The sequence below is a fragment of the Streptomyces sp. NPDC047085 genome (assembly GCF_040643735.1).
In the GTDB taxonomy this organism is placed as follows: Bacteria; Actinomycetota; Actinomycetes; order Streptomycetales; family Streptomycetaceae; genus Streptomyces.
The window spans coordinates 115,344-170,658 of sequence record NZ_JBEYUW010000004.1 but is presented as its reverse complement, the minus strand read 5'-3'; the positions used below and the strand labels follow the sequence as shown (position 1 = coordinate 170,658).

Annotated in this window: 53 protein-coding genes, 1 tRNA gene and 1 pseudogene (2 of these 55 only partly in view); 33 read left to right on the top strand and 22 right to left on the bottom strand. The window is 71.5% G+C overall.

The genetic code is table 11. The annotated features are described in order from the left end of the window. Both ABZ865_RS16290 and ABZ865_RS16285 read left to right on the top strand, forming a co-directional pair. Nucleotides 1-745: the 3' portion of a permease gene (locus ABZ865_RS16290; protein WP_361230163.1), read on the top strand. The gene continues 278 nt to the left of window position 1, outside the view; only the last 745 of its 1,023 coding nucleotides appear in the window; the start codon falls outside the window, past its left edge; the stop codon is at nt 743-745. After that, nucleotides 742-1,497, top strand: a complete 756-nt coding sequence (locus ABZ865_RS16285) for a TIGR03943 family protein (protein ID WP_361230160.1) — start codon at nt 742-744, stop codon at nt 1,495-1,497. Before ABZ865_RS16290 ends, ABZ865_RS16285 begins: the two co-directional genes overlap by 4 nt. Before the next feature lie 12 nt (nt 1,498-1,509). Here the strand turns inward: ABZ865_RS16285 and ABZ865_RS16280 are convergent, their stop codons facing one another. Beyond that, nucleotides 1,510-2,349, bottom strand: coding sequence for a hypothetical protein (locus tag ABZ865_RS16280; RefSeq protein WP_361230158.1), 840 nt, complete (start codon nt 2,347-2,349; stop codon nt 1,510-1,512). A 261-nt stretch (nt 2,350-2,610) separates the two neighbouring features. On the opposite strand from ABZ865_RS16280, the gene ABZ865_RS16275 reads away from it, so the two are divergent. From ABZ865_RS16275 to ABZ865_RS16265, 3 genes are all read left to right on the top strand, one after another. Continuing rightward, complete coding sequence (locus tag ABZ865_RS16275) at nt 2,611-3,087, top strand: carboxymuconolactone decarboxylase family protein (RefSeq protein WP_361230155.1); 477 nt, start codon at nt 2,611-2,613, stop codon at nt 3,085-3,087. A 118-nt stretch (nt 3,088-3,205) separates the two neighbouring features. Continuing rightward, nucleotides 3,206-4,249, top strand: coding sequence for a permease (locus ABZ865_RS16270; protein WP_361230152.1), 1,044 nt, complete (start codon nt 3,206-3,208; stop codon nt 4,247-4,249). After that, nucleotides 4,246-5,049 (top strand): TIGR03943 family protein, encoded by an 804-nt coding sequence (locus tag ABZ865_RS16265; protein ID WP_361230150.1) that lies wholly within the window; start codon nt 4,246-4,248, stop codon nt 5,047-5,049. The genes ABZ865_RS16270 and ABZ865_RS16265 overlap by 4 nt, the downstream gene beginning before the upstream one ends. Before the next feature lie 59 nt (nt 5,050-5,108). Here the strand turns inward: ABZ865_RS16265 and ABZ865_RS16260 are convergent, their stop codons facing one another. Both ABZ865_RS16260 and ABZ865_RS16255 read right to left on the bottom strand, forming a co-directional pair. After that, nucleotides 5,109-6,056, bottom strand: coding sequence for a hypothetical protein (locus ABZ865_RS16260; RefSeq protein ID WP_361230147.1), 948 nt, complete (start codon nt 6,054-6,056; stop codon nt 5,109-5,111). Between the two features lie 95 nt (nt 6,057-6,151). Further along, nucleotides 6,152-6,634, bottom strand: coding sequence for a hypothetical protein (locus ABZ865_RS16255; protein WP_361230144.1), 483 nt, complete (start codon nt 6,632-6,634; stop codon nt 6,152-6,154). Between the two features lie 493 nt (nt 6,635-7,127). Here ABZ865_RS16255 and ABZ865_RS16250 point away from each other — a divergent pair, with 493 nt between their 5' ends. After that, on the top strand, nt 7,128-8,654 hold the full coding sequence (locus ABZ865_RS16250; RefSeq protein ID WP_361230141.1) for a hypothetical protein: 1,527 nt from the start codon (nt 7,128-7,130) through the stop codon (nt 8,652-8,654). Here the strand turns inward: ABZ865_RS16250 and ABZ865_RS16245 are convergent. After that, nucleotides 8,567-10,144 carry a Na+/H+ antiporter gene (locus ABZ865_RS16245; RefSeq protein WP_361230139.1) on the bottom strand — a complete coding sequence of 526 codons (1,578 nt, stop codon included), beginning with the start codon at nt 10,142-10,144 and terminating at the stop codon, nt 8,567-8,569. The two genes, ABZ865_RS16250 and ABZ865_RS16245, sit on opposite strands and share 88 nt — an antisense overlap. Before the next feature lie 519 nt (nt 10,145-10,663). Here ABZ865_RS16245 and kdpF point away from each other — a divergent pair. The 9 genes and pseudogenes from kdpF (at nt 10,664) to ABZ865_RS16200 (ending at nt 19,804) form a co-directional block, all read left to right on the top strand. After that, nucleotides 10,664-10,771, top strand: coding sequence for a K(+)-transporting ATPase subunit F (gene kdpF / locus ABZ865_RS16240; RefSeq protein WP_361230136.1), 108 nt, complete (start codon nt 10,664-10,666; stop codon nt 10,769-10,771). 7 nt (nt 10,772-10,778) lie between these two features. Then, a complete protein-coding gene (gene kdpA / locus ABZ865_RS16235) occupies nt 10,779-12,455 on the top strand; it encodes a potassium-transporting ATPase subunit KdpA (protein ID WP_361230133.1) in 1,677 nt (558 codons plus the stop codon). Beyond that, nucleotides 12,455-14,596 (top strand): potassium-transporting ATPase subunit KdpB, encoded by a 2,142-nt coding sequence (kdpB, locus tag ABZ865_RS16230; RefSeq protein ID WP_361230130.1) that lies wholly within the window; start codon nt 12,455-12,457, stop codon nt 14,594-14,596. Before kdpA ends, kdpB begins: the two co-directional genes overlap by 1 nt. A gap of 5 nt (nt 14,597-14,601) precedes the next feature. Beyond that, nucleotides 14,602-15,234 carry a potassium-transporting ATPase subunit C gene (locus ABZ865_RS16225; RefSeq protein WP_361230127.1) on the top strand — a complete coding sequence of 211 codons (633 nt, stop codon included), beginning with the start codon at nt 14,602-14,604 and terminating at the stop codon, nt 15,232-15,234. A gap of 92 nt (nt 15,235-15,326) precedes the next feature. Further along, nucleotides 15,327-16,010 carry a response regulator gene (locus ABZ865_RS16220; protein WP_361230125.1) on the top strand — a complete coding sequence of 228 codons (684 nt, stop codon included), beginning with the start codon at nt 15,327-15,329 and terminating at the stop codon, nt 16,008-16,010. A 7-nt stretch (nt 16,011-16,017) separates the two neighbouring features. Next, nucleotides 16,018-16,807, top strand: a pseudogene (locus ABZ865_RS16215) (diaminopimelate decarboxylase); the annotation flags it as partial. Between the two features lie 381 nt (nt 16,808-17,188). Continuing rightward, complete coding sequence (locus tag ABZ865_RS16210; RefSeq protein WP_361231177.1) at nt 17,189-17,464, top strand: hypothetical protein; 276 nt, start codon at nt 17,189-17,191, stop codon at nt 17,462-17,464. 135 nt (nt 17,465-17,599) lie between these two features. After that, the gene (locus tag ABZ865_RS16205) at nt 17,600-17,806 is read left to right on the top strand and encodes a hypothetical protein (RefSeq protein ID WP_361230122.1); all 207 of its coding nucleotides are present in this window, start codon (nt 17,600-17,602) and stop codon (nt 17,804-17,806) included. Nucleotides 17,807-18,331: 525 nt separating this feature from the next. Continuing rightward, nucleotides 18,332-19,804 carry a sialidase family protein gene (locus ABZ865_RS16200; RefSeq protein ID WP_361230120.1) on the top strand — a complete coding sequence of 491 codons (1,473 nt, stop codon included), beginning with the start codon at nt 18,332-18,334 and terminating at the stop codon, nt 19,802-19,804. Nucleotides 19,805-19,946: 142 nt separating this feature from the next. Here the strand turns inward: ABZ865_RS16200 and ABZ865_RS16195 are convergent, their stop codons facing one another. From ABZ865_RS16195 to ABZ865_RS16180, 4 genes are all read right to left on the bottom strand, one after another. Next, nucleotides 19,947-20,156, bottom strand: a complete 210-nt coding sequence (locus ABZ865_RS16195) for a hypothetical protein (protein ID WP_361230117.1) — start codon at nt 20,154-20,156, stop codon at nt 19,947-19,949. A gap of 230 nt (nt 20,157-20,386) precedes the next feature. Beyond that, a tRNA-Pro gene (locus ABZ865_RS16190) sits at nt 20,387-20,460 on the bottom strand. Nucleotides 20,461-20,526: 66 nt separating this feature from the next. Beyond that, a complete protein-coding gene (locus ABZ865_RS16185; RefSeq protein ID WP_361230114.1) occupies nt 20,527-21,300 on the bottom strand; it encodes a Pr6Pr family membrane protein in 774 nt (257 codons plus the stop codon). A gap of 91 nt (nt 21,301-21,391) precedes the next feature. Further along, complete coding sequence (locus ABZ865_RS16180; RefSeq protein WP_361230111.1) at nt 21,392-22,315, bottom strand: metallophosphoesterase; 924 nt, start codon at nt 22,313-22,315, stop codon at nt 21,392-21,394. Nucleotides 22,316-22,410: 95 nt separating this feature from the next. On the opposite strand from ABZ865_RS16180, the gene ABZ865_RS16175 reads away from it, so the two are divergent. Next, nucleotides 22,411-22,878, top strand: a complete 468-nt coding sequence (locus tag ABZ865_RS16175) for a GatB/YqeY domain-containing protein (protein ID WP_361230109.1) — start codon at nt 22,411-22,413, stop codon at nt 22,876-22,878. A 143-nt stretch (nt 22,879-23,021) separates the two neighbouring features. Here ABZ865_RS16175 and ABZ865_RS16170 read toward each other — a convergent pair whose 3' ends face one another. Next, complete coding sequence (locus tag ABZ865_RS16170; protein ID WP_361230106.1) at nt 23,022-25,334, bottom strand: transglycosylase domain-containing protein; 2,313 nt, start codon at nt 25,332-25,334, stop codon at nt 23,022-23,024. A gap of 607 nt (nt 25,335-25,941) precedes the next feature. Here ABZ865_RS16170 and wblA point away from each other — a divergent pair. Continuing rightward, entirely contained in the window at nt 25,942-26,280 is a 339-nt protein-coding gene (gene wblA / locus ABZ865_RS16165) for a transcriptional regulator WblA (protein WP_179851885.1), read from the top strand. A 30-nt stretch (nt 26,281-26,310) separates the two neighbouring features. Here wblA and ABZ865_RS16160 read toward each other — a convergent pair whose 3' ends face one another. Both ABZ865_RS16160 and ABZ865_RS16155 read right to left on the bottom strand, forming a co-directional pair. Next, nucleotides 26,311-27,765 carry an ArsA family ATPase gene (locus tag ABZ865_RS16160; RefSeq protein WP_361230103.1) on the bottom strand — a complete coding sequence of 485 codons (1,455 nt, stop codon included), beginning with the start codon at nt 27,763-27,765 and terminating at the stop codon, nt 26,311-26,313. Then, nucleotides 27,762-28,739 (bottom strand): ArsA-related P-loop ATPase, encoded by a 978-nt coding sequence (locus tag ABZ865_RS16155; RefSeq protein WP_361230100.1) that lies wholly within the window; start codon nt 28,737-28,739, stop codon nt 27,762-27,764. The genes ABZ865_RS16160 and ABZ865_RS16155 overlap by 4 nt, the downstream gene beginning before the upstream one ends. Nucleotides 28,740-28,845: 106 nt before the next feature. Here ABZ865_RS16155 and ABZ865_RS16150 point away from each other — a divergent pair, with 106 nt between their 5' ends. The 4 genes from ABZ865_RS16150 (at nt 28,846) to ABZ865_RS16135 (ending at nt 31,345) form a co-directional block, all read left to right on the top strand. Further along, complete coding sequence (locus ABZ865_RS16150; protein WP_003975360.1) at nt 28,846-29,007, top strand: DUF4177 domain-containing protein; 162 nt, start codon at nt 28,846-28,848, stop codon at nt 29,005-29,007. Next, nucleotides 29,004-29,468, top strand: coding sequence for a RidA family protein (locus tag ABZ865_RS16145; protein ID WP_361230097.1), 465 nt, complete (start codon nt 29,004-29,006; stop codon nt 29,466-29,468). Before ABZ865_RS16150 ends, ABZ865_RS16145 begins: the two co-directional genes overlap by 4 nt. A gap of 168 nt (nt 29,469-29,636) precedes the next feature. After that, nucleotides 29,637-30,518 carry an NUDIX hydrolase gene (locus tag ABZ865_RS16140; protein ID WP_361230095.1) on the top strand — a complete coding sequence of 294 codons (882 nt, stop codon included), beginning with the start codon at nt 29,637-29,639 and terminating at the stop codon, nt 30,516-30,518. Next, on the top strand, nt 30,515-31,345 hold the full coding sequence (locus tag ABZ865_RS16135; protein WP_361230092.1) for an MBL fold metallo-hydrolase: 831 nt from the start codon (nt 30,515-30,517) through the stop codon (nt 31,343-31,345). The genes ABZ865_RS16140 and ABZ865_RS16135 overlap by 4 nt, the downstream gene beginning before the upstream one ends. Here the strand turns inward: ABZ865_RS16135 and ABZ865_RS16130 are convergent. After that, on the bottom strand, nt 31,342-32,181 hold the full coding sequence (locus tag ABZ865_RS16130) for a nucleotidyltransferase domain-containing protein (RefSeq protein ID WP_361230089.1): 840 nt from the start codon (nt 32,179-32,181) through the stop codon (nt 31,342-31,344). The two genes, ABZ865_RS16135 and ABZ865_RS16130, sit on opposite strands and share 4 nt — an antisense overlap. A gap of 148 nt (nt 32,182-32,329) precedes the next feature. After that, nucleotides 32,330-33,004 carry a Crp/Fnr family transcriptional regulator gene (locus ABZ865_RS16125; protein WP_018547939.1) on the bottom strand — a complete coding sequence of 225 codons (675 nt, stop codon included), beginning with the start codon at nt 33,002-33,004 and terminating at the stop codon, nt 32,330-32,332. A 312-nt stretch (nt 33,005-33,316) separates the two neighbouring features. Between ABZ865_RS16125 and nth the strand changes: the two genes are divergently transcribed. The 3 genes from nth to ABZ865_RS16110 all read left to right on the top strand — a co-directional run bounded on the left by nth (nt 33,317) and on the right by ABZ865_RS16110 (nt 36,227). After that, nucleotides 33,317-34,162 (top strand): endonuclease III, encoded by an 846-nt coding sequence (gene nth, locus ABZ865_RS16120; RefSeq protein ID WP_361230086.1) that lies wholly within the window; start codon nt 33,317-33,319, stop codon nt 34,160-34,162. A 52-nt stretch (nt 34,163-34,214) separates the two neighbouring features. Next, nucleotides 34,215-34,910 carry a CoA pyrophosphatase gene (locus tag ABZ865_RS16115; protein WP_361230083.1) on the top strand — a complete coding sequence of 232 codons (696 nt, stop codon included), beginning with the start codon at nt 34,215-34,217 and terminating at the stop codon, nt 34,908-34,910. 117 nt (nt 34,911-35,027) lie between these two features. Continuing rightward, nucleotides 35,028-36,227, top strand: coding sequence for a MarP family serine protease (locus ABZ865_RS16110; protein ID WP_361230079.1), 1,200 nt, complete (start codon nt 35,028-35,030; stop codon nt 36,225-36,227). A 39-nt stretch (nt 36,228-36,266) separates the two neighbouring features. On the opposite strand, the gene ABZ865_RS16105 is transcribed toward ABZ865_RS16110, so the two are convergent. The 6 genes from ABZ865_RS16105 to ABZ865_RS16080 form a co-directional block, all read right to left on the bottom strand. Then, nucleotides 36,267-36,446: a hypothetical protein gene (locus ABZ865_RS16105; protein ID WP_100827470.1), complete on the bottom strand. Its 180-nt coding sequence runs from the start codon at nt 36,444-36,446 to the stop codon at nt 36,267-36,269. 212 nt (nt 36,447-36,658) lie between these two features. After that, complete coding sequence (locus ABZ865_RS16100) at nt 36,659-37,594, bottom strand: alpha/beta hydrolase (protein ID WP_361230076.1); 936 nt, start codon at nt 37,592-37,594, stop codon at nt 36,659-36,661. Then, on the bottom strand, nt 37,591-38,070 hold the full coding sequence (locus tag ABZ865_RS16095; protein ID WP_361230073.1) for a phage holin family protein: 480 nt from the start codon (nt 38,068-38,070) through the stop codon (nt 37,591-37,593). The genes ABZ865_RS16100 and ABZ865_RS16095 overlap by 4 nt, the downstream gene beginning before the upstream one ends. Nucleotides 38,071-38,123: 53 nt before the next feature. Then, on the bottom strand, nt 38,124-39,566 hold the full coding sequence (gene nhaA, locus ABZ865_RS16090) for a Na+/H+ antiporter NhaA (RefSeq protein ID WP_361230070.1): 1,443 nt from the start codon (nt 39,564-39,566) through the stop codon (nt 38,124-38,126). A gap of 213 nt (nt 39,567-39,779) precedes the next feature. Beyond that, nucleotides 39,780-41,735, bottom strand: a complete 1,956-nt coding sequence (gene acs / locus ABZ865_RS16085) for an acetate--CoA ligase (protein ID WP_361230067.1) — start codon at nt 41,733-41,735, stop codon at nt 39,780-39,782. 127 nt (nt 41,736-41,862) lie between these two features. Next, a complete protein-coding gene (locus tag ABZ865_RS16080) occupies nt 41,863-44,568 on the bottom strand; it encodes a SulP family inorganic anion transporter (RefSeq protein WP_361230064.1) in 2,706 nt (901 codons plus the stop codon). Nucleotides 44,569-44,919: 351 nt separating this feature from the next. Between ABZ865_RS16080 and ABZ865_RS16075 the strand changes: the two genes are divergently transcribed. Then, the gene (locus tag ABZ865_RS16075; protein ID WP_361230061.1) at nt 44,920-46,185 is read left to right on the top strand and encodes a hypothetical protein; all 1,266 of its coding nucleotides are present in this window, start codon (nt 44,920-44,922) and stop codon (nt 46,183-46,185) included. Between the two features lie 3 nt (nt 46,186-46,188). On the opposite strand, the gene ABZ865_RS16070 is transcribed toward ABZ865_RS16075, so the two are convergent. Beyond that, a complete protein-coding gene (locus tag ABZ865_RS16070; protein ID WP_361230058.1) occupies nt 46,189-47,169 on the bottom strand; it encodes an ATP-binding protein in 981 nt (326 codons plus the stop codon). 100 nt (nt 47,170-47,269) lie between these two features. Between ABZ865_RS16070 and ABZ865_RS16065 the strand changes: the two genes are divergently transcribed. Beyond that, nucleotides 47,270-48,094, top strand: coding sequence for an oxidoreductase (locus ABZ865_RS16065; RefSeq protein WP_361230055.1), 825 nt, complete (start codon nt 47,270-47,272; stop codon nt 48,092-48,094). Between the two features lie 345 nt (nt 48,095-48,439). Here the strand turns inward: ABZ865_RS16065 and ABZ865_RS16060 are convergent, their stop codons facing one another. After that, entirely contained in the window at nt 48,440-49,273 is an 834-nt protein-coding gene (locus ABZ865_RS16060; RefSeq protein WP_361230052.1) for an HAD-IB family hydrolase, read from the bottom strand. A gap of 579 nt (nt 49,274-49,852) precedes the next feature. Between ABZ865_RS16060 and ssd the strand changes: the two genes are divergently transcribed. The 7 genes from ssd (at nt 49,853) to ABZ865_RS16025 (ending at nt 55,041) form a co-directional block, all read left to right on the top strand. Continuing rightward, nucleotides 49,853-50,959, top strand: a complete 1,107-nt coding sequence (gene ssd, locus ABZ865_RS16055) for a septum site-determining protein Ssd (RefSeq protein ID WP_361230049.1) — start codon at nt 49,853-49,855, stop codon at nt 50,957-50,959. Beyond that, a complete protein-coding gene (locus tag ABZ865_RS16050) occupies nt 50,956-52,305 on the top strand; it encodes a TadA family conjugal transfer-associated ATPase (RefSeq protein ID WP_361230046.1) in 1,350 nt (449 codons plus the stop codon). Before ssd ends, ABZ865_RS16050 begins: the two co-directional genes overlap by 4 nt. Continuing rightward, the gene (locus ABZ865_RS16045; protein ID WP_361231174.1) at nt 52,298-53,158 is read left to right on the top strand and encodes a type II secretion system F family protein; all 861 of its coding nucleotides are present in this window, start codon (nt 52,298-52,300) and stop codon (nt 53,156-53,158) included. Before ABZ865_RS16050 ends, ABZ865_RS16045 begins: the two co-directional genes overlap by 8 nt. After that, complete coding sequence (locus ABZ865_RS16040) at nt 53,155-53,940, top strand: type II secretion system F family protein (RefSeq protein WP_361230043.1); 786 nt, start codon at nt 53,155-53,157, stop codon at nt 53,938-53,940. Before ABZ865_RS16045 ends, ABZ865_RS16040 begins: the two co-directional genes overlap by 4 nt. A 75-nt stretch (nt 53,941-54,015) precedes the next feature. Continuing rightward, nucleotides 54,016-54,216 carry a DUF4244 domain-containing protein gene (locus tag ABZ865_RS16035; protein WP_361230040.1) on the top strand — a complete coding sequence of 67 codons (201 nt, stop codon included), beginning with the start codon at nt 54,016-54,018 and terminating at the stop codon, nt 54,214-54,216. Further along, the gene (locus tag ABZ865_RS16030) at nt 54,203-54,619 is read left to right on the top strand and encodes a TadE family type IV pilus minor pilin (protein WP_361230037.1); all 417 of its coding nucleotides are present in this window, start codon (nt 54,203-54,205) and stop codon (nt 54,617-54,619) included. Before ABZ865_RS16035 ends, ABZ865_RS16030 begins: the two co-directional genes overlap by 14 nt. Further along, nucleotides 54,616-55,041 (top strand): Rv3654c family TadE-like protein, encoded by a 426-nt coding sequence (locus ABZ865_RS16025; protein ID WP_361230034.1) that lies wholly within the window; start codon nt 54,616-54,618, stop codon nt 55,039-55,041. The genes ABZ865_RS16030 and ABZ865_RS16025 overlap by 4 nt, the downstream gene beginning before the upstream one ends. Nucleotides 55,042-55,111: 70 nt before the next feature. On the opposite strand, the gene ABZ865_RS16020 is transcribed toward ABZ865_RS16025, so the two are convergent. Then, on the bottom strand, nt 55,112-55,315 hold the 3' portion of the coding sequence (locus ABZ865_RS16020; RefSeq protein WP_361230031.1) for a DEAD/DEAH box helicase. Its footprint extends 2,307 nt past the window's final position; 204 of the gene's 2,511 nt are visible here — the last part of the coding sequence; its start codon lies off the right edge, out of view; its stop codon occupies nt 55,112-55,114.

Genomic DNA, 55,315 nt, shown 5'->3' with positions numbered 1-55,315 from the left:
CTTCGCCCGCGCCCTCCCGCGCCGCCCCGCGCTCGCCGTACCGGTGGCCGGAGTCGCGGGCGCGGTGCTGCCGGGCTGCGAGTGCGCCTCCGTGCCGGTGGCGGGCGCGCTGGTGCGCCGGGGCGTGACCCCGGCCGCGGCCTTCGCCTTCCTCCTCTCCGCCCCCGCGATCAACCCGATCGTGCTGACCGCGACGGCGGTCGCCTTCCCCCGTGACCCCGAGATGGTCCTGGCCCGGTTCCTCGCGAGCCTGCTCGTGGCCTGCGCGATGGGCTGGCTGTGGCAGCGGCTGGGCCGTACGGACTGGCTGCGCCCGCCGGCCCACGCGGCGCACGAAGGCGCGACCAAGGGGGAGGCCTTCTGGGACTCGGTCCGTCACGACACCATGCACGCGGGCGGTTTCCTGGTGCTGGGCGCGATGGCCGCGGCCACGCTGAAGGCGGTGGCCCCGGCGGCGTGGCTGCGCACGGCGGCCGACAACCCGGTGTTCTCCGTCCTCGCCCTCGCCGTACTGGCCGTGGTCCTGTCCATCTGCTCGGAGGCGGACGCGTTCGTGGCGGCGTCGCTGACCCAGTTCTCGTTGACGGCCAGGCTGGTGTTCCTGGTGGTGGGCCCGATGATCGACCTCAAGCTCTTCGCGATGCAGGCGGGCACCTTCGGCCGTGGCTTCGCGCTCCGCTTCGCCCCCGCGACCCTCGCCCTCGCCGTCGCGGGCGGCGTCCTGACCGGGGCGGTGCTGCTGTGAACCGGCAGGCCCAGGCGGCGGTCATGTTCCTGCTCGGCGCGGCCCTGCTGCACGCGGGCGCCACCGACCTGTACCTGCGCTATGTCAAGGCGGGCCTCCAGCCCCTGCTGCTGGCCTCGGGCGTGGTCCTCATGGCGGCGGCACTGGCGACGGCCTGGTACGAGCGCGGGCGGGCGAAAGCGGCGAAGCCCTCGGACTCCGGTCACTCACCCCTCGGTCACGCACACCCCGGCCACGCGCACCACCCCGAGCCCCGGATCTCCTGGCTGCTGGTGCTGCCCCTGCTCGCCCTCATCCTCGTCGCGCCGCCGGCGCTCGGCTCGTACAGCGCCGTGCGGACGGGGACCGCGCTGCAACAGCCGTACGGCTACGGCAGGTTGCCCGCCGGTGACCCGGTCCCGCTGAGCGTGGTCGACTACGCCTCCCGCGCGGCCTACGGCCATGGCCGCGCGCTGCACGGCCGTACCGTCCGCGTCACCGGCTTCCTCGCCCTGGACCGCGGCGGCGCCCCGTACCTGGTGCGGATGGCCCTCAACTGCTGCGCTGCGGACGCCCAGCCGGTCAAGATCGCCCTGACCGGCGAGCTGCCCCCGGTCCTGCGGCCGGACGCCTGGCTGGAGGTGACCGGCACCTACACACCCGAGCTGACCCACGACCCGGTGAACGACGGCCCGATCCCGTACCTGAGGGTCACCTCGGCGAGGCCGGTCCCGGTCCCGCACGATCCCTACGACGAGACCTGGAACAACTGAACCGCCAGGCCGTCAGCCCAGGCAGAGCACGACCAGGCACAGCTGGGACGGCGAGGTTGCCGCCGGGGAGGGGCTGGTCTGTGGCGTGCCGGAGGTGCCCGTGGTGTCCGTCCCGCCGTTCGGCGCGGGCTGAGGGGCGGACGCCGGCGGCTGCGCCGCCGTGCCGGTGCCGCCGGTGCTCGTACCGTCGGAGACGGGAGTGGTGGTCCGGTGTGGTGCGGCCGCCGTCTGCGCGGGCACGGGGGCGGCAGCGGCGTCCGGGTGCGTGTTCGGCACGGTGGTCCGGGGCGCGGCAGCGACGCTGTGGGCTGACTGCCGGTAGGCGGTGCTGCCGGCCGTCTGCCGCTGGGTGTGCCCGGGGCCGGAGGGGTGCGACGAGTGGTGGGTGCCGGGCGGAGTCGCGTCCGGGGTGGACTCGCCGGTGGTCTCCTCGCCCGCCGCGCCCATGCTGCGGTTGTCTGGCGCCGAGGCCGCCTGCGCGCGGTCGGTGGACTGCCGGTCCATCGAGGCCAGGGTGAGTCCGCCGCCGACGAGGGCGACGGCGGTGGCCACGGCGGCCCGGCGCTTGTTCTTCTTCCAGCGGGCCAGCTGCCGGCGCCGGGCGGCCCGGCCCCGCGGCGCGTCGAAGGAGGCGTCCGCGTCACCGGACGGGTGGAAGTCGGCGGTGCCGACCGGTTCGCTCGGTTCGGCCGATGCGGGCTCGTCGTGAAGATCGTCGCCGTACGACATGGCGGCGGCGCTCGTGGCGGTGTTCACGGCCGTGGAGGGGGCTATGTCCGGGGCGTAGGCGCCGCAGCCGGGACACACGAGGGCGCCGTTCAGATGCCGACGGCACGAGGAGCAGTAGTCCATTTGCGGTCTTCCTGAGTCGACGGCGCCTGCGGCCTCGGCACCGGGCCTGGCCACGTTCGCACGCGGGATCGAACGGCTCGCAACGCTAACGATCCTTTCGGAAGACTGTGTGCGGCACATGTGGCCCTCCTGCGCACATTCTCAGCGGATTCGTGAATGGCCGTGGCGCAGGTCACATGCGGCGCTGTCACATCCTCGCGATCCGCTCCGTCGTGACTGTGTAACCGCGAAGACGGCACGACAACGGCAAAGGAGCCCGACATGGAAGCCCGTCTCAACCTCTTCGCCAGCCCGCTCGCCGGCAAGGTCCTCAAGCACTTCAACGCGGCCGGCAAGGCGGTCGCCGACTCCTCGCTGCCGGCCGCGACGCAGCAACTGGTGCTGCTCCGCGCCAGCCAGATCAACGGCTGCGGTTTCTGCACCGACATGCACAGCAAGGACGCCGTCGCCGCCGGTGAGACCTGGCTGCGCCTCAACCTCGTCGCGGCCTGGCGGGAGGCCACGGTGTTCACCGACGCCGAGCGCGCCGCGCTGGAGCTGGCCGAGCAGGGCACCCGCATCGCGGACGCGGCCGGCGGCGTCAGCGACGAGGTCTGGGCGAACGCCGCCAAGCACTACGACGAGGAGCAGCTCGGCGCCCTGGTCGCCCTGATCGCCCTCATCAACGCCTACAACCGGGTGAACGTCATGGTCCGGCAGCCGGCCGGCCACTACGAGCCCGGCATGTTCGACCACTAGTTCAGGCCCTTCCGCCACTGGTTCCGAGCCCCCGTCATCCATTCGCGACGGCGTGTGCGCACGGCCCCGACTGCGTCCCTCGCATATCGTCGGCCAAACGCCAACATCCGGAGTGAAAATGGGAAAAACGGATGAAATGGTGGGCGTCGTCGAAGGGGTGGCGGTCGTATCCACATCCACCGGTACGCCGGTACGCCGTCACGCCCCCGTACGGCCGCTGGTCGCCGCGTTCGCGGTGGCGGCCGTCGGGGCGGCGGTGCCGCTCCTGGCCGGTACCGGGTGGCTCGACCACCCCGCCGTCCAGGCCTGGCGCACCGTCTGCCTGGCCATCACCGTCCAGGCACTGCCCTTCCTGCTGCTGGGCACGGTCCTGTCCGGCGCCATCAACGCCTTCGTGCCGGCCGACCTGTTCACCCGGGTGCTGCCGAGGCGCGCAGCCCTCGCCGTACCGGTGGCCGGGGTGGCGGGCGCGGTCCTGCCCGGATGCGAGTGCGCCTCGGTGCCGGTCGCGAACAGCCTCATCCGCCGGGGCGTGACCCCGGCCGCGGCCTTCGCCTTCCTCCTCTCCGCCCCCGCGATCAACCCCGTGGTGCTGACCGCCACGGCGGTCGCCTTCCCCGGCAACCCCGCGATGGTTGCCGCCCGGCTGCTCGCCTCGCTCGCCACCGCCGCGCTGATGGGCTGGCTGTGGCTCTGGCTCGGCAAGGAGGAGTGGCTGCGCCCGGCGGTACGGCACAACACCGGCCACCATCCGGGGCACAGCCGCTGGACGGAGTTCCGCCAGGGCTTCCAGCACGACTTCCTGCACGCCGGAGGCTTCCTCGTCCTCGGGGCCATGGCCGCGGCCACCTTCAACGTGACCGTGCCGCGCTCCGTCCTCGACGCGTTCTCCGGATCGCCCTGGCTGTCGGTGCTCTTCCTCGCCGCCCTCGCCGTACTGCTGGCGGTGTGCTCGGAGGCCGACGCGTTCGTCGCGGCCTCGCTCACCGGTTTCTCACCGACCGCGCGGCTGGCGTTCATGGTGGTCGGTCCCATGGTCGACCTGAAGCTGATCGCCCTTCAGGCGGGCACCTTCGGCCGCGCGTTCGCCCTCCGCTTCTCCACCGCGACCACGGTCGTGGCGGTGGCCGCGAGCGCCCTGATCGGAGGCGTACTGCTGTGAGACGCCCCGCCCAGACGGCCCTGCTCGCCCTCACCGGCATCGGCCTGCTGCACACGACCCTCTTCACGGACCTCTACCTGCGCTACGTCAAGGAGGGCCTGCGCCCGCTGCTGATCGCGTCGGGGTTTACGCTGGTGCTCCTGGGCGTGGCGAACGCGACCCTGGACAGACGCGCCGCCACCGCACATGCCGACAGCCATGCCCACGACCACTCCCACGACCACTCCCACGACCACTCCCACGGTCACGATCAGGAGCACGACCACTCCCACGGCCACGACCACTCCACCGCCCCCCGCGTCGCCTGGCTCCTCTGCCTCCCCGCGCTCAGCCTGCTCCTCTTCGCCCCACCGGCCCTGGGCGCCTACACGGCCGCGCACTCGGCCGCCAAGCCCGTCACGAGGCAGAGCCGCTTCGAACCGCTGCCCGCGACCTCCCCGCTGCCCATGACCCTCACGGGCTTCACGACCCGCGTCCAGCAGGACCGCACCTTGGCGATCAAGGGCCGTACGGTCCAGCTCACCGGCTTCGTCACCCCGATCGCCGGGAACGGCGGCTGGTACCTGACCCGGATCATCTTCACCTGCTGCGCGGCCGACTCCCAGACCGTCAAGATCCGCATGTACGGCACCGAGGCCCCGCCGACCGACACCTGGCTGTCCGTCACCGGCACCTGGCACCCCAAGGGCGCCCTCGGCACCCGGTCGGCGGAACCGGCCCTGGACGTCCGCGCGACCCGCCCGATCCCTCAGCCGGTCAACGCCTACACGGACGACCTGCCGCTGACACCGTCCCGGTAGCGCGCCGGGCCCGCCCACCGGAGTGGCGGACGGGCCCGGCGCTCCCCTGGCGGGGACGGTCAGCCGACGTTCAGGGTCAGGGCCGCGGTGTGCAGCGTGCCCGCCGTCTGGAACTGGAGGAACAGCCGCCAGTCGCCGGACCGGGGGAACTCGGCGTGGAAGGTCAGCGTCGGACCTCCGTGGTCGCCGTCGACCTCGGTCTCCGGGTGGAGATGGGCGAAGGCGAGGTCACCCTGGTGGAACGCGGTGAGGTGGGCGTAGGTCTCGAGGTAGGGCTGGAGGTCGGTGACCGGCTTGCCGTCCTTGGTGACGGTGGCGGTCATCTGATGGGCCATCCCGGCCATCGGGTCGCCCTTCACCGTGACGGTGTAGCCGTCGACCGTGGTCGTGGCGGACGCCTTGGGCAGCGGGGTGGCCGTTGCCGTACCGGGCACCTTCACGGTGCGGCTGAGGACGAGGTCCTTGCCCTTGCCCGATCCGCTGTCCGGGGTGAACGAGGTGTACAGCCGCCAGGCGCCCGGCTCCAGGGACTCCAGCGGCGCGGTCCAGGTGCCGTCGCCCGCCATGGTGGGGTGCAGGTGCTGGAAGCCGCTGAGATCGGAGCGGACGGCGTAGAAATGCATCCGCTTGGTCTGGTCGACGGCGAAGGCCGTGACCGGCTTGCCGTCCGGGCCGGTGATGGAGAAGCGGTAGTCGGTCGCCTTGCCGGCGGGGAGGGAGGCGGTGGCGGGGGTCAGCCGGTAGCCGTCCTGCGCGGCGGCCAGGCCGTTGCCGGCGGCGGCGCCGTCCATGCCGGGCATCCCCGCCATGGCGTCGTCCGACGTCGAGGGGGACGGCGTGGTGGTGCCGTGGTCCATGCCGGGCATGGTGGAGCCGTGGCCGGAGTGGCCGTGGGAGGCGGAGCCTGAGCCGGAGTCGGAGCCGCAGGCGGCCAGGGTGAGAGCGAGGGCAGCGGTGGCGACGGCAGCCGTCAGGGCATGCCGGGACGTCCGGGAACGCTGGGCCATGAATACGTCTTTCCAGGTGGGCGCCGTGAAGTGGCGCGGGTGAACGTGAGAGCCGGTGCCGGGCCGCGGCGCTGGGCGCGGGCCCGGTGGTCTCGTCACGTCCGCGCGACGCACACCTGGAGCAGCAGTTGACGCCCGCCCGGGGGCGGTCCCCGGCGGCGCGTGCCGTCGTAGATCCGTCGGACCCCCGGCAGCAGCACGGCCACCGGAAGAACGAGGGCGACCGCGGAGAGCGGCGGCATCGGCAACGCGGAGCGAGGCGTGGTGGCGACACACAGCGCACCCCGCATGGAGTGGGCCGTCGGCGCGGTTGCCTTGTCCGCCGCCTGAACCGCGTGGTCGGAGGCTCCCGCCATCGCCGAGTGGCCGGCGTCGTGGGCCGCCGTCCCGGCGGGCGCGGCGGGTTCGTGATGCGTCGCCGCCATGCCGGGCATCGCCCCGTGGCAGCCGGACTCGGCCGAGGCCGGGCCGCCGTGCATGAGGAACAGCCCGAGCAGCACCGCGACCAGCACGGCGAGCCGCGCCGGCTGACGGCGCCTGGCTCCGGCCGCGCCGTCGGCGGGCTGCGTGGCAATCACCGCTCCACTGTACGGGGGCGTACGACGTTCTGCGGGCCGGACCGTCAGGCCGACTCGGACCGCGCGGGGGCGAACCGCCCTCTCGGCACGGAATGTGCGGCACCCGTACCGGCCCCGGCGCGGTCCCTGTCAAAGTCCCGTCAAACAAGCCTGGCAAGGCGTCAGGAGCGCATCAACGTCCGCCATCCATGGCCGGATCCGGTCGCAGACTGATCGGCAACGGGGGCGGGTGACCGTCCGTGGCAGGACGTGGGGGGCGACCGTGGCGGTCTCCAAGCTGTCGGCTTCGTCCGAGCGGGGGAGATCCCGGCCGGAAGGTTCGACGCACGGGCCTCGGGCGGGCGGCGGCGGGCAGCCGCCACGGCGGGAGGGCACTCCGGCCGGAGGCCGTCCCGGCCCGCGGCTCAGAGAGGGGTCGCGGACGGGCGGTCCCGGCCGGGCCGCGCGCCGTCCACCTTCGCCGCGCCCGGGACGGCGCCTCCTGCGACGGCCGGTGGCCGCGCGGGCCGCTCTGCGCCGCCGCTTCTGGGCCTCCGTGCCCGCGCGGCTGCGTCTTCTGCGTGCGGCCACGGTCCTGCTCGCCGCGGCTCTGGCCGCGCTGCTGCTGGTCGCCGGGGTCTCCGCCCTGGGCACCTGGAGCAGCGTGGCCGACCGCGACGCGCCCCGCACCACCAGCGCGGCCGACCTCAATCTGGCCCTGAACGACATGGACGCCCAGGCCGCAAACATCCTGCTGGCCAATGGTGACGCGGGCCGGGGGCGGCTGGGGACGCCGTACGAGAAGGCCGTCGGCTTCTACGGCGACGCCCGCAAGGAGATCGGACACGATCTGCGCGCCCTCGCCGTCGCCGGGCAGGGCAGCCGGGCCGACGAGAAGACCGTGGAGTCGCTGACCGACGGCTTCGCCGAGTACCAGGAGCTGATCGGACGCGCCCTGGAGAACGACGGCCACCGCGGCGGCAAGTCCGCCGCCCTCGCCGACTACCGCCGTGCGACCGACCTGCTGCGTATCCGACTCCTGCCCGCCGCACGCACGTTGGTGTCCTCGAACGACGCGGCCTTCGACGCCGAGTACGACTCGGCCCGCTCCACCCTCTCCGCCCAGCTCGTCACCGTCCTCGCGCTCGGCGCGCTGCTGCTGTCCGTGCTCGGCGTCCTGCAGTGGTACCTGGCCCGCAGCTTCCGGCGCATCCTCAACCCCGGGGTGCTGGGGGCCACCGTCTGCGCGCTGGTCTCGGTGATCCTCGGTGCTCAGCTGCTGTCCGCCTCCGCCGACCGTCTGCGGGTGGCCCGGCACGACGCCTTCGACTCCGTCGTCGCCCTCTCCCGCGCCCGCGCCATCGCCTACGACGCCAATGCCGACGAGAGCCGCTACCTGCTCGACCCGCAGCGCCGCGGCCGGTACGAGGACGCGTTCCTCGCCAAGTCCCAGCAGCTGTACGGCCTGAAGGGCGCCACCCTGGCGACCTACGACACCGACCTCGTCACCACCTGGGGGACCTACCGCACCGACCCCCACGACCTGCGCTTCACCGGCGAGTTCCGCCGCGAGCTGGACAACGTCACCTTCCCCGGCGAGCGGGCCGCCGCGGAGCGGACGGTGGAGACCTACGCCGTGTACGAGCGCGACGACCGCTCGGTGCGCGCACTGCTCGAGTCCGGCAAGGAGCGGCAGGCCGTCGAGTTCTGCATGGGCTGGCGCCCGGGCACGTCCAACGCGCACTTCGGGGCGTGGATGGCCGCCCTGGACAAGGTGGCGGGCATCAACCGCGCCCACTTCACGTCCTCGGTACGGGACGGCCGCTCGGCGGTGACCGACCTCCTCCCGTGGGCGGCGGGCTCCTGGGCGCGGCGATGCTCCTGGCGGCGCTGGGCCTGCGACCGCGGCTGGCGGAGTACCGCTGAGGTGCGCGCATGCCGAGGCCCTGTGCGTCACGTGTCGGCGAGCCGCGCCTCCTCCAGGTCCAGCGAACGCTGCAGCCTGCGGCGGGTGGTGTCGCTGATGGTGTGGGCGTCGTAGAGGCGCTGGAGTTCGCCGGTCTCCACCGCTATCAGGTCGCGGCGCAGCTGGCGGTAGACCCGGTCGGCGGACTCGCTCGCCGTCAGGTCCGCGCCCTTGCTCTCGGCGAGACGGTCGCGGGCGTCGTCGAGGCGGGCGGTCAGGCCCCGGCGCAGCCGGTCCAGGACGACGTCGGGTACGACCTCCAGCTCCGCGAGCTCTTCCAGGCGGGCGAGGCCGGCGTGGGCGAGGTGGGAGCGGGCCTGGGCCTCTTCGCGGGCGGTGTGCGCGGGCTCCAGGGCGATGCCGGAGGCACGGACGACCGGCGCGAGGGTGAAGCCCTGCACGACGAGGGTGACGACCACGACCGAGGTGGTCAGGACCAGCACCAGCGGACGGTCGGTGAGCGGGGCGCCGTTCTTCGTGACCTCCGGGATGGACAGCGCGGCCGCCAGCGGCATCACGCCCCGGGTGCCCGCCCAGGTCAGCACCATCGGCACCCGCCAGTTCACCCGGCCGATCCCGCCCCTGCGCTGCACGAGCGCCGACAGGGGGGCGATCCACAGCATCCGTACGGCGACGAGGGTGACGGCGACGGCGAGGGCGTACAGGGGCCAGGCCCGGTCGCCGTCGGCCAGGGCCCGCACCTGGGCGGGCAGGGCCAGTCCGATCAGGCTGAAGACGACACTCTCCAGGAGGAAGACGACCGTGCCGTACACGGCGTGCAGCTGGAGTCTGATGCGGGCGTTGGTGAGCCGGTCGCCCCGGCCGCCCAGGACCACTCCGGCGATCACACAGGACGTCACTCCGGAGGTGTGCGCGACCTCCGCGAGCAGGTAGGCGGCGTACGGGGTGACCAGGGCGATCACCGTTTCCAGGACCGGGTCCTCGGTGCGCCGGCGAATCAGGGTGATGACTCCGGCGACGGCCGCCCCGATCACCGTGCCACCGCCCGCGAGCAGCAGGAACTCGCCGCCCGCCGCCCCCCAGTTCGCGGCGGCGGAGGCGATGGCGATGCCCGCCGCCACCCGGACCAGCACCAGGGAGGTCGCGTCGTTGAACAGGCTCTCCGCCTGTACGAGGACCTGCACCCGGGGCGGGAGGGCGAGCCGGCGGCCGAGCGCGGTCACGGCGACCGGGTCGGTGCTGGCCAGCACCGCGCCCAGCACGAACGCCATCTGCCACGACAGCGGGGTGAGCCACGCCGCCACCGCGGCCACCGCGGCGGCGGAGGCCAGCACCAGCCCTATGGCGAGGATCCCGACCGGTTTCCACACCGCCCGCAGCTCCCGCCAGGGCATGTCCTCGGCGCTCGCGTACAGCAGCGGCGGCAGCACGACCAGGCCGATGATCTCGGGGCTGATCTCGATCTGCGGGGTGCCCGGCAGCAGGGCCACGGCGAGACCGGCGACCACGAGCAAGGAGGGTGCGGGGATGCGCCACCGGCGCGCGAAGGTGGCCACCACCGTGGCGAGGACCACGAGGGCGAGAACCGTACCGACGCTGCGCATGCCGTCCCCCTGGGATTGCGGAAGCCACCCTGGCCTCCGGCCGACCAGACTTCCCGGCACACCTGTCCTCACCCTATCGGGCCAGGTCACGTCAAGACAGTGTCAAGGTCGCCGGGAGCGACGCCAAGGGCCTACCGGATGCTCGACGAGGGGCGGCGCCGCGCCGCTCGCGGGGCCGATGATCCTGCTGGCGCTGTCCGCGAACACCTCCTTCGGCGGTCTGCCGGTGCCGCTGAAGCTGCTCGCCCTCGCCCTCGTCTCGGCCGCGCTCCAGGCGTCACGGCGGGCTGCTCGCCGGTGTCCGTCAACGGTCGTAAGAGTCCCGTCAAAGGCGTAGAGGCCGCCGTATGAGAGCCGTCAACGAGCGACCGGATCCGGCCGGACAGGCGCTTTCCTCGTACACGTCCGTTTCAACCGAACCTCACTCCAGGAGTTCGCGATGGCCGATCTGGCCTTCGTCGTCACCGTGCTCGCGGGTTTCGCGCTGGTGGCTCTTGTCACCAAGGGGGTGACGAAGCTGTGACCGCCGAGGCTGCATTCAATTTTGAAATGGGCGTCGGCCTGGTCGTGGCCGTCGCCCTGCTGGGCTATCTCGTCCTCGCCCTGATCTTCCCGGAGAGGTTCTGAGAGCGACATGGGTCCCGTACTCGCAGGCGTCCTCCAGCTGCTCGCCCTGATAGGCGCGCTGGCGCTCGTCTACATCCCGGTCGGCACCTACATGGCCCGGGTCTACTCCTCCGACAAGCACCTGCGCGTCGAGAAGTGGATCTACCAGGGCATCGGTGCCAACCCCGACGCCGAGATGACCTGGCCCGCGTACCTGCGCGGTGTCCTCGCCTTCTCGGCGGTGAGCGTCCTCTTCCTCTACCTGCTCCAGCGGCTCCAGGGCGTGCTGCCCGGGTCGATGGGCTTCGACGCGGTCAACCCGGCGCAGTCGTTCAACACGGCCGTCTCCTTCGTGACCAACACGAACTGGCAGTCGTACTACGGCGAGCAGACCATGGGTCACGTCGTGCAGACCGCCGGTCTGGCCGTGCAGAACTTCGTCTCCGCCGCCGTCGGCATGGCTGTCGCCGTCGCCCTCGTGCGTGGCTTCGCGCGCTCTCGCACCGGTGAGCTGGGCAACTTCTGGTCCGACCTGGTGCGCGGCACGCTGCGCGTCCTGGTGCCGATCGCCGCGATCGCCGCGGTGATCCTGGTCGCCTGCGGCGCGATCCAGAACTTCTCCGGCATCCATGAGGTCGGTCAATTCTTTAATGGGCACAGCATGGGCGGGACCCAGCAGTGGAACGGCGGCGCGGTCGCCTCCCAGGAGGCCATCAAGGAGCTGGGCACCAACGGCGGCGGCTACTTCAACGCCAACTCCGCCCACCCCTTCGAGAACCCGACGCCCTTCACCAACCTCTTCGAGATCTTCCTGATCCTGGTGATCCCGTTCTCGCTGACCCGCACCTTCGGCGTGATGGTCGGGAACGTGAAGCAGGGCTACGCGATCCTCGCCACGATGTTCACCATCTGGCTGGGCTTCACCGCCCTGATGATGTGGACCGAGTTCGCCCACCACGGCCCGGCGCTCCAGGCGGCCGGCGGGGCGATGGAGGGCAAGGAGGTCCGCTTGGGCATCGGCGGTTCCTCGATCTTCGCGGTGTCGACCACGCTCACCTCGACCGGTGCGGTGGACTCCTTCCACTCCTCCTTCACCGGCCTCGGCGGCGGCATCACCATGCTCGGCATGATGCTGGGCGAGATCGCGCCCGGCGGTACCGGCTCCGGCCTCTACGGCATGCTGATCATGGCGGTCATCGCGGTGTTCATCGCCGGTCTGATGGTCGGCCGTACGCCCGAGTACCTGGGCAAGAAGATCGGCGGCCGCGAGATGAAGCTCGCAGCCTGCTACATCCTCGTCACCCCCGCCCTGGTCCTGGTCTTCACGGCCGCCTCCATGGCGCTGCCGACCCCGCCGAACTCGATGCTCAACTCGGGTGCGCACGGGTTCTCCGAGGTGCTGTACGCGTTCACGTCGGCGTCGAACAACAACGGCTCGGCCTTCGCCGGTCTGAACGCGAACACGGACTGGTTCAACACCATGACCGGGCTCGCGATGCTCCTCGGCCGCTTCCTGCCGATGGTGTTCGTGCTGGCGCTGGCCGGCTCGCTCGCCGAGCAGAAGCCCGTCCCGGTGACCGCGGGCACCCTGCGCACCGAGAAGCCGCTGTTCACCGGCCTGCTGGTGGGCGCGATCCTCATCATCACCGGCCTCACCTACTTCCCGGCCCTCGCGCTGGGTCCGCTGGCCGAAGGGTTGGCGTGATGACCACCGACACGCAGAAGACAGAGACACAGAAGCAGGACCCCATGTCCACTCCCACCCTTGCGCCCCACCAGGACGCGCCGACGGGTCACAAGGCCCCCGAGGGCCGTGTCGGAGCGGGCCTCTTCGATCCCAAGCAGCTGGTCACGTCCCTGCCGGAGGCGTTCCGCAAGCTCGACCCGCGGGTGATGATCAAGTCTCCCGTGATGTTCGTGGTGTGGATCGGCTCCGTGCTGACCACGGTGTTCTCCTTCAAGGACCCGGGCGACTGGTTCGGCTGGACCATCAGCGCCTGGCTGTGGCTGACCGTGATCTTCGCCAACCTCGCGGAGGCGGTCGCCGAGGGCCGCGGCAAGGCCCAGGCGGACACCCTGCGCAAGGCCAAGACCGACACGGTGGCCCGCAGGCTGCTCAAGGACGGCACCGAGGAGCAGGTCCCCGGCACCGCTCTGACGATCGGCGACCTGGTCGTCTGCGAGGCGGGCGACGTCATCCCGGGTGACGGTGACGTCATCGAGGGTGTCGCGTCCGTCGACGAGTCCGCGATCACCGGCGAGTCCGCCCCGGTCATCCGCGAGTCAGGCGGCGACCGGTCCGCGGTCACCGGCGGTACGAAGGTGCTCTCCGACCGGATCGTCATCAAGATCACGACGAAGCCGGGCGAGACCTTCATCGACCGGATGATCAACCTGGTCGAGGGCGCCGCGCGGCAGAAGACGCCGAACGAGATCGCCCTGAACATCCTGCTGGCGTCGCTGACGATCGTCTTCCTGCTGGCGGTGGCGACCCTGCCGCCGTTCGCGGACTACGCGGGCACGCACCTGACGATGGTCGTGCTGGTCGCCCTGCTGGTCTGCCTCATCCCGACCACCATCGGCGCCCTGCTCTCCGCGATCGGCATCGCCGGCATGGACCGGCTGGTGCAGCGCAACGTGCTGGCGATGTCGGGCCGGGCGGTCGAGGCCGCCGGTGACGTCTCCACGCTGCTGCTCGACAAGACCGGCACCATCACGCTCGGCAACCGCCAGGCCGCCGAGTTCGTGCCGGTGCGCGGGACGACGGAGGCCGAGCTCGCCGACGCCGCCCAGCTGTCGTCGCTGGCCGACGAGACCCCCGAGGGCCGCTCCATCGTCGTCCTGGCGAAGGAGAAGTACGGGCTGCGCGAACGCCACCAGGGCGAGCTGGCGCACGCCGAGTGGATCGAGTTCACCGCCCAGACCCGTATGTCGGGTGTGGACGTGGACGGCCGCAGGATCCGCAAGGGCGCCACGGCCTCGGTCATCGCCTGGGTCGAGGAGCGGGGCGGCACGGTCGCCAAGGACGCGGACACCGTCGCGAACCGTATTTCCGAGGCCGGCGGCACCCCGCTGCTGGTCGCGATCGAGGACGAGCAGGGCGCCCGCGTCCTGGGCGTCATCCATCTGAAGGACGTCGTCAAGGACGGTATGCGGGAGCGGTTCGAGGAGCTGCGCCGCATGGGCATCAAGACGGTCATGATCACGGGTGACAACCCGCTGACCGCGAAGGCGATCGCCGAGGAGGCGGGCGTCGACGACTTCCTCGCGGAGGCCACCCCCGAGGACAAGATGGCCCTCATCAAGCGGGAGCAGGCCGGCGGCAAGCTCGTCGCGATGACCGGTGACGGTACGAACGACGCCCCCGCGCTGGCCCAGGCGGACGTCGGCGTGGCCATGAACACTGGCACGTCGGCCGCCAAGGAGGCCGGCAACATGGTCGACCTCGACTCCAACCCGACCAAGCTCATCGAGATCGTCGAGATCGGCAAGCAGCTGCTGATCACGCGCGGTGCGCTGACCACATTCTCCATCGCCAACGACGTCGCGAAGTACTTCGCGATCATCCCGGCGCTGTTCGCGGCGGTCTACCCGGGCCTGGACAAGCTGAACATCATGCAGCTGTCCTCGCCGGACTCCGCGATCCTGTCGGCCGTCATCTTCAACGCGCTGATCATCATCGCGCTGGTGCCGCTGTCCCTGAAGGGCGTGCAGTACAAGCCGGTCAGCGCCGACCGGATGCTCCGCCGCAACCTCGGGATCTACGGCATCGGCGGACTGATCGCGCCCTTCATCGGCATCAAGATCATCGACGTGATCATCTCCTTCATCCCCGGGATCGGCTGATCGCCATGAACAACTCCGTAACGAACACCGCCCGGTTGCTCGGGGCGGGTCTGCGGGCCCTGCTCGTGCTCACCCTGGTGACGGGCGTCGTCTACCCGCTGGTCGTCACCGGCATCGCCCAGGCCCTGTTCCACGACAAGGCGAACGGCTCCGAGATCAAGGCGGACGGCAAGGTCGTCGGCTCGTCCCTGATCGGACAACAGGGCTACAGCCTCGCGTACTTCCAGCCCCGCCCCGCGAACGGTCTCGGACAGAACTCGGTCAACACCCAGTACAAGCTGATCCTTTCGGGCGCGACCAACCTCGCCGCGGACAGCAAGGTGCTGAGCAAGCAGGTCGAGGACGCGAAGGCCGCCGTGGTGAAGAACAACTCGGTGCCCGGCTACACGGTCAGGCCGTCCGACGTCCCCGCCGACGCCGTCACCTCCTCCGGCTCCGGCCTGGACCCGGACATCTCCCCGGCCTACGCGGAGCTCCAGGTCCACCGGGTCGCCGCGAAGAACGGCCTGCCGGTCGCCCAGGTGGAGAAGCTCGTCAAGGACCACACGACCGGCCGCTCGCTCGGCTTCATCGGCGAGCCCCGCGTGAACGTCCTGCAGCTCAACATCGCGCTCAAGGACCTCGTGGCCAAGAAGTGACGGCCTTACACGGATCACGACGGGAGTCGGCGGCCCGGGAGGCATCCCGGTTCCGCCGGCTCCCGCAGGCATGACAGGAGAGGCACACACCCATGACCCGGGTGCTCGTGGTGGAGGACGACCCGCAGCTCGTACGGGCCCTCGTCATCAACTTGCAGGCACGTCACCACGGCGTCGACGCCGCCCCCGACGGGGCCACCGCCCTGCGGCTCGCCGCCGCGCGCCGGCCCGACCTGGTGCTCCTGGACCTCGGCCTGCCCGACATGGACGGCGTCGAGGTCATCAAGACGCTGCGCGGCTGGACCCGCGTGCCGATCATCGTCCTCTCCGCCCGCCAGTCGTCCGACGAGAAGGTGGCCGCGCTCGACGCGGGCGCCGACGACTACATCACCAAGCCCTTCAGCATGGACGAACTGCTGGCCCGGCTGCGGGCCGCCGTCCGCCGCACCGAGGACGCCCCGCTCGTCCCCGAGACCACGCTGGTCGAGACGGCCGACTTCAGCATCGACCTGCTCGCCAAGAAGGCCGTGCGCGGCGGCCGGGACGTCCGGCTGACCCCCACCGAGTGGCACCTGCTGGAGATCCTGGTGACCAACCCCGGCCGCCTGATCACCCAGAGGCACCTCCTCCAGGAGGTCTGGGGCGTCTCCCAGAGCAAGAAGACCAACTACCTGCGGGTCTACATGGCACAACTGCGCCGGAAGCTGGAGAGGGACCCGTCCCACCCCCGCTATCTGATCACCGAGCCCGGCATGGGCTACCGCTTCGAGGGATGACATGGCACGCGGCAAGCTCCGGATCTACCTCGGCGCGGCACCCGGCGTCGGCAAGACCTACGCGATGCTCTCCGAGGCGCACCGCCGCATCGAGCGGGGCACCGACTGTGTGGTCGCCTTCGTGGAGCACCACCACCGGCCGCGCACCGAGGTGATGCTGCACGGCCTGGAACAGGTGCCGCGCAAGGAACTCGCCTACCGGCACTGCCACGTGGGCTCCCAGATCGCCAGCGCCAAGCCGTACCTGGTCGCCGTACGCCGCATGGTCGGCCTGATGACCCGCCTGTACGAGCAGCACGGCCTGGTCCTGCCCGAACTCCTCGGCGGCGACCACGGCATCGCCTACCGCCCCGGAGAACCGGCCCTCGACCTGACCGCGCTGGCCCGCAAGGTCCGCGCGGAGCTCGCCGACGCCTGTGCGACGGCCTCACTCCCCGTCCCCCGCCTGCTCATCGAACCGGGCAGGGCCGTCGTGGGCCCGCGGGCATCGCGCTGTACCGCGTCCTGTCCGTGAAGCACACCGGCGGAAAGGCGTTCGTGGCCGTGGACGGCGGCATGAGCGACAATCCGCGTCCGGCCCTGTACGGCGTCCGCTACGCGCCCCGACTCGCCGGCCGGCACAGCACAGCGGACCCGGCCCCGATGACCGTGGTGGGCCGGCACAGGCGGGCGACGTCCTGGCCGCCGACGTGGACCTCCCGGGCGACGTACGCCCCGGCGACCTGCTCGCCGTCCCCGTGGCCGGGGCCTACCACCTGTCGATGGCCTCCGGCTACAACCTGATCGGCCGCCCGCCCGCGCGGTCCAGAAGCGTCACCGCAGTGGTGGCGTGCAGGGGACAGGACGGGCCGGCCACCGCGCTTCGCGCAATCGCAGTCACTCAGCGCGGCCGCCCCCCGGATGCCCAGGACGGGCGGGGGAGAGGATGCCACGCTGGAGTGAGGGGCAGGCCCGCGAGTGGAGGTCCGGGTGCGTCTCATCCGGTCCGGGGCCCTCTCCTTCGGCCTGGCGAGCATGTCCCGGTGCGGCTCCATGGATGCGCCGCAGAATCGTGCGGCCGGTCCGTGAGCCCGCCGGCCGGGGCACCACTCACCGAGCGACGCCAGGCGGCCCTACCGCGTGGATCCGGCCCGCCGGGACCAGGACCGCGCGACCGACCCGGAAGGCAGGTGCATCCCATGCGCACGTCGACCCGTATCGCCGGTGCCCTCACCGGCCTGACCCTCACCCTCGGTGGTGCGGTCCTCGCCGCTCCCGCGGCCCGGGCGGACATCCCCGCCTGCACAAAGATGGCCGAACTGGCCGGTGCCACCGCTTCCGACTCCGTCACAGCGGCCTGCGGCCGTGGCGTGGTCGGAGACCTGCAGGGTTGTGTGACCGGGCTGACCGGGGCCGGAGTGGCGAGCGGCGCCGCGACCGGTGCCTGCCGGGCGGCGGCCCACGAACCGCGTTAGAGAACCGCGCGCGGCAGCCGCCCGCCGCCTCGCGGGCCTCATGCGGAGCGCCCATGCTGAGCAAGAGGGCGCCGTCGTCCTGAGACTTGTCCTTCCCGAAGGCCGAACGAAGGCGCCTGAGAGGAGGAGGAAGTCATGCGCATGCGCAGAATCCTGGGCCTCGCCCTGGCCGCGGCAACCTTTGCCGGCGTGAGCGCCGTCGGCGCTGTCAGCGCCGGGGCCGCCTCGTCTCCGAACATCTCCCGAGACGACTGCACGGCCGCCGGCGGACAGATCATTTCACGCCCCTACGCCGGCTACGCCTGCGCGCTGCCTGACGGGACCACGCCGGCGATCACGTGACCGGTCGGCGCACGGCTGGGCAACCAGTCCGGCCGGTGCGCCCGGCGCGGTGGGTATGAAGTGACGGCACCCGGTCCACCGTCGCGTGGATCGCCCGCGCCCGTCTCGACACCGCGGCACTCACGATGGTGGACGCCGACCGTCTCGAAGCCGAGCCCGTCACCACTTCGAGACGGTCCGCGCCGTCCTGAACACGTTCGCATTTCCCAGCTGTATTGATTCGGATTTCCCAGCTGTATTGATCACGAGCGTTGTTGACACTCGGCAGGTCTTGAACAGGCGCATAAGAACGAGCAGTCGACCAAGGAGCCGACCGGCACGGTACACCGCCGGTCGGCTCCGCCGTGCTCCTCGACGACCCCGGGGACGACTCCGTCGTTCGGCCCATCAAGGGCACCGGCCGCAACGCCGAAAAGGATCAAGCGGAGTCGTCCCACCCTCGCGTTCCGGCACACCTCCGCGCGCTCGGCCGCCTGGATGACGGCGGTCCCGTACCCCGGCCGCCAGGCCCGGAGGAGATCCCGCATGCGCGTCTTCCTGCCCCTGACCGCCGTCACCACCGTCGCTCTCCTGCTCGTCACGGTCACCGGCACGACTCCCGCCGCGGCGGACCGGAACCCCGACGGCACACCACTGGTCAAGGTGTCCCAGGGCGACCCGTACGCGAAGTGCACCATCGGAGCGAGGTCCCCCGACAGCGTCGTCTACCCGGGCACCGAGGTCGAGCCGTACCTGTCCGTCGATCCGCGTGACCCCAAGCGCGTGGTCACCGTGTTCCAGCAGGACCGCTGGAACGACGGCGGCGCCCGTGGCCTGGCGGCCGGCTGGACCAGGGACGGCCGCACCTTCCACCGGAGCACGCTGCCGTTCAGCCTGTGCGCCCCCGGCGGAGCGGATTTCGAACGGGCCACCGACCCCTGGGTGAGCACCGGACCGGACGGCACGGTCTACGCCGGCGGGGAGGGCGTCGACTTCACGAAGAGCACGCGCAGCGCCCTCCTGGCCGTCACGTCCCGCGACGGCGGCCGCACTTGGCAGAACCTCACCACCACGCACGTCGACGAGCAGCCGTTCTTCAACGACAAGCCCTCACTCACCGCCGACCCGATCCGCAAGGGCACCGCCTACCAGGTCTGGAACCGCCTCGACAACGACCCGCCCGGCCCCAGCTCCCTCGACGGTCCCGGCTACATCTCCCTCACCCGCGACGGCGGCCGCACCTGGAGCAAGGCCCGGCCGTTCGTCGACACCAGCAGCGTGCCCAACACCCAGACCATCGGCCATCTGATCGTCGCCGACCGGCGCACCGGCACCCTGTACGACTTCTTCGACCGGATCACCTACGCCGACGACCTGAGCACCGTCGTCGAAGCCCGCTACGAGGTGGTCACCTCGACCGACGCCGGAGAGACCTGGAGCGCCCCGGTCACCGTGGCCCGGGACACCTCCGTACCGGAGGTCGACCCGAACGACCCCACCAAACTGCTGCGCGACGGGACCACCCTGCCGAGCCCGGCCGTCGACCCCGAGACAGGAACGCTGTACATGGCCTACGAGGGCTCGGACTTCTCCGGTGGGAAGTTCGACTCCGTCCAGCTCGTGCGGTCCACCGACGGCGGACGCACGTGGGGGACCCCGGAGCTGATCAGCCCCAAGGGCGTCCCGGCCTTCTCACCGTCGATCGCGGTCGCCGAGCGGGGCACGGTCGCGCTCACGTACTACGACCTGCGCTTCCTCAAGCCCGGCAACACCACCACCCTGCCCACCGCCTACCAACTGGCCACGCTGCAGCACGGAAACCCGAAGCTCCGGACCGAACGACGGATCTCGCGGATCTTCGACTGGCTGCAGGCGCCGTTCGCCGGGGGCTACTTCCTCGGCGACTACCAAGGCCTGGTGTCGGACGGCAAGGGAGTACGGGCGGTGCTCACCGAGACCCACTCCGGCGCACCACAGAACCGTACGGACGTGTACACCAGCACTCTCCGCACCCGCTGACCGCCGCGGCCGCCGTCGGTGCGCCTGAGACCTGGCATTCGAAGTTCCAACGCGCCACCGGTCGCCCGCCCGCTGCGACTCTCCCGGCTACCCTCGCGCGGGAGCGCCCCGCGGCGCGTGGCTGCGGGGCGCCTTGTGGGGTTTAGTCGACCTTCTCCCCGTCGTACATACCGCCCTTGCAGGTGTTGTCCGTCAGATCGGCCGTTCCGCCGCCCTGCTGGCACTGAGAAGGGGTGACGTAGGATGGGGCACCCTGTGCGGTGGCGGCGGTGGCGGCGGCGGCGCCTGTGAGGCCGAGTCCGGCGAGGGCTGCCGTGGCGATGACCGCGGCGAGGATTCGTCGAATGCGCATGTGGTTCGCCTTTCACGGATTGCCTCGGTTGGGGCACTAGCCAGCTTGATCTTCACCCATGTGGGTGGCACGTCATGTTGCGCCATTCGGGTGACAGCGCTGTCGGGTGCGGGTTCGGTGACGCGGGATCTTCAAGGGCGATCCGGAGCGGTAGTCACGCAGACAGACACGCACAACGAGTCAGAGGCCGGTAGCAAATTGCTACCGGCCTCTGACCTTGTACTGCACTGTCGGGGTGGCGGGATTTGAACCCACGACCTCTTCGTCCCGAACGAAGCGCGCTGCCAAGCTGCGCTACACCCCGATGTCGCTGCTTGTCGCGGCGACGACGTTTACTTTAGCCCACTGGTGGCTGGAGACGAAATCCGGTTTAGACGCGGCGGCGGGTCGGGGTCGGACGGGTGTGGTCCAGGGCTGTCAGGACGAGTGCCAGGGCGTAGATCGCGAGGCCCACGAGGAGGGCGTTCGCGAGGGTGCTGCGGTAGCCGTGGGCGGCTGCGTCGAGGAAGGGATAGAGGTAGCGGCCTGGGGCGGAGGCAGGGAGGAAGCCCGCTCGGATGAGGTAGAAGACCAGGTAGGCCAGGGGGTAGAGGAGCCAGGGCGCGGCCATGCGCAGGCGGAGGCGGGCCGCGGGGGTGAGGAGGAGCCAGTCCAGGAGGGCCGCCGTGGGGACCACCAGGTGGAGGACCTGGAGGGCTGCCCACTGGGCGTGCCAGCGCTCGGGGGGTGCGGTCACGTTCGTCATGGAGAACGGGGGCGTCGTGTGGGCCAGGAGCAGGTGGTAGACCAGCGCCGAGATCACGACGTAGAGGAGTGTGGCTCCTGTCACAGAGGGGGGCAGGGGACGGCGTGCCCGCCAGGCCCGGGATGCGGAGAGGAGCATGACGGCGGCCAGGAGGATCGTGGCCTGGACGCCGAAGTAGCTCAGGGTGCGGGCGGGAGTGCCCTGCAGGGTGCCCAGGAGGAGCTCCAGGGCGACGCCGGCCGCTGCCGCCGCCGCGGTCAGGAGGCGGAACACCGCCACCAGGGGGCGGCGGATCGGGGCCACCACCGCCGTGGCCGGGACATGGGAGGGCATCAGCACGGGGGGCGGGCCCGGGACCGCGGGCAGGTCCGGGATGTCCCTGGGTATCGGTGCGGTCATGCCCTCACGCTAAGCAAGGGGGACGAATGGGGCCATGTGGGGCAGTCCGGGTGGGTTAATCCCCCCACCGCCCATGGCGGAGCGGCCCCTACTACCGCCCCACCAGCGTCAGCAGCGTCGCCTCCGGTGGGCACGCGAAGCGGAACGGGGTGTAGCGGTTGGCGCCGCAGCCCGCTGAGACGTGGAGGTAGGAGGTGCGGCCCTCCGCGGTGTGCGTGGAGAGGCCCTTAACGCGGTCCGTGTCGAGGTCGCAGTTGGTGACCAGGGCGCCGTAGAAGGGGATGCAGACCTGGCCGCCGTGGGTGTGGCCGGCCAGGATCAGGGGGTAGTCGTCGGCCGTGAAGTCGTCGAGGACGCGCAGGTACGGGGCGTGGACCACGCCCATCGAGAAGTCGTACGTGCCGGACGGGCCCCCGGCGACCCGGGCGTAGCGGTCGCGCTTGATGTGGGGGTCGTCCAGGCCCGTGAGCTCGACGGAGACGCCCTCGACCTTCAGGACACCCCGCGTGTTCGTCAGGTTCAGCCAGCCGGCCGAGTCGAAGCCGTCCCTGAGGTCCTCCCAGGGGTTGTGGATGGCGCCGACCACCGGCGGGTTGCCGTTCAGGCCGTGGCGGCCGTTGACCTTCTCCAGCAAGTAGCGGGCGGGGTTGCGGGGCCTGGGGCCGTAGTAGTCGTTGGAGCCGAAGACGTACGCCCCCGGGAACTCCATCAGCGGGCCGAGCGCGTCCAGTACCTCCGGGACACCTTCCGGGTCGGACAGGTTGTCACCGGTGTTGATCACGAAGTCGGGGCGCAGGCCCGCCAGCGACTGCAGCCAGCGCTGCTTCTTGCGCTGGCCGCCGACCATGTGGATGTCGGAGACCTGGAGCACGCGCAGCGGGCGCATGCCCGGCGGGAGGACCGGGACCGTCACTCGTCGGAGGCGGAAGGAGCGGGCCTCGAAGCCCGCCGCGTACGCCAGTCCGGCGGCGCCTGCCGCCATGATCCCCAGGGGTACTCCGTATCGCGCGCGCATACGACCATCGTGTCAGACCCCGGGACCCTTCCGGAGACCGGCCGTCCGGTAAATCAGCGGGCGTTCGGGCTCCTGCACCTGCGACAATCGACCGCATGACCACCACGCTCAAGTCGAAGCTGCACGACGACCTCAACGCCGCGATCAAGGAGCGCGACGAGCTGCGCTCCTCGACGCTCCGGCTGACGCTCGCCGCGATCACCAAGGAGGAGGTCGCGGGCAAGGAGAAGCGGGAGCTCTCCGACGACGAGGTGCAGAAGGTGATCACCCGCGAGGCCAAGAAGCGCCGCGAGGCGGCCGAGGCCTTCGCGCAGGGTGGTCGTCCCGAGCAGGCCGAGCGGGAGAAGGCGGAGGGCGAGATTCTCGCCGCGTACCTGCCCAAGCAGCTGTCCGACGACGAGCTGAACGCGATCGTCGCCCAGGCCGTCGAGGAGGCGAAGGCCGCCGGCGCCGAGGGCCCGCGGGCCATGGGCGCCGTGATGAAGATCGTGAACCCGAAGGTGGCCGGCCAGGCCGAGGGCGGCCGCGTCGCCGCCGCGGTCAAGAAGCTTCTCCAGGGCTGAGCAGCTCCTTCAGCGCTGAGCAGCTCGTCCAGCGCGGAGCAGGCTGCTCCGTCGGAGAGCTGAGAGCAGCAAGAGAACGGCGGCGGGGCCGCACCCCTTACCAGGGTGCGGCCCCGCCGCCGTTCAGCCCGGACGGGAGCGGATCAGCCCCGCGTCCCTCCGTGCCCGTTCCCCCCGTTGCCCTGTCCCTGGATGAAGTTCCCGGGGAGGGTGATGCCCGGCGTCGGGAGCGTGCCGCCGTTGCCGTCGGTTCCGCCGAGGGGGTCACCCGTCGTGCCGGTCGTTCCCCCGTCCGTCAGGCCGCCGATCAGGCCCCCGATCAGTCCGCCCGTGTCCCCCTTGTGCTTGCCCCGGTCGCCTTTTCCCTGGTCGTCACCGTGGTCGTCCTCGTCGGGGATGTCGACCAGGTTGAAGCCCGGGGCGTCCTTGCCGACCAGGGCGCCGGTCATGGCGTCCTTCCAGATCGGGCCGGGGACCTGACCGCCGTAGACGAGCGGGTGGTAGACCCCGCCGATGGTGATGTTGGTCATCTTCACGTTCTGCCGGGCGCTGCCGACCCAGACCGCGCCGGCCATGTTGGGCGTGTAGCCGACGAACCAGGCGTTCTTGCGTTCGTCCGTCGTACCCGTCTTGCCCGCGCTCTCGCGGTCGGTCAGACCCGCCTCCGCGCCGGTGCCGGAGTCGACCACGCCGCGCAGCAGGGTGTTGACGGTGTCGGCGGTCGTCTCGCTCATCGCCCGCGAGCAGGTCGACTTCGGAACCGCGATCGACTTCTGCTCGTTGCCGACCTTCTGGGTGATCGACTCGATGGCGACCGGGGTGCAGTACATGCCCCGCGCGGCGAAGGTGGCGTACGCGTTCGCCATGGTCAGCGGGGAGAGGCCGATCGAGCCGAGGGCGATGGAGGGGGTCTCCGGGAGCTTCGAGCCGTCGCCCTGCACCACGTGCAGCCCGTCGGTCATCTTCACCACGGGGCACAGACCGATGTCGGAGATCAGCTGCACGAAGTAGGTGTTGATGGACTTCGCCATCGCCTCCTTCATGCGGTACGGGCCCTTCTCGGACTCGTTCTCGTTCTCCACGGTCTCGTTCTTGGTGTTGACGTACGGGCTGCTGCCGCACCGCTGGACCGGGCTCGGGTAGTTCATCTTGTACGGCGACGAGTACTCCTGCGTCGCCGGCTTGCCGCCCTCGATCGCGGCCGCCGCCACGAACGGCTTGAACGTCGAACCCGTCGGGAAGCCGTAGTTGGAGCCGCCCATGTCCCGGTTGACCGAGAAGTTGTACTCGGTCTCGTCCTTGCCGTAGCCGAACGGCTTCGACTGGCCCATCGCCAGGACCTTGCCGGTGCCGGGCTCGACCAGGGTGGCGGCCGCGGCGACGGTGTCGGACTTGTTGACGTGCTCCTTCAGGGAGGCCTGGACGGAGTCCTGGGCCTGCGGGTCCAGGGTCGTACGGATCGTCAGGCCGCCCTTGTTCCAGAGCTTGGCCCGGTCCTCGCGGGTCTTGCCGAAGGCAGGGTCGGTGAGGAAGACGTGCTCGACGTACTTGCAGAAGAACGCGGCGCCGCTGGTGGCGGTGATGCAGCCGTTCTTCGGCTGGCTGACGTGCAGCCCGAGCGGCTTCTGCTTGGCGCGGTCGGCCTCCGCCTGGGAGATGTCGCCGACCTCGGCCATGCGCTGGAGCACGATGTTGCGCCGCTTGGTGGCCTCGGCCTCGTCGTTGACCGGGTCGTAGCGGCTCGGGGACTGCACGATGCCGGCCAGCAGCGCCGATTCCTGCAGGTTCAGGTCCTTGGCGTGCTTGGAGAAGTAGCGCTGGGAGGCCGCCTCGACGCCGTAGGCCTGCTCGCCGAAGAACGTGATGTTCAGGTAGTTCTCGAGGATCTTCTTCTTGCCGAGCTTCTCCTCGATCTGGATCGCGTACTTCAGTTCGCGGATCTTGCGGCCGAGGGTCTGCTGGGTGGCCTCGGCGACCTTCGTCGGGTCGTCGCCGGCCTCCTCGATGAAGTAGTTCTTCACCAGCTGCTGGGTGAGCGTGGAGGCGCCCTGGGCGACCCCGCCGCTCTGCGCGTTCTTGTTCAGGGCGCGCAGCACGCCCTTGAGGTCGATCGCGCCGTGCTTGTAGAAGCGCGAGTCCTCGATCGCGACGATCGACTTCTGCATGTACGGCGAGATGTCCTTGAGCTCCACCACCGTACGGTCGCGCGAGTAGACGGTCGCGATCTGGTCGCCCTTGCTGTCCAGTATGGTCGTGCGCTGGCTGAGCTGCGGGCTCTTGAGGTTGGCCGGGATCTCGTCGAAGCCCTTGACCGAGCCCTTGGCCGCGAGGCCCAGCGCGCCGGCGGCGGGCAGCGCGATGCCCGCCATCACGGCTCCCGCGAGCACACTGACACCGAGGAACTTGGCGGCCTGCTGCGTGGCCGACAGACCACCGCCCGAGCGCTTCTTTGGCATGGGGGCAGCCTAATCCGTACTCCTGAGCGTTCCGAGGGAGCGGCTCCCTCTCGGGATGTTCAGGTGCGGGATCGTGACGTCCCCGTGTCGCGGGCTCCCTGTGAGGCGCGTCACGGCACGTCAGGTGGCGGGTGCGTCGCGCAGGTCAGGCATGGGTGTCCCGTCACGGCACGGCGGTGCCCCCGTCACGGCGCGGCGAAGCGGGGCGCGGAGGTTCCCATTCGCCGGACACGCGCGCAGGCCTTGGCCTAAGCTGCTCTCAACTGTCACGGCAGCGCGGCCACGTATCAATACGTCCGGCGACCCCGAATCGTTCTGGAAGTACCCCGGTTTTCTGGTGGGGGCGTGTCCGAATCCGCCTCGTGTGTCACCTGGCGTCCGCTGTGACGCACCACGGCTGTCCCGGTTTGCCGGGATGATCACGCATGTCACCAGCTCACTCCCCCGGGTGATCTGCCGCTTACCCATAGTCCGTTCGGGCCATTCAAGATTGGGCCCGAAGGGGGTGTTGCGCTGTCCCCACCTTCCGTAACGTCCTCAACTGGCGGCGGTGAATATGCCGCTGCCGCCGTGGGGGAGCCTCGATTCGGGAGAGGACGGCGCCGGTATGGGCTGGGTAACCGACTGGAGTGCGCAGGCCGCCTGCCGCACTACCGATCCGGATGAACTGTTCGTTCAGGGAGCAGCGCAGAACAGGGCCAAGGCGGTGTGCACCGGATGCCCGGTACGCACCGAATGTCTGGCCGACGCGCTGGACAACCGCGTCGAATTCGGCGTGTGGGGAGGCATGACGGAGCGGGAGCGCCGCGCACTGCTGCGCCGGCGGCCCACCGTGACCTCCTGGCGCAGGCTGTTGGAAACCGCCCGCTTGGAGTACGAGCGTGGCGTCGGCATCGTGCCCCTCGACAGCGACGAGGTGTACGAGAACTACGCGGCGGTGAGCTGAGGGCGCAGCCCTCCGGCGTGGACCGGGGGATTACGGCGCCTCTGTACGCCCCGCCGCCAGCAGGTCACCGATCTCGCGCAAGCCCGTGAGGTCGTGCACGTCGCCGGGGAGCGCGGGTACTTCGACGACCGCCACCTCGGGGTGGCGGGCGGTGAAGCGGTCGCGCGTGCGCTGCTCGCGCGAGAGCAACTGCATGCGCTCGGCGTGCAGTCTCAGCAGGCCTGCGGTGAGCTGGTCGACGGTCCGCTCCGTGCGCGTGGCGTCTGTGCTCGTGGTGTCTGTGTCCGTGGTGCCTGTGGTCCTGGAGTCCGTGTCCGCGGCGTCCGAGTTCGTGGCGTCCGTGTCCGTGGCGGGGGAGCCGTCGTCAGGAGCCGGTGTTCCGGAAGCGGGAGTCTCCGATGCGGAAGTCTCCGATGCGGAAGATTCTGAACTGCCGTACGTGTCGGGAGAGTTACGAAGTCCAGCTTTCCCGCCCCCCTGATCCACAATGCGGGGCTCCTCAAGATTTTCCGCGGCGGCCAGCGCCCGCTCGGCCGACAGCCGGCCGGCACCGCTGCCGTGGACGCGGTTGAGTACCAGGCCCACCAGCGGCATGTCCTCCGCGTCCAGCCGCTCCACGAAGTACGCCGCCTCGCGCAGCGCGTCCCGCTCCGGGGCCGCCACCACCAGGAACGCCGTACCGGGCGCCTGGAGCAGCTTGTACGTGGCGTCCGCGCGCGTGCGGAACCCGCCGAAGGTGGTGTCCATCGCGGCCACGAACGTCTGGACGTCCTTCAGCAGCTGACCGCCCAGCAGCTTGCCCAGCGTGCCGGTCATCATCGACATGCCGACGTTGAGGAACGCCATCCCCGCGCGTCCGCCCAGCTTGGCGGGGGCCGTCAGCAGGCGGATCAGCCGGCCGTCCAGGAACGAGCCGAGCCGCTTGGGCGCGTCCAGGAAGTCCAGCGCCGAGCGGGACGGCGGGGTGTCGACCACGATCAGGTCCCACTCGTCCTTCGCCCGCAGCTGGCCCAGCTTCTCCATCGCCATGTACTCCTGCGTGCCCGCGAAGCCCGCCGAGAGCGACTGGTAGAAGGGATTGGCCAGGATCACGGCCGCCCGCTCGGGGTCCGCGTGCGCCTCGACGACCTCGTCGAAGGTGCGCTTCATGTCGAGCATCATGGCGTGCAGTTCGCCGTCGCCGTCGGTGCCCTTCACCCGCCGGGGCACGTTGTCGAGGGAGTCGATGCCCATCGACTGGGCCAGCCGCTTGGCCGGGTCGATGGTGAGCACGACCACCTTGCGGCCCCGCTCGGCCGCCCGGAGCCCGAGGGCCGCCGCGGTCGTCGTCTTGCCGACCCCGCCGGAGCCGCAGCACACCACGATCCGGGTGCTCGGGTCGTCCAGCAGCGGGTCGATGTCGAGCACGCGCGCGGGGGTGAGGTGGGGGCGGGCGGATTCCCGCTGGGGATCGGCGTCCTGCGCCTTGGCCGGGTCCGGACTCATGACAACCCCTGTTCCCGCAGCTCGGTGGCGAGTTCATACAGGCCCGCCAGGTCCATGCCTTCGGCGAGCAGCGGCAGTTCGTGCAGCGGCAGGCCCAGCTCACCGAGGACCCCGCGCTGCTCCTCCTCCAGCGCGTACCGCTCGGCGTACTCCCCGGCCTGCTCCAGCAGCGGGTCCACCAGTCGCTCGGCGTTCCCGCCGCGGCGCGCCCCGCCCAGGCCCGCGGCGGACAGTGCCCGTGCGACAGAGGAACGCTCCACGGTCCGTACGAGTTCCAGGTCGACCGCGTCCAGCATCTGGGGCCGGACCATGTTCACGATGACCCGGCCCACCGGCAGCCGTGCCGCGTGCAGTTCGGCGATGCCGTCGGCGGTCTCCTGGACCGGCATCTCCTCCAGCAGCGTGACCAGGTGCACCGCGCTCTCCGGCGACTTCAGCACCCGCATCACGGCCTGCGCCTGATTGTGTATCGGGCCGATCTTCGCCAGGCCCGCCACCTCGTCGTTGACGTTCAGGAAGCGGGTGACGCGGCCGGTCGGCGGGGCGTCCATGACGACGTAGTCGTACGCGAACCTCCCGGCCTTGTCCTTGCGGCGCACCGCCTCGCAGGCCTTGCCGGTGAGGAGGACGTCCCTCAGGCCCGGCGCGATGGTGGTGGCGAAATCGATCGCGCCGAGTTTTCTGAGGGCCCGGCCCGCCCCGCCGAGCTTGTAGAACATCTGGAGGTAGTCCAGAAGGGCCAGTTCGGGATCGATGGCGAGGGCGTACACCTCCCCGCCCCCGGGAGCGACCGCGATCTTCCGCTCCTCATAGGGCAACGCCTCGGTCTCGAAGAGCTGTGCGATTCCCTGCCGGCCCTCGACCTCTACGAGAAGCGTCCGCTTCCCCTCGGTCGCGAGGGCCAGCGCGAGTGCGGCGGCGACCGTCGTCTTTCCGGTCCCGCCCTTGCCGCTGACGACCTGGAGCCTGCTCACGTCATCGAGACTAACCAGTCCGGCCGACACACGAGCGGCAGGCTGTGGATAACGGCGCCCACGGCCGTCCGTCTGTCCCGCGGGTCACAGCGGCTACAGTCGGCCCATGACCAAGTGGGAATACGCAACCGTGCCGCTGCTCGTCCATGCCACGAAGCAGATTCTGGACACCTGGGGCGAGGACGGCTGGGAGCTCGTCCAGGTCGTGCCCGGGCCGAACAACCCCGAGCAGCTGGTGGCCTACCTGAAGCGGGAGAAGCAGGCGTGAGCGCGGTCGAGGCCAAGCTGGCCGAACTGGGCCTGACCCTGCCGGAGGTCGTACCGCCGCTGGCCGCGTACCAGCCGGCCGTGCGGTCCGGCGTGTACGTCTACACCGCCGGCCAGCTGCCGATGGTGGAGGGCAAGCTGCCGGTCACCGGCAAGGTGGGCGCCGAGGTCACCCCGGAGGAGGCCAAGGACCTGGCCCGTGTCTGCGCGCTGAACGCGCTGGCCGCCGTCAAGTCCGTCGCCGGCGACCTGGACCGCATCGCGCGCGTGGTGAAGGTCGTCGGGTTCGTCGCCTCCGCGTCCGACTTCACCGGGCAGCCCGGTGTGGTCAACGGCGCCAGCGAGCTGCTCGGCGAGGTCCTCGGCGACAAGGGCGTGCACGCCCGCAGCGCCGTGGGCGTCGCGGTCCTGCCGCTGGACGCGCCGGTGGAGGTCGAGATCCAGGTCGAGCTGCTTCCGTAGCCGCGGAAGGCAGCATCCGAGCCTCTGAAGGCACCCTCCGAGCCTCTGAAGACGGCCTCCGAAGGCAGCCTCTGAGTCTCTGAAGGCAGCCCCTGGAGTCCGCCTCTGAAGTCCCTCTGACCTCGGGCACCTCTCGAACATTCGCCCTATACGGGATAGCCTCCGCCCATGGCGAACGGTCAGTGGTACCCCCCGGAGTGGCCCGACCGCATCCGCGCGCTCGCGGACGGCACCCTCACACCGGTGTCTCCCAAGCGCGCGGCCACGGTGCTGCTCCTGAAGGACACCCCGGCCGGCCCGGCCGTCCACATGCTGCGCAGACGCGCCTCCATGGCCTTCGCCGGAGGCGCGTACGCGTACCCCGGCGGCGGCGTGGACCCGCGTGACGACGACCGCCAGGTCCGCTGGGCGGGCCCCACGCGCGCGTGGTGGGCGGATCGGCTCGGCGTCGACGAGACAGGCGCCCAGGCGATCGTCTGCGCGGCCGTGCGGGAGACGTACGAGGAGGCCGGCGTCCTGCTCGCCGGGCCCGACCCCGACTCGGTCGTCGGCGACACCACCGGCGACGACTGGGAGGCGGACCGCGCCGCCCTGGTCGCGCGCGAGCTGTCCTTCGCCGAGTTCCTGGACCGCCGCGGCCTGGTGCTGCGTTCCGACCTGCTCGGCGCCTGGACCCGCTGGATCACCCCCGAGTTCGAGGCGCGCCGCTACGACACCTGGTTCTTCGTGGCCGTCCTCCCCGAGGGCCAGCGCACCCGCAACGCCTCCACGGAGGCCGACCGGACGGTGTGGATCCGCCCCGAGGAGGCCGCCGCCGGTTACGACAAGGGCGAGCTGCTGATGATGCCGCCCACCATCGCCACCCTGCGCCAGCTGCTGCCCTACGGCAGTGCTGCCGAGGCGCTCGCCGACGCGCCCGCGCGCGAGATGACGCCGGTGCTCGCGAGCGCCCGCCTGGAGGACGGCGAGATCGTGCTGTCCTGGCCGGGGCACGACGAGTTCACCAAGCACATCCCGACCGCCCCGAACACCGGTGGAGGCCCCGCATGACCGACGCGGCAGCCCTGCCCGGCCAGCCCCGGGGTGCGGTGGTTTCCGGGCCCGCCACCGAACGGGCCGTCAACGTGCTCGCGCCCAACGCCTCCGCGATGACCCTGGACGGCACCAACACCTGGATCGTCGCCGAGCCGGACTCCGAGCTGGCCGTGGTCATCGACCCGGGGCCGCTGGACGACGTCCACCTGCGCAACGTCGTGGACACCGCGGAGAAGGCCGGCAAGCGCGTCGCCCTCACTCTGCTCACCCACGGCCACCCCGACCACGCCGAGAGCGCCGCCCGCTTCGCCGAACTGACCGGCACGCGCGTGCGTGCCCTGGATCCGGCGCTGCGGCTCGGCGACGAGGGCCTGGCCGCCGGTGACGTGATCGCGCTCGACGGGCTGGAGCTGAGGGTCGTACCGACCCCCGGGCACACCGCGGACTCCCTGTGCTTCCACCTCCCGGCCGACCGGGCGGTGCTGACGGGCGACACGATCCTCGGTCGCGGTACGACCGTCGTGGCGCATCCCGACGGCCGCCTGGGCGACTATCTGGACTCCCTGCGCCGCCTGCGCTCGCTGACCGTGGACGACGGCGTGCACACCGTCCTGCCGGGCCACGGGCCGGTTCTGGAGGACGCCCAGGGCGCGGTCGAGTTCTACCTCGCCCACCGAGCCCACCGGCTCGCCCAGGTCGAGACGGCCGTCGAGGACGGCTACCGCACCCCCGCCGAGGTCGTCGCCCACGTGTACGCCGACGTGGACCGCTCCCTGTGGCCAGCCGCCGAACTGTCGGTCCGGGCCCAGTTGGACTACCTCACCGAGCACGGGCTGATCTAGCTCCAGCCCTCCGGGCGCGGGGTCTTCACGCCGTGCACGCGCGCGTACTCCTCGGCGAGCCAGGGGCCGAGGTCGTCCACGTACGTCCGCAGGGCGTCCGGGTCGCCGACGGGCTCGTAGCCGTACGCGGCCGCCGTACGCATCTGCACGGCCCGCGCCGGGTAGTAGGCGCCGAACACCTCGGCCATCTCCCGCAGATCGCTCGTCCAGCCGTTCCAGCGGGTCATGACCAGGGTGAAACCGGTGCGCACCAGATGCCGGGACATGAAGCGGACGAGCGGCCGCCGAGCCTCCTCCGAGTCCTCTGCTGCGGCGATCCGCTCCCGCCAGCGCGGCAGGAAGAGCGCGAGGTCGCCGTTGGTCTCACGGGCGAGCAGGGAGTCGGGGCGGTAGCGCGGCAGGAACTCGGCGAGGTCCTCCCCGAGCAGCGGGGTGCACAGGCAGGCCACGAACCAGCCCAGGTCGAACGTCTCCAGATCGCTCAGCAGCCGGGCGCGGCCGTACAGCAGCGTGCCGACGCCGTCGATCTGCGCGAACTCCTTGTCGAGCGCCTCGCCGAGGGCCCGCACGGCTTCCCGGTCGGCCTCGCCCGGCTCCTCCCGCAGGGCGACCAGCAGATCCAGATCGCTGCGCCCCACGCGCGCGGTGCCGCGCGGGATCGACCCGTAGAGGTAGGCGCTGTGCAGCCGCGCCCCGAAGACGTCCAGCAGCCGGTCGCGCGCGGCGGCCACGACCGGACGGAAGGCGTGCGGCACGCGCGCGTGGGAGCCCTCGCGCTCGATGAAGCCCTGCGCGTCGAGTCCGTGGGGGACAGGGGGGACGGGGAGTACGGGCATGCGCCCACTGTGCCCTGCGGGAGACGGGGGCGCTGCCTGTTTCTGGCGCGCCGCAGCATGTCGGCGCGCCTCGGCATGTTTCCGCCCGCGCCCGCAGGGGCTGGGGGCTGGGGGCGCGGCCCCCAGGGACCCCGGCTGTCCGGGACGGTCAGCGCGACCGCTTGGCGAGCCTCTCGACGTCCAGCAGGATGACCGCCCGCGCCTCCAGGCGGAGCCACCCGCGCTGGGCGAAGTCGGCCAGCGCCTTGTTCACGGTCTCGCGCGACGCGCCGACCAGCTGGGCCAGCTCCTCCTGCGTGAGGTCGTGGACGACGTGGATGCCCTCCTCGGACTGCACGCCGAAGCGGCGGGACAGGTCCAGCAGGGCGCGCGCCACACGGCCGGGCACGTCGGAGAAGACCAGGTCGGACATGGCGTCGTTGGTCTTGCGCAGGCGGCGGGCGACGGCGCGCAGCAGGGCGGTGGCCACCTCGGGGCGGGCGTTCAGCCAGGGCTGGAGGTCGCCGTGGCCGAGACCGAGCAGCTTGACCTCGGTCAGCGCGGTCGCGGTCGCCGTGCGCGGGCCCGGGTCGAACAGCGACAGCTCGCCGATCAGCTCGCCGGGGCCGACGACGGCGAGCATGTTCTCGCGGCCGTCGGGGGAGGTGCGGTGCAGCTTGACCTTGCCCTCGGTGACGACGTAGAGCCGGTCGCCCGGGTCGCCCTCGTGGAACAGGGAGTCGCCACGCGCGAGGGTCACCTCACTCATGGAGGCGCGAAGCTCCGCGGACTGCTCGTCGTCGAGAGCCGCGAAGAGCGGGTTGCGCCGCAGAACGTCGTCCACGAGTTCTCTCCTTGTCGACCTGCTCAGGGGATCTTGCTCCCCCTTGGTACCAGGGGACCGTGCTCCCCATTTTGCCGGACGGTCCAAACAGTGTGATCTGTCACAAGGATGCCGCACAGGTGTCCTGAGGTACGCGGCAGGGGTCCAATCGGGGGCTGATCTTCCGGGTCCGGGGCGGATGTCGGTGCCGGGCTCTAGGCTGGCCGGGTGTCCAAATCGCCGGTGAGAGCACAGGCCAAGGGGGCTGGGCGGGTGACTGCACGTCGGGATTCCGCTGTGGGCGAACAGAAGTCCAGCGGAAGTAACAAAAGCATGAAATCGGTAAAAAAGGCACCAGTCAAGAAGGCGCCGGTCAAGAAGGCGCCAGTCGAGAAGGTGCCCGCCCACGAGTCCCGCACCGCCCTGGTCCGCCGCGCCCGCCGCATCAACCGCGAACTCGCCGAGGTCTACCCGTACGCCCATCCGGAGCTCGACTTCGAGAACCCCTTCCAGCTCCTGGTCGCCACGGTGCTCTCGGCCCAGACCACCGATCTGCGCGTCAACCAGACGACCCCGGCGCTCTTCGCCCGGTACCCAACCCCCGAGGACCTGGCCGCCGCCAACCCGGAGGAGGTCGAGGAGATCCTGCGCCCCTGCGGCTTCTTCCGGGCCAAGACGAAGTCGGTCATAGGGCTCTCCAAGGCCCTCGTGGAGGACTTCGGCGGCGAGGTGCCCGGAAAGCTGGAGGACCTGGTCAAGCTGCCCGGCGTCGGCCGCAAGACCGCGTTCGTCGTCCTCGGCAACGCCTTCGGCCGCCCCGGCATCACCGTGGACACGCACTTCCAGCGGCTGGTGCGGCGCTGGCGGTGGACCGAGGCGACCGACCCCGACAAGATCGAGGCCGAGGTCGGCGAGCTGTTCCCCAAGAAGGACTGGACCGACCTGTCCCACCACGTGATCTGGCACGGCCGCCGTATCTGCCACGCCCGCAAGCCCGCCTGCGGCGCCTGCCCCATCGCCCCGCTCTGCCCGGCCTACGGCGAGGGCGAGACCGACCCGGAGAAGGCGAAGAAGCTCCTGAAGTACGAGAAGGGCGGCTTCCCCGGCCAGCGCCTGAAGCCCCCGCAGGCCTATCTCGACGCGGGCGGCAAGCCGGCCCCGCCACTGGGGGCCGGATGACGGAACGATCTCGGCGCCCTCGGGCGTTGGACACGGCAGGACGGGGGTGGCCATGACGTACACGAGCGACACGCACGACGGCCCGGTGACGCTGAGCAAGGAGGGCCTGCCGGGCTGGCTGGAGCCGGTGGTGCACGCGGCGGAGACGGTCGAGCCGACCCAGCTCAGCCGCTTCCTGCCGCCGGAGAACGGATCGGGACGCAAGTCCGCGGTGCTGATCCTGTTCGGCGAGGGCGAGCAGGGCCCCGAGCTGCTGCTGATGGAGCGCGCCGGCTCCCTGCGCTCGCACGCCGGTCAGCCCTCCTTCCCCGGTGGCGCCCTCGACCCCGAGGACGGCGACCCGGCGGCCGACGGTCCGCTGAGAGCCGCGCTGCGCGAGGCCGAGGAGGAGACCGGCCTCGACCCCGCGGGCGTCCAGCTCTTCGGTGTCCTGCCCGCCCTCTACATCCCGGTCAGCGGCTTCGTCGTCACGCCCGTCCTCGGCTGGTGGCGCGAGCCCAGCCCGGTCGGCGTCGTCGATCCGAACGAGACCGCGCGCGTCTTCACGGTCCCCGTGGCGGATCTCACGGACCCCGCCAACCGCGCCGTCACCGTCCACCCCAGCGGTCACCGAGGCCCGGCATTCCTGGTCGAATCGGCCCTGGTCTGGGGTTTCACGGCCGGAGTGATCGACCGCCTGCTGCACTACGCGGGCTGGGAGCGCCCCTGGGACAGGACCAAGCAGGTCCCGCTCGACTGGCGGTCATGACAGGGTGTCGTCCGTGCTGTGTTTTCTCGGGGGCCGTGACTTCGGCGGTTTCGCCACCGACCCCCGGACCCCCGGCCGGGCTGCTGGGACCGGAGCGAGTAGGCGAGGCCTGAAGCGGTGAACGTGCTGGACATCCTGTTGCTGGTCGCGGCCGTGTGGTTCGCGGTCGTCGGCTACCGCCAGGGCTTCGTGGTCGGCATCCTGTCGGTGATCGGATTCCTCGGCGGCGGCCTCGTGGCCGTGTACACGCTGCCCGTCATCTGGGACGCCGTGACCGACAACGCGCAGGTGGGCACCACGGCCGCCGTCGTCGCCGTGGTCGTCGTCATCGTCTGCGCCTCCGTCGGCCAGGCCCTGACCACCCACCTCGGCAACAAGCTGCGGCGCTACATCACCTGGTCCCCGGCCCGCGCCCTGGACGCCACCGGCGGCGCCCTGGTCAACGTCGTCGCGATGCTCCTGGTCGCCTGGCTGATCGGCTCGGCCCTCGCGCAGACCACGCTGCCGACGCTGGGCAAGGAGGTCCGCAACTCCAAGGTGCTGCTCGGGGTGTCGGAGGCGCTGCCCCGGCAGGCCGACATGTGGTTCAAGGACTTCACCTCGGTCCTCGCGCAGAACGGCTTCCCGCAGGTCTTCAGCCCGTTCTCGAACGAGCCGATCAAGGAGGTCCAGCCGCCCGACCCGGCGCTGGCCCACAGTGCGATTCCTGCCCGCGCGCAGCGGTCCATCGTCAAGGTCACCGGGACCGCGCACAGCTGCAGCAAGGTCCTGGAGGGCACCGGCTTCGTCTTCGGCGACCGCCGTGTGATGACCAACGCGCACGTCGTGGGCGGGGTGGACGATCCCACCGTGCAGATAGGCGGCGTGGGCCGCCGGTACGACGCGAAGGTCGTCCTCTACGACTGGCGGCGCGACATCGCCGTACTGGACGTGCCCGACCTGAAGGCGCCCGCGCTGCGGTTCGCCCCCCGGGACGCCGCCAGCGGGGACGGCGCGATCGTCGCCGGCTTCCCGGAGAACGGCGCGTACGACGTCCGTTCCGCGCGGGTGCGCGGGCGCATCACGGCCAACGGCCCGGACATCTACCACCGCGGCACGGTCAGCCGCGACGTCTACTCCCTGTACGCGACCGTCCGCCAGGGCAACTCCGGCGGCCCGCTGCTCACGCCCGACGGCAAGGTCTACGGCGTGGTGTTCGCCAAGTCCCTCGACGACGCCGACACCGGCTACGCGCTCACGGCCGACGAGATCCAGCGGGACATCACCCAGGGGCGTACGGCGAACCAGCAGGTGGGCACCGACAGCTGCGCCCTGTGAGCGACGAGGGGACGCCCGGCCGGGTCCGCGAGCGTGCGTTCAGCCGCGCGGGTGACGCAGGCGTACCGAGACCCAGCGGGCCCGGCGGCGCAGGATGCGCGGAATCCCCACCCTTGGATCCGCCTCCGCCAGTTGCGGGGTACCGCGTTGCGGAGAGCCCAGCCCGGCGGTCGAGCGGCGGTTGCGGGGTGCGTCACTGTAGTCGTGCGTCCAGCCCATACCCCGACGTCTGCCCCTGCCCCAAGGTCGATAACCGCGTCCGCGCCCCCCAATTGGCCTATGCGGCGGGCATGTGGCCGTTCGAGGGACAAGTGTTCAGGAACCGGTGAGGAACCGGATACTCCACACACCGCCCCGGACCACAACGCCCGGACCCGCGGCCGGGTTCGGGCGGACAACGCGTCAGCGGCCGGGTTCGGGTGGCCGAGGTGTCAACGGTCGGGCTCGGGGTCCTTCAGCCAGTTGACGAGTTCCGCGGAGAACGCCACCGGGTCCTCCTCGTGCGGGAAGTGGCCGAGGCCGTCGAACAGGCGCCAGCGGTACGGGGCTTCGACGTACTCGCCCGAACCGGCCGCGCTGCGCGTGCGGGTCACGGGGTCCAGGGAGCCGTGCAGATGCAGCGTGGGCACGCGCACCGGCCGCTTCATCCTGCGGTTGAACTGGATGCCGTCAGGGCGGGCCAGCGAGCGCACCAGCCAGCGGTACGGCTCGATGGAGCAGTGCGCGGTGGACGGGATGCACATGGCCCGCTGGTACGTCTCCACGTCCGCGTCCTCCGGCAGCCGGGGCCCGGACCACTCACGGATCAGCCGGCCCACCAGCGCGCCGTCGTCGGCGGTCAGCTGCCGCTCGGGGATCCACGGCCGCTGGAAGCCCCAGATGTAGGAGTTGGCGGCCGTCTGCCGGGCGTCCCGGAGCATCGCGGAGCGCCAGCGCCGGGGATGCGGCATCGAGACGACCGCGAGCCGCCGTACGAGCTTGGGCCGCATCGCGGCCGCCGTCCAGGCCAGATAGCCGCCCAGGTCGTGGCCTACCAGCGCGGCGTCCGGCTCGCCGAGCGAGCGGATCACACCGGTGACGTCGAGGGCGAGGTTGGCCGGGTCGTACCCGCGCGGGGTGCGGTCGCTGCCGCCGACGCCCCGCAGGTCCATGGCCACCGCCCGGTAGCCCGCGTCGGCGAGCGCGGCCAGCTGGTGCCGCCATGTCCACCAGAACTGCGGGAAGCCGTGCAGCAGCAGCACCAGCGGCCCGTCGCCGAGCTCGGCGATGTGGAAGCGCGCGCCGTTGGCGGCGACGTCCCGGTGCGTCACCTTGTCCCCGGAGGGAATGTCGATCCGTACGGCCGCTGCGGCGGCTGGCTCCGTCATGACGTCGAGCGTGCCACAGCCTCGGGCGTCCGGTCCTGCGGCAGCTCCGGGCGCGGGTGCGGCTTTGCGTTCTGCAGCACGCCCGCGGTCTCCTTCATCGACGCGGCGACCTTCTGCGGGCCCTTGCTCTGCTTGGCCTTCTTCGCGAACACCACACCGATCAGCGCGAGCAGGCCGGCGACCAGCACGTTCGCCGCGAAGGACAGCACGAAGCAGATCGCCAGGTTCCAGTGGCTCCAGGTCCGGATGCCGTACGCCAGCGCGAAGTTGAGCATCGGCAGGGAGAACAGCAGCACCGCGCCGGCCACCGTGAACGAGCCGCCGCTGACCGCGCCGCGCTTCACGTCCTGCTTGAGCTGGGCCTTGGCCAGCGCGATCTCGTCGTGCACCAGCGCCGACATTTCGGTCGTCGCCGAGGCGACCAGTTGGCCGAGGCTGCGTTCGGCGCCGACCGGGCTGCCGTCGGGTGCGCTCATCGCGTTCTCCCTGTGAGGTGTGGTGCCGTCTTGTTTTGTACCGTCTCGTCAGATCATGCCGGACGGTCGTCCTCCTCGCCTGCCCCGCCCGGCACTTCCGCAAGCCCGTGGCGTGCCGCGGCGGCCTTTTCGGCGGCGATGCGCCGGTGCTCGGCGGCCTTGCGCTCGTGGATCGCGGCCATCCGCAGGTGGTACGCCGGGTCGTCCTGCTCGTAGATGTCCGGAATGCCGTCGTGGTCCTCGTCGCGCTCCTCGTCCGCGCAGAGCCTGCGGTACTTGCCGTTGCGTATCTTCAGCAGCACCGTGGCGCACAGGGCCGCGACGAGCGATCCGATCAGGACGGCCGCCTTCACCTCGTCGGTGAGCACGGTGTTGCCCTCGAAGGCCAGTTCGCCGATGAGCAGGGAGACGGTGAAGCCGATCCCGGCGAGGCACGCCACCGCGAAGAGGTCGGCCCAGGCGAGGTCGTCGCTGAGCGAGGCGCGGGTGAAGCGCACGGTCAGCCAGGCGCCGCCGAAGATGCCGATCGTCTTGCCGACGACCAGCCCGAGCACGACCCCGAGCGTCTCCGGCTTGGTGAACACGTCCCCGAGCGCCCCGCCGGAGACCGGCACGCCCGCGCTGAACAGTGCGAACAGCGGCACCGCGAGCCCGGCCGACAGGGGCCGCACCAGGTGCTCGATGTGCTCGCCCGGCGAGTGCTCCTCGCCCTCGTGGGTGGTGCAGCGCAGCATCAGGCCCATCGCCACGCCCGCGATGGTGGCGTGCACGCCGCTGTTGTACATCAGCGCCCAGATCACGACCGCCAGCGGCACGTACACGTACCAGCCGCGCACGCCCTTGCGCAGCAGCAGCCAGAAGACCACCAGCCCGGCGGCGGCCCCGCCGAGCGCGGCGAAGTCGATCCGGTCGGTGAAGAAGGTCGCGATGATGAGGATCGCGAAGAGGTCGTCGACGACCGCGAGGGTCAGCAGGAAGGCGCGCAGGGCGCTGGGCAGCGAGGTGCCGATGACCGCGAGGACGGCGAGCGCGAAGGCGATGTCGGTCGCGGTGGGCACCGCCCAGCCCTGCGGGGAGCCGTGCCCGGTCAGGCTCGTGAGAAGGTAGACGAGCGCGGGTACGGCCATCCCGCACAGCGCGGCCACCACGGGCAGCACGGCCGCCTTGGGGTCGCGCAGGTCCCCGGCGACCAGCTCGCGCTTGAGTTCGAGGCCGGCGACGAAGAAGAAGACGGCGAGCAGGCCGTCGGCGGCCCAGTGGGCGACGGAGAGGTCCAGGCCGAGGGCGCCGGGGCCGAGGTGGAAGTGGCTGACCGACTCGTAGCTGTGGTGCAGCGCGGGGATGTTCGCCCAGATCAACGCGGTGACGGCGGCGACGAGGAGCAGGATGCCGCCGACGGTCTCGGTGCGCAGCGCGTCCGCGACGACGGTCCGCTCGGGCAGGGAAAGGCGTCCCAGGACCTTGCGGGTGGTGTTCGGGGTGCGGGGCGCGGCCACGGTGGAGACCTCCGGTGGTGGGCAGGACGGAGCGTTCGCCGACCAGACTTCCCGGCACACCTTGAGGATCTTGTTGGGTTGAGACTTTGCTTAGTTTACCTAAAGTTGCCGTCGGGTGCATCCGCACTCTTCACGTTATGCACAAAAAGGGCACCCGGCGTGTGTACGCCGGGCGCCCCTCGGGGTCCTGTCGGGCCCTCGCTCAGTCCTTGCTCAGTCCTCGCTCGGAGCGGACGGGAGCTGGGACTGGATGAGGTCCATGACCGTGTGGTCGGTCAGCGTGGTGACGTCACCGAGCTGGCGGTTCTCGGCCACGTCCCGCAGCAGGCGGCGCATGATCTTGCCGGAGCGGGTCTTGGGCAGCTCCGCCACCGGCAGGATCCGCTTGGGCTTGGCGATCGGACCGAGCGTGGCGCCGACGTGGTCACGCAGCTCGGCGATCAGCTTCTCGTCCTCGGACGCCGTACCGCGCAGGATGACGAAGGCCACGATGGCCTGGCCGGTGGTCTCGTCGGCGGCGCCGACGACGGCCGCCTCGGCGATCGTCGGGTGCGAGACGAGCGCCGACTCCACCTCGGTGGTGGAGATGTTGTGCCCGGACACGAGCATCACGTCGTCCACGCGCCCGAGGAGCCAGATGTCCCCGTCGTCGTCCTTCTTCGCGCCGTCACCGGCGAAGTACTTGCCCTCGAAGCGCGACCAGTACGTGTCGAGGAACCGCTGGTCGTCGCCCCAGATGGTGCGCAGCATCGACGGCCACGGCTCGGTGAGGACCAGGTAACCGCCGCCGCCGTTCGGCACCTCGTTCGCCTCGTCGTCCACGACGGTCGCGCTGATGCCGGGCAGCGGGCGCTGCGCGGAACCGGGCTTGGTCTCGGTGACGCCCGGCAGCGGCGAGATCATCATCGCGCCGGTCTCGGTCTGCCACCAGGTGTCCACGATCGGCGTCCGGTCGGCACCGATGTTCTTGCGGTACCAGATCCACGCCTCGGGGTTGATGGGCTCGCCCACCGAGCCGAGGATCCGCAGGGAGGTCAGGTCGAACTGCGCGGGGATGTCGTCGCCCCACTTCATGAACGTACGGATCGCGGTCGGCGCCGTGTAGAGGATCGTGACCCGGTACTTCTCCACGATCTCCCAGAACCGGCCCTGGTGCGGGGTGTCCGGGGTGCCCTCGTACATCACCTGCGTCGCGCCGTTGGCCAGCGGTCCGTACACGATGTACGAGTGTCCGGTGACCCAGCCGACGTCGGCCGTGCACCAGAAGACGTCCGTCTCCGGCTTGAGGTCGAACACCGCGTGGTGCGTGTACGCCGTCTGGGTGACGTAGCCGCCGGAGGTGTGCAGGATGCCCTTCGGCTTCCCCGTCGTACCGGAGGTGTAGAGGATGAACAGCGGGTGCTCCGCCTCGAACGCCTCCGGGGTGTGCTCGGCCGACTGGCGCTCCACCAGCTCGTGCCACCAGTGGTCCCGCTCGTCGTTCCAGGCCACGTCCTGCCCGGTACGGCGCACCACCAGCACGTGCTCGATGTTGTCGACCTTGGCGATCGCCTCGTCCACGGCCGGCTTCAGCGCGGACGGCTTGCCGCGCCGGTAGCCGCCGTCGGCGGTGATGACGACCTTGGCGTCCGCGTCCTGGATGCGGGTGGCGAGGGCGTCCGCCGAGAAGCCGCCGAAGACCACGGAGTGCGCGGCGCCGATGCGGGCGCAGGCCAGCATCGCGATCGCCGTCTCCGGGATCATCGGCATGTAGACGGCGACCCGGTCACCCTTGCGGACACCCAGCTCCAGCAGGGCGTTGGCGGCCTTGGAGACCTCGTCCTTCAGCTCCGCGTAGGTGATCGCGCGGCTGTCGCCGGGCTCACCCTCGAAGTGGATGGCGACCCGGTCCCCGTGCCCGGCCTCGACATGCCGGTCCACGCAGTTGTAGGCAACGTTCAGCTCGCCGTCCTTGAACCACTTCGCGAACGGCGGGTTCGACCAGTCCAGCGTCTCGGTCGGTTCCTTGGCCCAGGTCAGCCGGCGGGCCTGCTCGGCCCAGAAGCCGAGCCTGTCAGCCTTGGCCTGTTCGTACGCTTCGGCCGTGACGTTGGCGTTCGCGGCCAGGTCGGCCGGCGGCGCGAAGCGTCGCTCCTCCTTCAAGAGGTTGGCCAGGCTTTCGTTGCTCACGACATCTCCCTTTCTCAGGGTGTCCGTTGTGTCCCAGGCCACACCTCATCAGACAGCGGGGGTGGATGACAAGGGCGGACCCGAAATTGGTTTAGACCTGTAGGGGTGGACGTCGTGAGCTGCGGCTTCATGTCGGACCGTGCACCTGCACCTCCTCCGTCTCCTTCACGTCCTCGAACACCGTGCCGTCCTCCACGCCGCGGAGCAGATAGGCCTGCGCCTCGCCCACGTGGAAGTACATGCCGTGCAGCTCCAGCGCACCGGCCGCCAGCGCCCGCGCGACCGACTCGTTCGCCCGCAGGTGCTCCAACTGCTGGACCACGTTCGTCAGGCACAACTGTTCGACCGCGTCGGCCGGTGACCGCCCGGCCAGGCGGGGCCAGGCCCGCAGGTCACCGGCCATCCGCTCCAGGCTCGGCAGCCCGTGCCGCAGCCACCGCTTGAGCGGCGTCATGACACCCCCGGGATCGGCGGTCAGCAGCGCCTGCATCGCCCCGCACCCCGAGTGCCCGCACACCGTGATGGACCGCACCCGGAGCACGTCCACCGCGTACTCGATGGCGGCCGCGACCGAGTCGTCCCCGTGCTCCTCGCCCGGCGGCGGCACCAGATTGCCGACGTTGCGGACGACGAACAGGTCGCCGGGACCACTGGAGGTGATCATCGACGTGACGAGCCGGGAGTCGGCACAGGTCAGGAAGAGCTGCGAGGGCCGCTGCCCCTCCCGCGCCAGCCGCGCCAGCTCGTCCCGGACCAGCGGGGCGGTGTTGCGCTGGAACGAGCTGATGCCACGGGCGAGTTCGTGGGGGATGGGGTGGGGGTGGGAGTGGGGGTCGGTTGTGGTGCCGGTGGTGGCTCCGGCTTCGGCTCCGGTGACAGCGCCGAGGCTGGTGCCGACGGTGCCAGTGGTGCCGACGGCACGGGTGGAGCCGGTGGCGGTGCTGGGGCCTGGGCCGTTACCGGCGGGCGCGGCGGTGCTTCGGCCGGCGTCGGTCCCAGGGGCCGTGCCGGGGTTTCTGTCGGCGTTGGCCTCGGGGCCCGTGCCTGTGCTCGTGCTTCCGTGGACGTCGGCTCCAGCGCTTGTGCCAGTGCCTCCGTGCGGGTCCGAGCCGGTATCAGCAGCGGGGCGGTCGGAGCCGTTACCGGCAGGGGGGTGGTCGGAGCCGCTACGGGAGTCGTCCCGGCTCGTGTCCGCCCCGGGCGCCACATCACCGCCGGCCGCCGGCATCGGCAGCGCGCACTGGTGGTTGCGCCAGGGCGTCCAGGGCCGGCACCGGCACACCGCCGACGGAGCCGGGGCCGGGGTGGCTTCGGCCCGGACTTCGCCGCGGCGGCCCGTCAGCTCGGCGGTACCGCCCCGCGCGGTGTGGGCGCTCCGCCAGTCCTGCAGTGACTCGTACGCCGCGTGGTCCATGAACGACCCGTCCAACTCCACGACGGCGTGGGCGCCTTGGGGTACGAGATGCAGGGCTCTGCTGAGCCGGGGCACCGCGAGGAACGTCAACTGGCCTCGGACATGTACGTGATGGACTCCTTCCTTCTGGGCGTGCGTGATACGGGTGCGGGTGAGGCGGTGCAGGGCGACGGCGACCGCCATGGCGACCCCGAGGGACACGCCCTCCAGGACGCCGAGGAAGACCACGCCGAGTGCCGTGGCGGCGTACACCAGCACTTCGCGGTGGCGGGTCACCGTGCGGATGTGGTGCAGCGACACCATCTGGATGCCGACGGCCATCACCAGGGCGGCGAGCGAGGCGAGGGGGATTCGCTCCAGGAGCGGGACCATCAGCAGCGCGGCGACTACAACGAGAACGCCGTGCAGCATCGTGGAGTTCCGGCTCACGGCACCTGAATTAACATTCGCCGCGCTGCGCACCGCCACCCCGGTCACGGGCAGGCCGCCCAGAGCTCCGGACACGAAGTTGGCGGCCCCCTGACCACGGAGTTCCCGGTCCAGGTCCGAGCGGGGAACATGCGGTCCGCCACGGGCGGCGGCCAGCTTGTCGACGGCCACTGCGGACAGCAGCGACTCGACGCTGCCGACCAGGGTGATGGTGAGGACGGCGGCGGCGATGCCCGCCGCCGGCGCGTCAGGCCACTCGGGGAGGGCGTGTCCGGACCAGGACGGCAGGTCGACCCGGGGCAGGGTCAGCCCGGTCAGCGCGGCCGTGGCGGTGGCCCCCGCGACGGCGACCAGAGCGGCCGGGATTCTGCGCGTGAGGCGTCCGGCGCGCCCGGGGACGCGCGGCCAGGCCAGCAGGAGCGTCAGGGTCAGCGCGCTCATCGACACGGCGACCGGGTCCAGGTGGGCCAACTGGGCGGGCAGGGCCCGCAGATTGGCGAGGACGGAGCTGTCCGGGCTGCCGCCGAGGACGATGTGCAGCTGGGCGACGGCGATGGTGACGCCGATGCCGGCGAGCATGCCGTGCACCACGGCTGGGCTGACGGCGAGCGCGCCGCGGGCCACCCGCAGAAGGCCGAGGCCGAGCTGGGCGAGGCCGGCGAGGACGGTGATGCCGCAGGACGCCCGCCAGCCGTACTGGTGGATCAGGTCGGCGGTGACCACGGTGAGTCCGGCGGCGGGCCCGCTGACCAGCAGCGGGCTGCCGCCAAGCCGCCCGGCGACGAGTCCGCCGACGGCCGCGGCGACCAGGCCGGCCTGCAGCGGCGCCCCCGTGGCGAGGGCGATGCCGAGGGAGAGCGGCAGGGCGATGAGGAAGACCGCGATGGACGCGGACAGGTCGGCGCCCTCGACGGGGAAGCGGGGGCGTCGGGTGGGTCGGGGGCTGCGGGGCGGGTGGGGCTGGGTGCGAGGGGGTGCGCAGGCTGACATGTTCCCGTCTCCTCCGGGGCAGCGCGGTCGCGGACTGGGGGTTCCTCGCCGAGGGGCGGGGGCGGTCGCGGCCGTGGGTCACGGCGTGCAGCGCGGGATGAATCAACTCTCAGTAAATGAACCGTAATGCAGAGTAAAGGAACGGCATAACTTTTCAGGGCAAATGGCGCACACGATCACCTGCTCGGGTGAAGCGAGCATTTCATCGGCTTGTCGTACTAATTCCTTCTCGGCCCCGTGCGACCTTGACGGCGCTGTCGGCGCAAACCCGGCAGATCGCAAGAAAAGCCCTCGTCAGCGTCCGCCTGAGCGTCGGCGGTCGCCCGAGAGAAGGAAGAAGGTGGGCGGAATATGGCCGCCACCCAGAGGCTCGCCGTCGGCGTCACGGTCGCCGCGGCCTGTGCCGCGTCGCTCGTCGGCTGTGCGACCGGCTCCAACGGCTCGAAGGAAGGTTCGTCCGGCCCGCAGAAGGGGATGCCGGCCCCGCAGAGCGTGGTCCGTCTGATCGGCGACGGCTCCACCGCGTTCACCGGCGCACAACCGCACCTGCCCAGCCCCGAGCGGCTGAAGCCCGGTGAAAAGCCCCCGCAGTTCGTGGTGTTCTCCTGGGACGGCGCGGGCGAGGACAGCCAGAAGCTGTTCTCGCACTTCCGCAAGGTCGCCAAGGAGAACAACGCGACGATGACGTTCTTCCTCAGCGGCGTGTACATGCTGCCCGAGGAGAAGCGCGACCTGTACAGGCCGCCTCAGCACTCGCCGGGCCGGTCCGACATCGGCTTCAACGACGAGCAGGGCATCGCCGACACCGTCAAGCAGGTCCGGCTGGCCTGGCTTGAGGGCAACGAGATCGGCACCCACTTCAACGGCCACTTCTGCGGCCCCGACGGCGGGGTCGGCGAGTGGTCGGTGGACGAGTGGAAGGACGAGATCGCCCAGGCCAAGCAGTTCGTGCGGTCCTGGAAGACCAACACCGGCATGACCAAGGCGGCACCGCTGCCCTTCGACTACGACAAGGAACTCATCGGCGCCCGTACCCCCTGCCTGGAAGGGCAGAAGAACTTCACGAAGGCGGCCCGCGACCTGGGCTTCCGCTACGACTCCAGCGGCGTCAACGACCAGGTCTGGCCCAAGAAGAAGAACGGCCTGTGGGACCTGTCGATGCAGCTGGTCCCCTTCCCCGGGCACACCTATGAACAGTTGACCATGGACTACAACTTCATGGTCAACCAGTCCGGGACCCAGACCCAGGGCGACCCCGACAAGTTCGACTACTGGGGCGACCAGATGCGCGACGGCCTGCTCAAGGGCTTCTACCGCGCCTACGACGGCAACCGCGCACCGCTGGTCATCGGCAACCACTTCGAGTCCTGGAACGGCGGCACGTACATGCGGGCCGTCGACGAGGTGGTGAAGGAGGTGTGCAACAAGCCCGAGGTGCGCTGCGTCTCCTTCCACCAGCTCGTCGACTGGCTGGACGCCCAGGATCCGCAGACGCTGGCGAAGCTGCGCACCCTGAACGTGGGCGAGGCGCCGCGGCAGGGCTGGGCGTCGCTTCTGTCCGGCCGTCCGGCACCGGCGCCGAAGGGGGTGCCCGGGGCGCCGGCCGTCAAGCAGTAGGTCTCACACAGGGGTCGCCACGCTCTCGCCGAGCACGAACCCGGGGTCGACCTGCGCCGCCAGGTCGACCCCGGTGCGCTCGTTGCCCCACGACTCGGCGTTCTTGAGATGGAAGTGCACCATCTGCCGCGTGTAGCGCTCCCAGTCGCGCTGCTCGTACGTCGCGTCGGCGGCGGCCCGAAGAGCCTCCAGGGCACGGACGCTGGTCTCCTCCAGGAGGTCGAACCGGGGCGGGCGGCCCTTCTCCATGGCGCGCACCCAGTCCGAGTGCCCGACCGTCACGAGCAGGTCGTCGCCGACCTCCGCGCGGAGGAAGTCGATGTCGTCCTGCCCCTGGACCTTGTTGCCGACGACCTTCAGGGTGATGCCGAAGTCGCGGGCGTACTCCTTGTACTGACGGTAGACGGAGACCCCCTTCCGGGTCGGCTCGGCGACGAGGAACGTCACGTCGAAGCGGGTGAACATGCCGGAGGCGAAGGAGTCCGAACCCGCGGTCATGTCGACCACGACGTACTCGTCGGGGCCGTCGACGAGGTGGTTCAGGAACAGCTCCACCGCTCCCGTCTTGGAGTGGTAGCAGGCGACCCCCAGGTCGGCGTCCGTGAAGGGGCCGGTGACCATCAAACGGACGGCGCCGCCGTCGAGTTCCACCGGCCGCGCACAGGCGTCGTACACCGCGTTGGGCTCCCGCACCCGCACCAGCCGCGAGCCCTCGCCGGGCGGGGTCGTCTTGATCATCGTCGCGGCCGAGGCGATGCGCGGGTTGGAGCCGCGCAGGTGGTCCTTGATCAGCGTCAGCCGGTCGCCCATGGCGGGCAGGGCGGCCGCCTCCGCCTCGTCCAGGCCGAGCGCGGGGCCCAGGTGCTGGTTGATGTCCGCGTCGATGGCGACCACCGGTGCGCCGACGGACGCGAGATGGCGGATGAAGAGGGAGGAGAGCGTGGTCTTGCCGCTGCCGCCCTTCCCGACGAAAGCAATTTTCATGTTCACGAAGCGTAGTCAGCCGATAGCCGTATGTGGCAGAAGGAGTGAAGAAGACCACTCCTTCGTGGGGTGGGGCGGATGGGTGCGTACTGTCGTACTCATGAGTACGACAGGCGCGGCCGCCGATCCGCTCGCGGCCCTGGGTTCACTGCCCGGTGTGACCGATTCCGTCGAGTCCGTGCGCAAGGCCGTGGACCGGGTCTACGGGCACCGGATCATGCGGCGCCGCAGCAACGAGATCACCTCGGAGGCCGCGCTGCGCGGCGCCCGCGGCTCGGCGGCGCTGTCCGGCGCCGACTGGGCTCTGGAGGAGGTGCGCAGGCGTACCGACTTCGGTGCCGACGCCGAGGCGCGCGTGATGGGCGCGGCCCTCCGGCTGACCGCCGAGGCCGGCCAGCTGCTGTCCATCTGGCGGCAGTCGCCCCTCAGGGTGCTGGCCCGGCTGCACCTGGTGGCCGCCGCGGACAACAGCGACGAGGTCGGCCGGCCGCGGCACACGGGCGAGCCGGTCGACGAGCCGTTGGTCGAGCTGCCGCTGCCGGAAGCCAAGGAGATGTCCGGTCGGCTGGACGGACTGGCGGAGCTGATCATCGCGGGCAGCTCGGCGCCGGCGCTGGTCACGGCGGCCGTGGTGCACGGCGAGCTGCTCGCGCTGCGCCCCTTCACCTCGTACAACGGCCTGGTCGCGCGCACGGCCGAGCGGATCGTCCTGATCGGCAGCGGCCTCGACCCCAAGGCGATCTGCCCGGCCGAGGTGGGCTACGCCGAACTGGGCCGCGCCGCCTATCTCGCCGCGCTGGACGGGTACGTCTCCGGCACTCCCGAGGGCATGGCCGCCTGGATCGCCCACTGCGGGAAGGCGGTCGAGCTGGGTGCGCGCGAGTCGACGGCCGTGTGCGAGGCGCTGCAGCGCGGAGCCGCCTGAGAAAACGCCCCGGACGCAAACGCCCCGGACAAGAGTTGCGGCGGTACGAGTTCTCGTACCGCCGCTGGCATGCTCACCGAGTTACCAAGCGTCCTCGATATGTTGCCCATCAGGTCGGGTACTTTGCCCGTCACCTGGTGCGGCAGGCCCGTAATCGACGGGTCGACGTCGCGTGGGTGCCCAGTGTTCATGCGGGGTCCGTGGGCCAAGTGCGTAGTGGAAGGTGATCCTCTCGGATGTCCTTTTGGTCTCGCGGGCCGCTGAATCCTTTCTACTGCACGCCAGGAGCAAGCGGAACCCCTGCCCGTACTTCTTTACTTTCAGCCTGAAACAGGGGTGAATCGGTCAGATGGTCGCGTTGCGGCGCCGGCTGGCGTACCAGACCAGGCCGGCCGTGGCCGCCGCCGCTCCTATCGCCGCCACCGCGACGAGCGCCGGGCGGGGCGGCACGGAGAGCGCGGGCAGGCGCTGCTTGAGCGGGACCGGCCGGCGGAACTCCAGCACCGGCCATCCGCGGGCGAGTGCCTCGCGGCGCAGTGCGCGGTCGGGGTTCACGGCGTGCGGGTACCCGACGGCCTGGAGCATCGGCAGGTCGGTCGCCGAGTCGCTGTAGGCGTAGCTGCGTTCCAGGTCGTACCCCTCGGACGCGGCCAGCTCCCGGATCGCCTCGGCCTTGGTCGGGCCGTAGGCGTAGTACTCCACCTCGCCGGTGAAGCAGCCGTCGTCGCCGACGACCATGCGTGTGGCGACCACCCGGTCCGCGCCGAGGAGCTCGCCGACCGGCTCCACCACCTCGGCGCCCGAGGTGGACACGATCACGACGTCGCGGCCCGCCGTGTGGTGCTCCTCGATGAGGGAGGCGGCCTCGTCGTAGATGATCGGGTCGATCAGGTCGTGCAGGGTCTCGGCGACGATCTCCTTCACCTGCTGCACGTTCCATCCGCGGCACAGCGCGGACAGGTACTCGCGCATGCGCTCCATCTGGTCGTGGTCCATGCCGCCGACCAGGAAGACGAACTGGGCATATGCGGTACGCAGCGCGGCCCTGCGGTTGATCAGCCCGCCTTGGTAGAAGGACTTGCTGAAGGTGAGCGTGCTGGACTTCGCAATGACCGTCTTGTCCAGGTCAAAGAAGGCCGCTGCGCGGGGCAAGGAGTGGTTTTCCACGCCCCTGAGCATAGGCGCCCACCATTCGGCGTAAGGTGGGGCGCGTGGGTTTGCCTGAGAGGGCTCTCGGGTACACCATGGAAGTCACGGATCGTTCGCGACCGTGCTAACCCGGTCCGACTCCTCCCCCCCCGAGTCGGCCGTGGGGACGACCCCCGCTCTCCCCCCCGGCGGGGGTCGTCGCATGTCCAGGCGGGTTTTCTTCTCCCTTCACTCGGCCGACGGCCGGCTACGAGCGGCAGCGGCCGCACTTTCGTCATGCCCATGACCTGCTACTGACGGTAATCAGATCGCTGCTCTGCGGAAGTCGTACACGTCCAGTGCAGGGGTCACCGGTATGGGTGACGGCGATATTCACAGCGGCTGAGTTGTCCACAGTTTTCGACCAAGATCAACAAGATTTCCGGGTTCGCTGCACCGTGATTCCAGTGCGCTCGGCCACGGCGAGTTCATGGCCGGTTCCGATTGCCGGGCGCCTATGGCCGGTTTGTGCCGGCCGCTCATATGGAGGCCGGTTGCCGGTTCTTCACATCTTTGGGAATCGCGGGGCCCCAGGGGCTGCGCGGAAGAAGCAGCGAAGGGGGAGCACACGTGACCGGAATCGTCACCCACGACCCGCCACCGGCCGCTGGGGGCCGTCCCGGACGGCCGCTCATCGTCACCGAGGACGCCGAGCTCCTCGACGATCTGCTGCGCCTGTGCGCGGCGGCGGGCGCCACACCCGAGGTCCATCACGGCGTGCCGGCACACGGCGGCGGCTGGGAAGCGGCCCCGCTCGTCCTGGTCGGCGACGACGCGGCCCGCCGGGTGCGCGGGGCCGCCCGCCGACGCGGAGTGGTGCTGGTCGGCCGCGACCAGGACGACTCCGGGGTGTGGAAGAGGGCCGTCCAGATCGGCGCCGACCACGTCCTGATGCTGCCCGACGGCGAGCAGTGGCTGGTCGACCGCATCGCCGATGTCGCGGAGGGCGTCGGCCGCCCCGCCCTCACCGTGGGGGTCATCGGCGGCCGGGGCGGGGCCGGTGCGTCCACGCTCGCCTGCGCGCTCGCCGTCACCTCCGCGCGTGAGGGACTGCGCACGCTCCTCGTGGACGCCGATCCGCTCGGCGGCGGACTCGACGTACTCCTCGGCGGCGAGAGCGCCGAGGGGCTGCGCTGGCCCGCCTTCGCCGCCTCGCGCGGCCGGGTCGGCGGCGGCGCACTGGAGGAGTCGCTGCCCGAACTGCACGCGCTGCGGGTGCTCAGCTGGGACCGCGGCGACTGCGTCGCCATCCCGTCCCAGGCCGTCCGCGCGGTACTCGCCGCCGCCCGGCGGCGCGGCGGCAGCGTCGTCGTCGACCTGCCACGTCGCCTGGACGACGGGGTCGCCGAAGCCCTCGCCCAGCTCGACCTGGCCCTGCTCGTCGTCCCGGCCGAACTGCGCGCGGTGGCTGCGGCCGGCCGGGTGGCGTCCGCCGTCGGCATGGTCGTGCGCGACCTGCGGGTGGCGGTGCGCGGGCCCTACGCGCCAGGGCTGGACGAGAGCGAGGTGGCCCGGCTGCTCGGCCTGCCCCTGGTCGGCGAGATCCCCGACGAACCGGCGCTGCTGCGCCCGCGCGGTACGGCGAAACCGCCCGGCGCGAGCGGACGCGGCCCGCTGGCCAGGTTCTGCACCACCTTCTGGGAGCAGGCGCTCATCGAGGCGGGAGGCGCGCGATGACACTCCCCGGACTCGACCGCGCCGACGGCGCGGCCCTGCTCGACGGTGTCCGGCGCCGGCTGGCCGAGAGCGGCGCCGAACCCACCCCCGCGCGCGTGGCACAGGCGCTGCGCGAACAGGGCCGGGTGCTGGGTGACGCCGAGGTCCTCGGCGCGGCCGAACGCCTGCGGTCCGAACTCGTCGGCACCGGCCCCCTGGAGCCGCTGCTCGCCGACCCGAGCGTCACCGACGTCCTCGTGTCCGCGCCGGACCGGGTGTGGGTGGACCGCGGCGGCGGCCTGGAACTGACTCCGGTGACCTTCCCCGACGCCGCGGCCGTACGGCGCCTCGCGCAGCGCCTGGCCGCCGTCGCCGGACGCCGGCTGGACGACGCGCGGCCCTGGGCGGACGCCCGCCTGCCCGACGGGACCCGGCTGCACGCGGTGCTGCCCCCGGTGGCCGTCGGCTCCACCTGTCTGTCCCTGCGCGTGGTACGGCCCCGGGCTTTCACCCTCGACGAACTGGTCGAGGCGGGCACCGTGCCGCCCGGCGGGGAGCGGATCCTTCGGGCGCTGGTGGCGGCCCGGCTGTCCTTCCTCGTCAGCGGAGGTACGGGTAGCGGCAAGACCACTCTGCTCAGCGCGTTGCTCGGCCTGGTCGGACCCGGTGAGCGGATCGTCCTCGCCGAGGACTCGGCGGAGCTGAGACCGGAACACCCGCACGTCGTACGGCTGGAGACCCGGCCCGCGAACCAGGAGGGCGCCGGCCTGGTCACCCTGGAGGACCTCGTCCGGCAGGCACTGCGGATGCGGCCGGACCGGCTGGTCGTCGGGGAGGTGCGCGGCCCCGAGGTGGTGCATCTGCTGGCCGCGCTCAACACCGGCCACGAAGGCGGGTGCGGCACCGTGCACGCCAACGCGGCCGCCGACGTACCCGCCCGCCTGGAGGCGCTGGGCACCGCGGCCGGGCTCGACCGGGCAGCGCTGCACAGCCAGTTGGCGGCCGCGCTGTCCGTGGTGCTCCACCTGGTACGGGACCGGTCCGGGCGGCGCCGGATCGCCGAGGTGCATGTGCTGGAGCGGGACGCCTCCGGGCTGGTGCGGACGGTTCCGGCGCTGCGGTGGGGCGAGCGGGCCTTCGCCCGCGAACGCGGATGGGAGCGGCTGAGAGGGCTGCTGCGCGGTGAGTTCGAGGGCGATGCGGGTGATGTGCGCGACGCAAGGGACTCGCGCGATGTGAGCGGCGAGGGGTGTGAGGGCTGTGGGCTCGACGCCTGCCGGTGGGACACGTGCGACTCATGTGACGCCAGGGACGCGAGGGGTGAGAGGAGCGGGAGGAGTGGGAGGCGTGACGGAAGTGATGGGTGAGACCGCGTTGGCCGCGGCGATGGCGTGCCTCGGGGCTGCGGTCTGGCTGCTGGGCGGGCGGCGCTGCGGAGTGCGGCGGGCGCGGCTGCTGCTCGCGGGCGGCGGAGTGGTGGCGACCGGACCGCCCTCATGGGAGCAGGTGCTGGAGGAACTGCGGCGGATGCGCGGCCGGTTGGGAGCCGAGTGGTGGTCGCTCGCGGCCGGGCTGTTGCTCGGGCTGCTGGGTGCGTCGGTGATTCCGGTCGCCGCGGGGGCGGCCGGGGTGCCGCTGCTGCGCCGGATGCGGCTCGCCCGGCAGGCCAGGAGTGCCCGGGAGCGCCGGGCGGACGCGGTCATCGCCCTGTGCGGGGCGCTCGCCGGTGAGGTGCGCGCGGGGCGGCAGCCCGGAGAGGCACTGCTGCGGGCCGCGCGGGACTCGGGCGGGCTGGGGGAGGCGCAGGGGGCCGTGGTCGCCGCAGCACGGTTCGGCGGGGACGTGCCGGGGGCGCTCGCCATGGCGGCGCGGCAACCGGGCGCCGAGGGGCTGCTGGGGCTCGCCGCCTGCTGGCGGGTGGCCGTGGACCAGGGCGCCGGGCTCGCCGACGGGCTGGACCGGCTGGACGGCGCCCTGCGTGCCGAGCGGGACCAGCGTGCCGATCTGCGCGCCCAGTTGTCCGGTGCTCGGGCCACGGCGCTGCTCCTGGCCGCCCTGCCCGCCCTCGGGCTGCTCCTCGGTTCGGCCATGGGCGCCGACCCGCTGCGGGTGCTGCTGCACAGCGGGGCCGGACTGGGCTGCCTTGTGGTCGGAGCCGTGTTCGAGGGGGCCGGGATGTGGTGGTCGGCGCGGATCGTACGGGGAGCGGAGGCGGTATGAGCGGGGATGTCGTCCACAGGCTGGGGATGACCGTTGCCGTGGTGTCGGCCCTGGGCTGGACGGCCTGGCGGCTGGATCTGGCGAGGCGGCGGCGCCGGGCACGGCGTCGGGTGGCCGAACTGCTGGCCTTGGAGATGGTCGCGTCGAGGCCGTCCTTCGAGGTCGCGGGCGCGGTGCGGCAGTGGCTGCCGGCGGCCGGGGTGGTGTGCGGGGCGTGGGTGCTGGTCGGCGGGGTCATCGGCGTTCTCTTGGGGCTCGGTGCGGCGGCAGGGCTGTGGCAGTGGCGTCGGCGTCAGGCGGCGGCGCGTCCCGTGGAGGAGGTCGACACCGCCGGAGCGGCCCGCCAACTCCCGCTCGCCGCCGAGCTGCTGGCCGCCTGCATCGCGGCCGGTGCCGGGCCGGTCGTCGCCGCGCAGGCGGTGGGGGAGGCCCTCGGCGGGCCCGTCGGGGACGCGCTGGCGCGGGGCGCGGCGGAGGTACGGCTGGGCGGAGAACCGGCGGACGCCTGGCGGCGGTTGACCGCGCTGCCCGGCGCCGGAGCACTGGCCCGGCTGCTGGAACGGGCCGACGAGTCCGGACTCCCCGCGGCCGGCCCCGTCGCCCGGCTCGCCTCCGACGCGCGCGCGGAGCGGGCGCGGGCCGCCACGACCCGGGCCCGTCGGGCGGCCGTGATGATCTCCGCGCCGGTGGGGCTGTGCTTCCTGCCCGCCTTCATCGCGGTCGGTGTGCTGCCCGTGGTGATCGGCCTTGCGGGAGGCGTGGTGGGAGGGGGTGGGGGCTGACGGGGCGACAGGACCGACGGCGACACGGGACTGATGACAGCAGTGACAACAGGGTTGGAACGAAAGGAGCTTGAGATGCGCGAGAAGGCAGGCAAGGTGTGGGCGTTCCTGCGGGAGCGGTGTCGCAGGGACGCGGGAATGGTGACCTCCGAGTACGCGATGGGGATCGTCGCCGCGGTCGGCTTCGCGTTGCTGCTCTACGAGGTCGTCACCAGTGGCCAGGTCAAGGCGGAGTTGCAGGCCATCGTGAAGCGAGCCCTCAGTGCGCGGATGTGAGCGAGGGGCGGACCGGGGGTTCGTGACCGCCGAGGCGGCCATGGTGCTGTCCGTGCTGGTGGCGTTCACCATGGCGCTGGTCTGGGGGCTGCTCGCGGTGGCCGCCCAGATCCAGTGCGTGGACGCCGCTCGCACGGGCGCCCGGGCCGCCGCCCGGCAGGACCCGGCCGACGCGGTCGTACGGGTGACCCGTGAGGCGGCACCGCGAGGGGCACGGGTGACCGTCACCCGTGAGGAGGACCAGGTCCGGGTGACGGTGGTGGCCAAGCCGCCGGTGCTGACCGGGCTGCCGTTCGAGGTGCGGGAGGAGGCTGTGGCCGCGGCCGAGGACGCCGTGGGGACGGGGGAGGGGGCCCCGGGGGCGGCGGAGGGAGCCGCGGCGGTCGAGGAGGCGGGGCCATGAGGCGCTGGTGCCTGACCGGCCGTCGGCGTGACGGCCTCGGGCGGCACATCCGCCCGAGGCGGCCCTCCGACCGAGGGTCCGCCACCATCTGGAGCCTCGGGGCCATCGCCGTGCTGTGCGCGGTGTTCGGCGCGGTGCTCGCCCTCGGACACGCCGTCGTCGTCCGGCACCGGGCGGCCGGTGCCGCGGACCTCGCGGCGCTCGCGGCGGCGGACCACTGGGACGAGGGCAGCGCGGGGGCCTGTGCCCGGGCGGAGCGGGTGGCGGCGGCGCAGGGGGCGCGGCTGGTGCGGTGTGCGATCGCGGGGGAGGTGTCGGACGTGACCGCGGGATCGGGACGGGGACCGTTCATGGCGGAGGTCAGGGCGAGAGCGGGCCCGGCGGGCCCGGTGCCACCGCCGTCACCATCGGCGCGGCCATAGCGGCCTCAGCGGCTGGGCGCCCGGGAGGAGCCGACTCCTTCCAGGCTCGGCCCACCGCCGGCCGCCCGCCTCACTCCTCCCCTGGCTTCTCCTCTGCCGCCTCCACTGCCTCCTCCGCCTCCCCCGGCTTCTCCTCCGGCGCCTCCCGCAGCAGCACTGTGAGGAGCCGTACCGCCCCTCTCTTGTGCAGTGGGTCGTTGCCGTTGCCGCACTTGGGGGACTGGATGCAGGAGGGGCAGCCGGCCTCGCACTCGCAGGAGGCGATGGCCTCGCG

Excerpts from the sequence above, each read along its gene's own strand:
- ABZ865_RS16280 (WP_361230158.1), bottom strand. The coding sequence starts at position 2,349 with ATGGACTACTGCTCCTCGTGCCGTCGGCATCTGAACGGCGCCCTCGTG.
- ABZ865_RS16105 (WP_100827470.1), bottom strand. The coding sequence starts at position 36,446 with ATGGGCTGGACGCACGACTACAGTGACGCACCCCGCAACCGCCGCTCG.
- ABZ865_RS16070 (WP_361230058.1), bottom strand. The coding sequence starts at position 47,169 with ATGAAAATTGCTTTCGTCGGGAAGGGCGGCAGCGGCAAGACCACGCTC.
- ABZ865_RS16220 (WP_361230125.1), top strand. The coding sequence starts at position 15,327 with ATGACCCGGGTGCTCGTGGTGGAGGACGACCCGCAGCTCGTACGGGCC.
- ABZ865_RS16050 (WP_361230046.1), top strand. The coding sequence starts at position 50,956 with ATGACACTCCCCGGACTCGACCGCGCCGACGGCGCGGCCCTGCTCGAC.
- ABZ865_RS16100 (WP_361230076.1), bottom strand. The coding sequence starts at position 37,594 with ATGACGGAGCCAGCCGCCGCAGCGGCCGTACGGATCGACATTCCCTCC.
- ABZ865_RS16115 (WP_361230083.1), top strand. The coding sequence starts at position 34,215 with ATGACGTACACGAGCGACACGCACGACGGCCCGGTGACGCTGAGCAAG.
- ABZ865_RS16135 (WP_361230092.1), top strand. The coding sequence starts at position 30,515 with ATGACCGACGCGGCAGCCCTGCCCGGCCAGCCCCGGGGTGCGGTGGTT.
- ABZ865_RS16035 (WP_361230040.1), top strand. The coding sequence starts at position 54,016 with ATGCGCGAGAAGGCAGGCAAGGTGTGGGCGTTCCTGCGGGAGCGGTGT.
- ABZ865_RS16130 (WP_361230089.1), bottom strand. The coding sequence starts at position 32,181 with ATGCCCGTACTCCCCGTCCCCCCTGTCCCCCACGGACTCGACGCGCAG.
- ABZ865_RS16200 (WP_361230120.1), top strand. The coding sequence starts at position 18,332 with ATGCGCGTCTTCCTGCCCCTGACCGCCGTCACCACCGTCGCTCTCCTG.
- ABZ865_RS16195 (WP_361230117.1), bottom strand. The coding sequence starts at position 20,156 with ATGCGCATTCGACGAATCCTCGCCGCGGTCATCGCCACGGCAGCCCTC.
- ABZ865_RS16150 (WP_003975360.1), top strand. The coding sequence starts at position 28,846 with ATGACCAAGTGGGAATACGCAACCGTGCCGCTGCTCGTCCATGCCACG.
- ABZ865_RS16175 (WP_361230109.1), top strand. The coding sequence starts at position 22,411 with ATGACCACCACGCTCAAGTCGAAGCTGCACGACGACCTCAACGCCGCG.
- ABZ865_RS16260 (WP_361230147.1), bottom strand. The coding sequence starts at position 6,056 with ATGGCCCAGCGTTCCCGGACGTCCCGGCATGCCCTGACGGCTGCCGTC.
- ABZ865_RS16140 (WP_361230095.1), top strand. The coding sequence starts at position 29,637 with ATGGCGAACGGTCAGTGGTACCCCCCGGAGTGGCCCGACCGCATCCGC.
- ABZ865_RS16185 (WP_361230114.1), bottom strand. The coding sequence starts at position 21,300 with ATGACCGCACCGATACCCAGGGACATCCCGGACCTGCCCGCGGTCCCG.
- ABZ865_RS16210 (WP_361231177.1), top strand. The coding sequence starts at position 17,189 with ATGCGCACGTCGACCCGTATCGCCGGTGCCCTCACCGGCCTGACCCTC.
- kdpA (WP_361230133.1), top strand. The coding sequence starts at position 10,779 with ATGGGTCCCGTACTCGCAGGCGTCCTCCAGCTGCTCGCCCTGATAGGC.
- kdpB (WP_361230130.1), top strand. The coding sequence starts at position 12,455 with ATGACCACCGACACGCAGAAGACAGAGACACAGAAGCAGGACCCCATG.
- wblA (WP_179851885.1), top strand. The coding sequence starts at position 25,942 with ATGGGCTGGGTAACCGACTGGAGTGCGCAGGCCGCCTGCCGCACTACC.
- ABZ865_RS16160 (WP_361230103.1), bottom strand. The coding sequence starts at position 27,765 with ATGAGTCCGGACCCGGCCAAGGCGCAGGACGCCGATCCCCAGCGGGAA.
- ABZ865_RS16205 (WP_361230122.1), top strand. The coding sequence starts at position 17,600 with ATGCGCATGCGCAGAATCCTGGGCCTCGCCCTGGCCGCGGCAACCTTT.
- ABZ865_RS16095 (WP_361230073.1), bottom strand. The coding sequence starts at position 38,070 with ATGAGCGCACCCGACGGCAGCCCGGTCGGCGCCGAACGCAGCCTCGGC.
- ABZ865_RS16180 (WP_361230111.1), bottom strand. The coding sequence starts at position 22,315 with ATGCGCGCGCGATACGGAGTACCCCTGGGGATCATGGCGGCAGGCGCC.
- ABZ865_RS16060 (WP_361230052.1), bottom strand. The coding sequence starts at position 49,273 with ATGCTCAGGGGCGTGGAAAACCACTCCTTGCCCCGCGCAGCGGCCTTC.
- ABZ865_RS16040 (WP_361230043.1), top strand. The coding sequence starts at position 53,155 with ATGAGCGGGGATGTCGTCCACAGGCTGGGGATGACCGTTGCCGTGGTG.
- nth (WP_361230086.1), top strand. The coding sequence starts at position 33,317 with ATGAAATCGGTAAAAAAGGCACCAGTCAAGAAGGCGCCGGTCAAGAAG.
- ABZ865_RS16245 (WP_361230139.1), bottom strand. The coding sequence starts at position 10,144 with ATGCGCAGCGTCGGTACGGTTCTCGCCCTCGTGGTCCTCGCCACGGTG.
- ABZ865_RS16270 (WP_361230152.1), top strand. The coding sequence starts at position 3,206 with ATGGGAAAAACGGATGAAATGGTGGGCGTCGTCGAAGGGGTGGCGGTC.
- ABZ865_RS16025 (WP_361230034.1), top strand. The coding sequence starts at position 54,616 with ATGAGGCGCTGGTGCCTGACCGGCCGTCGGCGTGACGGCCTCGGGCGG.
- ABZ865_RS16275 (WP_361230155.1), top strand. The coding sequence starts at position 2,611 with ATGGAAGCCCGTCTCAACCTCTTCGCCAGCCCGCTCGCCGGCAAGGTC.
- ABZ865_RS16065 (WP_361230055.1), top strand. The coding sequence starts at position 47,270 with ATGAGTACGACAGGCGCGGCCGCCGATCCGCTCGCGGCCCTGGGTTCA.
- ABZ865_RS16170 (WP_361230106.1), bottom strand. The coding sequence starts at position 25,334 with ATGCCAAAGAAGCGCTCGGGCGGTGGTCTGTCGGCCACGCAGCAGGCC.
- ABZ865_RS16080 (WP_361230064.1), bottom strand. The coding sequence starts at position 44,568 with ATGTCAGCCTGCGCACCCCCTCGCACCCAGCCCCACCCGCCCCGCAGC.
- ABZ865_RS16075 (WP_361230061.1), top strand. The coding sequence starts at position 44,920 with ATGGCCGCCACCCAGAGGCTCGCCGTCGGCGTCACGGTCGCCGCGGCC.
- ABZ865_RS16045 (WP_361231174.1), top strand. The coding sequence starts at position 52,298 with ATGGGTGAGACCGCGTTGGCCGCGGCGATGGCGTGCCTCGGGGCTGCG.
- ABZ865_RS16225 (WP_361230127.1), top strand. The coding sequence starts at position 14,602 with ATGAACAACTCCGTAACGAACACCGCCCGGTTGCTCGGGGCGGGTCTG.